This window comes from Variovorax stachyos (genome assembly GCF_051400855.1).
Lineage (GTDB): Bacteria > Pseudomonadota > Gammaproteobacteria > Burkholderiales > Burkholderiaceae_C > Variovorax.
In genome coordinates this window covers 54834-109790 of the sequence record NZ_JBLFFN010000010.1, presented here as the reverse complement: position 1 = coordinate 109790, position 54957 = coordinate 54834, and the positions used below count along the sequence as shown (strand labels likewise).

The window sequence follows — 54957 nt, the reverse complement described above, 5'->3', positions numbered from 1 at the left end:
GATGCCGAGGTCCACCAGGCTCGGGAGCAGCACCAGGAGCAGCAGTTGCCAGGGCGTGGGGGAAGCGTCGATGCGAGGCCGCAGCAGGAACGCGGCGCGCAGGCCTTCGACGATCCAGCGCCAGAAAGGGGCGCGGGCGGCTAGCTGCGAGGAGTGGGAGGGAGCCGCTTCATCGGGCGCATCGAGGGGCGGGTCGGATTGCGGGTCTGTCATGTTCGCGATGATGCCCGTCCGGCAGGGATACTTCGATTCCGGTTCGCCCAAGGCCAATGTTTTCGAGAATAATTCTCATTTTGTCGATTTTGGATCTGCGGGTGACCACCATGAATCCGGCGGCGATAGCTGCCATCAGCCTTGACCAGCTTCCCAACCATCAATGGGCCACGGTGCTCGAGGTCTCCAGGCCCGAAGAAGCGGAAGTGCGCGACCTGGTGCTGCGGCTGACCGAGATCGGCTTCGTGCCCGGCGAAATGGTGCGCATCGTCGCCAGCGGGGTGCCCAACCGCGAGCCGCTGGCCGTGCGCCTGGGCCACACCACTTTCGCGCTGCGGCGCCACGAGGCCGCGCTGGTGCGCGTGCTGCCGGGAGCCGCGCACCATGGCTGAGGCGACGCTCAACTTCCAGCCCGGCGCCGCCGTCTCGTCGGCGCCGCCCGGGCGCATCGCGCTGCTGGGCAACCCCAACTGCGGCAAGACGGCGCTCTTCAACCTGCTCACCGGCAGCCGCCAGAAGGTGGCCAACTACGCCGGCGTGACGGTCGAGCGCAAGGAGGGCTTGTTGCGTACGCCCGCCGGCCGGCGCGTGGCCGTGCTCGACCTGCCTGGCGCCTACAGCCTCAATGCACTGTCGGCCGACGAGGCCGTCACGCGCGACGTGGTGACCGGCAAGAGCGAGGAGGCCTTGCCCGACCTGCTGGTGTGCGTGACCGACGCCACCAACCTGCGGCTCAACCTGCGCCTCGTGCTCGAGGCCAGGCGCCTGGGCCTGCCGATGGTGGTGGCGCTCAACATGACCGACATGGCGAAGAAGCAGGGCATCGAGATCGACGTGCCGCTGCTGGCAGCCGAGCTCGGCGTGCCGGTGATCGAGACGGTAGGCGTGCACGCGGGTGGCGCGCAGGGCCTGCTGGCGCAGCTCGATGCGCCGGTCGCGGTCGCCCGGGCCGCGCCCTGGCAGGCGCCGGGCCTTGACGACGTGCTCGCCACCCAGCGCGAGGTGCGCCGCATCCTGGCCGCGGCGGTGCGCGAGCCCGCGGGCAGCCTGGCCGCCAGCGACCGCATCGACCGCGTCGTGATGCATCCGCTGTGGGGCATGCTGGTGCTGGCCGTCACGCTGTTCCTGATGTTCCAGGCGGTGTTCAGCTGGGCCAACGTGCCGATGGACGCCATCAAGGACGCGACGGGCGCCCTCGGCGAGCTGGTGAAGCAGCTGGTGCCCGAGGGCCTGCTGCAGAGCCTGCTGGTGGACGGCATCATCGCCGGCGTGGGCGGCGTGATCGTGTTCCTGCCGCAGATCCTGATCCTGTTCCTGTTCATCCTGGCGCTCGAAGACTCGGGCTACCTGCCGCGCGCCGCCTTCCTGCTCGACCGCGTGATGGGCACTGTGGGGCTGTCGGGCCGCTCCTTCATTCCGCTGCTGTCGAGCTTCGCCTGCGCCATCCCCGGCGTGATGGCCACGCGCACCATCAGCAACTGGCGCGACCGGCTCACCACGATCATGATCGCGCCGCTGATGACCTGCTCGGCGCGGCTGCCGGTCTATGCGCTGCTGATCGCGGCTTTCATCCCGGCACGCACCGTGGGCGGCGTGTTCAACCTGCAGGGCGTGGTGCTGTTCGCGCTGTACGTCTTCGGCATCGTCTCGGCCATGGCGGTGGCGTGGGTGATGAAGCGCTTTCGCGGCACTCAGCAGCGCTCGCCGCTGATGATGGAGCTGCCGGCCTACCGCTGGCCCAACCTGCGCAACCTCGCGCTGGGCCTGTACGAGCGCGCGTGGATCTTCATCCAGCGGGTGGGCACCATCATCCTGACGCTGACGATCCTGCTGTGGTTCCTGTCCACCTTCCCGTCGCCGCCCGAGGGCGCGACCGGCCCGGCCATCCAGTACAGCCTGGCCGGCATCATCGGCCGCGGCCTGGAGCACATCTTCGCGCCCATCGGCTTCAACTGGCAGATCTCGATCGCACTGGTGCCCGGCATGGCGGCGCGCGAGGTGGCGGTGGGCGCGCTCGGCACGGTGTATGCGCTCTCGGCCACCGGCGACGATGTCGCGGGCCAGCTCGAGCCGCTGATCGCCGGCAGCTGGTCGCTCGCCACGGCGCTGTCGCTGTTGGTCTGGTACGTGTTCGCGCCGCAGTGCATCTCGACGCTGGCGGCGGTCAAGCGCGAGACGGGTTCGTGGCGCTATGTGTGGATCATGGCGGCGTACTTGTTTGCACTCGCCTACATTGCTTGCTGGATCACCTATCGTGTGGCTCTGGCATTCACAGGAGGATGAGATGACGCAACAGATCATCGTCGGACTGATCGTCGCGCTGGCCGCGTTCTACGCCGTCTGGCGCTGGATGCCCGCCGCTTGGCGCCGCGCCGCGGCGGCCCGGCTCGCATCCGGTTCGCAGCGCGCCGGGCTGGTCGATGCCCAACGCGCGCAGCAGCTCGCCGCATCGCTGGCCAAGACCTCGGGTTGCGGTTCGTGCGACAGCTGCGGCAGTTGCGGCAGCCCGGCCGACTCCTCGGCGCAAGCCAGGCGCAGCACCACCGCGCGCTGAGCTGGCATGCGTGCCGCTCATATCCTGGTCGCGGGCGGCGGCATTGCGGGCTTGGCCAGCGCGCTCGCCCTGGCTCGTCGCCGCCATCGCATCGATCTTTTCGAACAGGCCGTCGCCTTTGCCGAGGTCGGCGCCGGCATTCAGCTTGGCCCCAACGTCGCGCGCCGCTTGCAGATGCTGGGGGTCTGGGAGCCGCTGATGCGCATTGCCGCCAAGCCCGAGGCGCTGGATGTCCGCAGCGCGGTGCACGGCGGGGAGATCGCGCGCCTGCCGCTCGGCAATGCGATGTTGCGCAGCTATGGCGCTCCCTATCTCTGCGCCCATCGCGCCGACCTGCATGCGCTGCTGCTGGCGGCCGTGCGCGGCACCGGCGCCGTCACGATCAACACCGGCGCGCGCATCACCGATGCCGTGGCTCGTTCCGGCGCGGTCTGCGTCGCGAGCACCGCCACCCGCGCCTGGGAAGGCGACGCGCTGATCGGCGCCGACGGCCTTTGGAGCACGGTGCGCGCGCGGGTGGTGGAGGATGCATCCCCGCCGCGCGCGACCGGCCACACGGCGTGGCGCGCGCTGATCGCGCAGTCCGCGCTGCCGGCCGCGTTGCGCAGCACGCGGATCAGCGTCTGGCTCGGCCCGCGCCTCCATGCCGTGGCCTACCCGGTACGCCGCGGCGAATCCCTCAACGTGGTGGTGCTGGCCGAGGCCGCGCCAACAGGAGATGCGCGCGACTGGGACCAGGCCAGCAGCCTGGCGGCCCTGCAGGCCGCGACCGGCCACATGCACGCCGGCCTGCAGGCGCTGCTGGAGGCGATGCCGGCTTGGCGTGCGTGGACGCTGTGCGACCGCCCGCCGCTCAGCGGTCCCGAGCAGATGGCGGGCGAGCGCGTGGCGCTGGTTGGCGATGCCGCACACCCGATGCTCCCTTACCTCGCGCAAGGCGCCGGCATGGCGATCGAGGACGGCGTGGCGCTGGCCGAGGCTCTCGCCGGCTGCGGCGCCGAGGAGGTGCCGCAGCGTCTCGCACGCTACGCGCAAGGGCGCTGGGAACGCAATGCGCAGGTGCAGGCGCGGGCGCGGCGCAACGGCGAGATCTTCCATGCGACCGGCCTGGTGCGCGTGGGCCGCGACGCGGCACTGCGGCTGTTGGGCGCGCGGCTGCTCGACGTGCCCTGGCTCTACGGGGCCTGAAGAACGCTTAAAGACTGAAGCTCTGCAGGTGGTCCACGCGCTCGGCCAAGCCCTCGGCACCGAGATAGTGGCTGCGCTTGCCGGTGCGCACTTCGGCCAGCGAGCTTTCCAGATCGGCAAGCATGTCCTGGCGCACCGTCTCGAAAGCCGCCGGCAGATCCTCGTGCTGCTTGCGGTAGGCGTCGGCGATCACCCGCGCCGCGGCCGGCGCTCCGCAGGCGACGCATTCGGCGATCGCGGTGGCGCTGGGCCGGGCGCCACGTTCCAGCAGAAGGGCCACGAGCTCGGGCGAGACTGCACTGTCGATGGCGTCGAGCGCATCGGCCGACACGGGCGCCCCCGCGCGCGCGAGCGCTTCCGCCGCATGGTGCGCGCCGTGCGCGAGCGCCAGGTCGGTGGCCAAGGCGCTGCCCTGCAGAGGCCCGTCGAGCGCCACGCCGGCGGCGGCGAGCTGGCCAACCAGCGCCGGGTCGTCGGTGGCAACGGCGTGCCGCAGCGCGATGCGCGAGAGCACGGCATCGCGGTCCAGCGTGCCCGCAGCCAGCGGCGTGCGCCAGTCGGCCACCGCGCGGCGGTAGAAGGCCACCAGCTTGTCCACCAGATCGAGCGCGAGGCCGTGCGTCTGGTGCCGTTCGTCAAGGTACTCGAGCAACGCCTGTCCGGTGAAGTAGTCGCCGGCGGGCTCGAGCGGGTCTTCGTCGAGGTGCAGCATGGCGAAGGCCGCCGGGAGGTCGTGCGCGATGGTGGTCAGGCCGTCCTCGTGCATCGCATGCGCCCAGGCCTCCGGCAAGCCCTGCTTCCACGCGAGGATGTGGCCGTAGTCGGCGCCGCGCTCGACCACCGCGTAGATCCGGTCGGTGGATTCGAAGCCGCCGAAGGGCAGGGCGGTGAGCTTGCCGTCCCACTTCTGCCCGCGGGCTGCGGCGGCCTCCTGTGCGTTCTGCTGTTCGTGTTCGATCCAGGCCTGCAGGTCATGCTCTGCGCCGCTATCTTTCCAGAACAGCTCGGCCCAGCTCACGGCCTCCTCGTAGCCGTTGATGCGCAGGTGCAGGTCGTAGTCGAGGCGGCCACCCGCGGTGCGTTGCCAGAGCGCGACCAACTCGGGCGGGAGCGGCCCGGCGCAGAGTTCCTGCACGGCCGCGATCTGTTCGACCGTCATCGGGGGCTGCGCATCGAAGATCACCCGCTCGGCGAAGAGCACGATGCCGTGCTCGCGAAGAAGGCTCAACTCGTCGTCGGCGAAGTGGTCGTTCATGTCATCTCCTTGATCGTTGTCGAGCCCGGTGGCGCCAGTGTCTAGAGGTCCGTGCGCAGCTTCCAGATTTCCGGGAAGAGCACCACATCGAGCATCTTGCGAAGGTAGCTTACGCCGCCGGTGCCGCCGGTGCCACGCTTGAAGCCGATCACGCGCTCAACGGTGGTCACGTGGCGGAAGCGCCAGAGGCGGAATGCGTCTTCCAGATCGGTCAGCTCCTCGCCCAATTGGTAAAGCTCCCAGTGCTGCTTCGGATCGCGGTAGACGGTCAGCCAGACCTGCTCGACGCCATCGCTGCATTCGTAGGGCCGGGTCCAGTCGCGTTCGACATGGTCGGCCGGGATGGCGAAGCCCCGGCGTGCCAGCAGGCGCAGCGCCTCGTCGTAGAGCGACGGCGCGCGCCAGGCCGCCTCGACCTCGGCCAGCAGCTCCGGGCGGTGCGCATGGGGCTTGAGCATGGCGGCGTTCTTGTTGCCGAGCGCGAATTCGACGCACCGGTACTGCCAGCTCTGGAAGCCGCTGGAGCTGCCGAGGTAGGGCCGCATCGCGCTGTACTCGGGCGGCGTCATGGTGGCCAGCACATCCCACGCATGCACCAGCTGCTCCATGATGCGTGAGACCCGCGCCAGCATCTTGAAGGCACTGGCGAGCTCGTCCTCGGCGACGCAGCGGACTGCGGCGCGCAGCTCGTGCAGCATCAGCTTCATCCACAGCTCGCTGGTCTGGTGCTGCACGATGAAGAGCATCTCGTCGTGGGCCGGCGAGCGTGGATGCTGGGCGTTGAGGATGGTGTCCAGGCTCAGGTAGTCGCTGTAGCTCATCGAGGCGCTGAAGTCGAGTTGCGCCTTTTCTTCGTGGACGATCTTTTCGGTGCTCATGATTGCTCCCTTCAAGTCACGGCGAGCTTCTGATTGAACTCGGGCCGCGTCCATTCCTTGCGTTCCAGCACCTGCACCAGGTGCTCGACGGCATTCCAGACATCCTCGAAACCCAGGTACAGGGGGGTGAAGCCGAAGCGCAGGATGTCCGGCGTCCGGGTGTCACCGGCACGAAAGTCGCCGATCACGCCACGGGCGATCAGCGCCTGCACGATGGCGTAGGCGCCCGGTCCGTTGTCCGCGAGTGCGAGGCAGACCTGCGAACCGCGCCGAGCGTGCTCGCGCGGCGTGACCAGCGTGAAGCGGCCGGGGCAGCGTTCCTCGACCAGGGCGATGAAGGCATCGGTCAGTGCCAGCGACTTGGCGCGCAGTGCCGCCATGCCGCCGCGGCCGTCGTCGAAAGGCTCGGCTGCCAGCACCGAATCGATCCCGCATTCCAGTGCAGACAGCGCGATGATGGGCTGGGTCCCGCAGAGGTAGCGTGTCACGCCCGGCGCGGGCCGGTAGTGCGGCGTGAACTCGAAGGGCGCCGCATGGCCGAACCAGCCCGACAGGGGCTGCTCGAAACGGCTCGCATGCCTCTTATGCACCCAGACGAAGGCCGGCGCGCCCGGCCCGCCGTTGAGGTACTTGTAGCCGCACCCGATGGCGAAGTCGGCCTCGCTGTCGTTGAGCTCGACCGGCACTGCGCCAGCGCTGTGCGCGAGATCCCAGACCGTGAGCGCGCCCGCCGCGTGGGCTGCGGCAGTGAGCGCCTTCATGTCGTGCATCGCGCCGGTACGGTAGTTGACGTGCGTCAGCATCAGCACCGCGACCTGGTCGTCCAGCACGGCAGGCAACTCGCTTTCGTCGATCAGCTTCAGCGTGAAGCCGCGTTCGCGGCACAGCGATTCCGCGATGTAGAGATCGGTCGGGAAGTTGCTGCGCTCGCTGACCACGACGCGGCGGCCGCTAGTCTTCATCTGCGAGAGGGCGGCGAAGAGCACCTTGTAGAGGTTGACCGAGGTGCCGTCGGTGCAGACCACCTCGCCCGGGGCGGCGCCGATCAGGCGGGCCAGCTTGTCGCCCAGGCGCTGCGGCAGGTCGATCCAGCGCGCGCTGTTCCAGGAACGGATCAGGCCTTCGCCCCACTCCTGGGTGACGACTTCGGCAATGCGCGCAGGCGCGGCCCTGGGCAGCACGCCGAGCGAGTTGCCGTCGAGGTAGATCACGCCCTCGGGCAGGATGAACTGGTCGCGCAGGGCGGCGAGCGGGTCTTCGGCATCGAGGCGCCGGCAGTCGTCGAGGGTCATGGTCATGGTCGTGGGGCAGTGAGTTCGCGCAGCACCGCGCGAACGGGGGAAGCGTCGGCCGTCACCAGCTTGAGCGGCAGCGCGATGAGTTCGTAGTCGCCCTCGGGCACCGCGTCGAGCACGAGGTTCTCGAGCACGCGCAGGCCCAGGCGGCGGATCACCTGGTGACTGTCGAGGGTCTTGCTGTCGGCCGGGTCGATGCTGGCGGTGTCGATGCCGATGAGCTTCACGCCCAGTGCCGCGAGGCGCTCGATGGTGGCGGGCGCGTAGGCCGTGAGCGCGCCATCCCAGCGGTCGACAGGGGCGCGTTCATAGGTGCGGACCAGCAAGCGCGGCGGCAGCCGGTCCACGGCATGCGCGATGTGCGCCCACTCGATCAGCGGACCGCGCGCGATCGCGTGGATCACGCGGCAGGGGCCGAGATAGGCAGAGAGGTCCACCTCGCCGATGGTCGCGCCTTCCGGGTCGTAGTGCAGCGGCGCATCGGCGTGGGCGCCGACGTGCGGGGAGAGGGTGATCTCGCTGACATTGACCGGGCAGCCCGGCCCGATGCTCGCGGCCCAGCGCTGGCGATAGGGCGTGTCGCCGGGAAAGACCGGCGCGCCCTCATGCACCGGTGGCGAGATGTCCCAGATGCGTTGGTTCATGGCGCGAAGTTAGCGCCGTGAACAGGGTCGTGGTGTCGGTTATTTCCAACAGAACGCAAACATCGGCAAGTCGCCGATCGGCCCATCAGGCGGCCAGGCGGCCGAGCAGCAGGAACTCCATCAGCGCCTTCTGTGCGTGCAGGCGGTTCTCGGCCTCGTCCCAGACCACCGACTGCGGACCGTCGATGACCTCGGCCTGCACTTCCTCGCCGCGATGGGCTGGCAGGCAGTGCATGAAGAGAGCGTCGGGCTGGGCCGCGCGCATCATCTCCTCGTCCACGCACCAGTCGGCGAAGGCGGCGCGGCGAGCTTCGTTCTCGGCCTCGTAGCCCATGCTGGTCCAGACGTCGGTGGTGACCAGGTCTGCGCCGCGGCAGGCTTCCATCGGGTCCTTGAAGACCTGGTAGCTGTCGGCCGAGCGGATGCCGGCGATCGACTGGTCGACCTCGTACCCGCTGGGCGTGCTCACGTGCACCTTGAAGCCCAGGATCTCGCTGGCCTGGAGCCAGGTGTTGGCCATGTTGTTGCCGTCGCCGACCCAGGCCACCGTCCTTCCCTCGATCGAGCCGCGGTGCTCGATGTAGGTGAAGATGTCGGCCAGGATCTGGCAGGGGTGGAACTCGTTGGTGAGGCCGTTGATCACCGGCACGCGCGAGTGCGCTGCAAAGGCCTCGATCTTGGTCTGCTCGTAGGTGCGGATCATCACCAGGTCGACCATGCGGCTGATGACCTTGGCGCTGTCCTCGATCGGCTCGGCGCGGCCGAGCTGGCTGTCGCCGGTGGTCAGGTGCACCACGCTGCCGCCGAGCTGGTACATGCCGGCCTCGAAGCTCACGCGGGTGCGCGTCGAGGCCTTCTCGAAGATCATGGCCAGGGTGCGGTCGGTGAGCGGCTGGTGCTTCTCGTAGGCCTTGAACTTCTTCTTGATCAGCGCGGCGCGTGCGAAGACATAGGCGTACTCGTCGGCGGTGAAGTCCGAGAACTGGAGGTAGTGGCGCAGGGCGGCAACCGTGCTCATGTCGTAGCCTCCGCGAGGAAGCTCTTCACGATCGGCGCGAGGATGGCGACGATCTCGTCCGCTTCGGCCACGCTGAGGATCAGCGGCGGCACCAGGCGGATCACGCTGTCGGCGGTCACGCTCAGCAGCAGGCCGGCGTCGCAGGCGCGGTTGAGGATCACGCCGCAGGGACGGTCGAGCTCGATGCCCAGCATCAGGCCCTGGCCGCGGATCTCCTTCACGCCGGGGAGGCCGCCCAGCTCGCGCTCCAGCGCGCCCTTGAGATGCGCGCCGACGTTGGCCGCGTTGTCGAGCAGCTTGTGCTCTTCCATGATGCGGATGGTCTCGATGCCGGCGCGCATCGCGAGCGGGTTGCCGCCGAAGGTGGTGCCGTGGTTGCCCGGCGCGAAGAGGTTGGCGGCGCGCGGGCCGGCCACCACGGCGCCGATCGGCACGCCCGAGCCCAGGCCCTTGGCCAGCGGCATCACGTCCGGCTTGATGCCGGCCCACTGGTGCGCAAACCACTTGCCGGTGCGGCCCATGCCGCACTGCACCTCGTCGATCATCATCAGCCAGTCGCGCTCGTCGCACAGCTGGCGGACCTGGCGCAGGTACTCCCAGCGCATCGGGTTGATGCCGCCTTCGCCCTGGATGGTTTCGAAGAACACGGCCACCACGTTCGGGTTGCCCTCGGTCGCCTTCTTCAGCGCCTCGATGTCGTTGAGCGGCACGCGGATGAAGCCCTCGACCAGGGGCTCGAAGCCCTTCTGCACCTTCGGGTTGCCGGTGGCCGACAGGGTGGCGATGCTGCGCCCGTGGAAGGCGGCCTCGTAGACCACGATCTCGGGGCGCTCGATGCCCTTGTCGTGGCCGAACTTGCGCGCCAGCTTGAGCGCGGCTTCGTTGGCTTCGAGGCCCGTGCAGCAGAAGAAGGCGTTGGTGAGGCCGGAGAGCTCGGTGAGCTTGGTGGCCAGTTGCTCCTGGCCCGGCACGTGGTAGTAGTTGGAGCTGTGGATCAGCCTGGCGATCTGCTCCTGCAGCGCAGGCACCAGCTCGGGATGGTTGTGGCCCAGGGTGTTGACTGCGATGCCGCCCAGGCCGTCCAGGTAGGCTCGGCCCTCCGTGTCCCAGACTCGGCAGCCCTGGCCGTGCGACAGCGCGATCGGCAGGCGGCCATAGGTGTTCATGACGTGGGGCGAGGAGGGGGCGGCAGTGGCGCTCATACGATCTCCGAATAAGGGAACAGGGATTCTAGGGTTGCGTTTTGACAGCGTCGGTGAGGATTGCGCATCACAGCAATGCTGCGCTCCGTGTCGCTCGCGGGACCCGCCCGGATAGAATCCATTGTGCAGCGCAGCACCCGCCTGCGTCCTTCGCGCAATCCATGGTTTCCCCCACCACCAAACAAGTTTTCATCCAGGGCATCACCCAAGATGGCCGGACCTTTCGCCCGAGCGACTGGGCGGAGCGGCTGGCGGGCGTGATGTGTTCGTTCCGGCCGGGCGGGCCGAGGCCGGACAGCCACCTGAGCTATTCGCCGTGGTGCGTGCCGACCGTGATCAACGGCATCAAGTGCGTGGTGGTGAGCCCCGAACTGCGAGACGCCGAGGTGATGGCCTGGGACTTCGTGATGAACTTCGCCCGGGACAACAACCTCCAGGTGGCCGAGGCCTGCCTCGTGCCTGACGCGGCGCCCCCTGCAGGCAGCCGGACACAGGAAAGCACCCGCCCATGAAAAAACCGCCCGAAGGCGGTTTTTCACTTTGCTGCAGCGCACCCAGATCAAACGGCGGACTGGCGGGAGGCCGGTCCGGGCTTGCCTGATGACGTCAGGCGGCGGCCTTTTCGGCGAGGGCCAGGGTCTTGACCTTGGCTGCCAGGCGGCTCTTGTCGCGAGCAGCCTTGTTCTTGTGGAAGATGCCCTTGTCGGCGATGGTGTCGACGATGCTCTGGGCCTTCGCGAAGAGTTCTGCCGCCTTGGTCTTGTCGCCGGCCACGACGGCCTTTTCGACATTCTTCACAGCGGTGCGGTACTTGGAGCGCAGCGAGGTGTTCGCAGCGTTGAGCTTGGTGTCCTGGCGGACGCGCTTGCGGCCCGACGCGAGGCGCGGGTTCTTTTTCTTGGGCTTGGTGGATGCCATGGCTGGTGTTCCTTACAGTGTCTGCGGATGATGCGGCAAAGCCCTCCATTATAGGCGATGGACAACTGCCCATCCCCGCGGCCGGGGAGAGCACGCGCAGCCACATACACTTCCGGCCGTGTCGCTTTTCAAATCCGCCTCCACCGTCTCCCTGCTGACGCTCGCTTCCCGCATCACCGGGCTCATTCGCGACGTGCTCATGACTTCGGTGTTCGGCGTCAGCGCGATGACCGACGCGTTCTACGTCGCCTTCCGCATCCCCAACCTGTTCCGACGCGTGTTCGGCGAAGGCGCCTTCAGCCAGGCCTTCGTGCCGGTGCTGGCGGCCAACAGGACCGAGCACGGCGAAACGGGCGCCAAGGCGCTGGTCGACCATGTGGGGACGCTGCTGACGTGGACCCTCGTCGTGCTGTGCGTGGCGGGCGTGATCGGCGCGCCGCTGATGGTCTGGGCCATGGCCAGTGGCCTGCAGAAGAATCCGGAGAGCTTCGAGGCCGCCGTCGTCATGACACGCTGGATGTTCCCGTACATCGGCTTTATGTCGCTGGTGGCGCTGGCCGGCGGCATCCTCAACACCTGGCGCAGATTTGCCGTGCCGGCGGCCGCGCCGGTGCTGCTGAACGTGGCCCTGATCCTCTCCATCGTGGTGGGCGCGCCCTGGTTCCGACGCTGGGGGATCGAGCCGATCTACGCCCAGTGCGCAGGCGTGATGGTGGGCGGGGTGCTCCAGTTGGCGCTGCAGATTCCCGCGCTGCGGCGGGTCGGGATGATGCCGCGCATCGGCCTCGGCCTGGGTGCGATCCGCGCCGCCTGGGCCGACGCAGGCACGCGTCGCGTCGCGCGCCTGATGCTGCCGGCGCTGATCGGCGTCAGCGTGGCGCAGATCTCGCTGCTGATCAACACGCAGATCGCCTCCCACCTGGCGACCGGCAGCGTAAGCTGGATCACCAATGCCGACCGGCTGATGGAGTTCCCCACCGCGCTGCTGGGCGTGGCGCTCGGCGTGGTGCTGATGCCTCAGCTCGCCGGTGCGCGCGCGGCCCAGGACGATGCGCGCTACTCCGCAATGCTCGACTGGGGCCTTCGCCTGGTGGTGCTGCTGTCGGTGCCCTGCGCCCTGGCCCTGCTGGTCTTTTCGCGACCGCTGGTGGCCGTGCTGTTCCACAACGGCGCCTTCAGCGAATTCCACGTGCAGCGCACCAGCCTCGCCTTGATGGGCTACGGCGTCGGGCTGGTCGGCCTGGTGGCGGTCAAGGTGCTGGCGCCGGGCTACTACGCCAAGCACGACACGCGCACGCCGATGCTGATCGCGGTGGCGGTACTGGTGCTGACGCAGCTGCTCAACGTCGCCCTGGTGCCGCTGCTTCAGCATGCGGCACTGACGCTCACCATCGCCATCGGCGCGATGATCAATGCGCTCTGGCTGCTCGTCGGGCTGGTTCGCCGCGGCAGCTACCGCCCCGAGCCGGGCTGGGGCCGCTTCCTGCTGCAGGTGCTGGCGGGCACCGCCGCGCTGACGGCCTTGCTGGTCTGGGGCAACCAGCACTTCGACTGGATCGGGCTGCAGGCACAACGCCTGCATCGCATCGGCCTGCTGGCGGCACTGGTGGTGGGTGGGGCCTTGCTGTACTTCGCGGTGCTGGCGCTCGCGGGCGTCAAGCTGCGCAGCCTGGTGCGGCGCTGATCGCGACGGCGCATGCCCTGCCTTGACGCTCGGCGCGGGCTCCTCTACAAAGACACATGACGTTCAGCTTTCAAGCGCCCACTCCACTCGAGTACTTCGAGTCGCTTGTCAAGAGCGACGACCACTTTCCGCTGCTCGAAGCCGCCGCCAGCCTCGCCCAGGACGAATACCCCGAACTCGATGTCCAGCAGGTGCTGGGCGACGTCGACCAGTTGCTCGCGCGCCTCAAGCGCCGCCTCCCCGCCGATGCCGCGCCGCTGCAGCGCTTGCGCGCCCTCAACCAGTTCTTCTTCCATGACCTGAGCTTCGGCGGCAACGTCAACGACTACTACGACCCCGACAACAGCTACCTCAACGCGGTGCTGCGCACGCGCCGCGGCATCCCGATCTCGCTGGCCGTGCTGTGGATTGAGCTGGCACAGGGCCTGGGCCTGCAGGCGCGCGGCGTCGGTTTCCCGGGCCACTTCATGCTCAAGATCACGCTGCCCAAGGGGCAGGTGGTGATCGATCCCTTCACCGGCAAGTCGCTCTCGCGCGAAGAGCTCAGCGAGCGCCTCGAGCCCTACAAGCGCAGCAGCGGGCTGGTCGGCGACTTCGACGTGCCGCTGGGCCTGTACCTGCAGCCGGCGTCGCCGCGCGAGATCATCGGGCGCATGCTGCGAAACCTGAAGGAAATCCACCGGGCGCAGGAAGACTGGCAGCGCGCGATCGCGGTGCAGGACCGGCTGGTCACGCTTTTCCCCGAGGCCTGGGGCGAGCATCGAGACCGCGGGCTGGCTCATGCGGAGCAGGGCAACACCGCACGCGCGGTGCGCGACCTGGAGACCTACCTGATGCATGCCGAGGATGCGCTCGACATCGATGCCATCGCCGAGCGCGTGGCCGCCTTGCGCCGGGCAGAGAACTGATGGCGCAGGACAGCAAGACCGCGGTCGCCGACCTCGGCACCCTGCATGAATTCCACGGCGTGCAGCCGGTGCTGCCGGTCGCCGATGCGGCCCGGGCCGCGCGCTATTTCTGCGACGTGCTGGGCTTCGAGCTCGACTTCATCGCCGGCGAGCCGCCGAGCTATGCGAGGGTGAAGAAGGGCGATCGCAGCTATGGCGATCCGGTCTACATCCGCCTGTGGCAATGCGGCCGGCGCGAGACCCGGGCTTGGCGCGGCGAGATCGTGATTCACGTGGGCCAGGACGTCGACGGGCTGCATGCCGCTTATGTGAAGCGCGGCGTTGATGTCATCGAGCCGCCGACGTCGCAGCCCTGGGGCCTGCGCGAGTTCGCCATCCGCGAGCCCGATGGTCATGTGCTGCGTTTCTGCGGCTATCTCTGAGCCCCGTCACCGCTTCACAGCTTCACAGCTTCAGCGACAGCTGGACGGGTGACGGCCCCTCCTGCCGGTCGATGAATGCGACCACGCGCTCTCCCAAGCGCTGAAAGCTCAGGTCCAGCTTCTGCGCGCCGAGCTGCAGATGCCGGATCTGCAGATGGTCGATCCCGTCCGGCAGGCGCGGTTGCTCGACACGAATGAGGCTGCGGTGCGCATCGAGCTGCAAGCCGAGGGACGCCTGCAGCAGCATGAAGACCGAGCCGGCCGCCCAGGCCTGCGGCAGGCAGGCAACGGGATACGCGATCGGCGCTTCGCCCGGCGCGCGCTCGAAACCGCAGAACAGTTCCGGCAGCCGCATGCCGAAATGGGTCGCGGCCTCGAACAAGCCGTTCAGCAGCCGCACCAGCCCGTCGCGTTCCCCGTACCGCGCCAGTCCGGCGCCGCACAGGACGACGTCATGGGGCCAGACGGAGCCGTTGTGATAGGACATCGGATTGAAGCGCAGCGTCTCGGGCGGCAGTGTGCGAATGCCCCAGCCGGAGTTGAACGCCCGCGAGAGCAGCTGAGCCGCGACCGCTCGCCCGCGCTCGGCGCGCGGAAGCCCGGTGTACAGCAGGTGCCCCACGTTCGACGCCCGGACGCGGCAGGGCTGGCCGTGGCCGTCCAGTGCCAACGCGTAGAACTGCATGTCTTCCTGCCAGAAGTGCTGTTCGACTGCAGCCTGCAGCGCGACGGCGCTCTGTTCCCAATGGCGAGCCGCGTCCGTATCGCCGCGCAGGCGCGACAGTTCGGCCATCACGGCGTAGGCGCGGTAGGCGTAGCCCTGGACTTCGATCAACGCGATCGGCCCATCCGGCGTACTTCCGTCGGCATGGAATACCGAGTCGTTGCTGTCCTTCCATCCCTGGTTGGCCAGCCCGGTCAACTCGCCCCGCGCGTAGCTCAGGAAGCCCGTGGGATGGCCGGCCGCGTTCCGCTCGATCCAGCGCGCCGCGGCTTCGAGCGCAGGCCAGAAGGCATCCAGCGCACGGACATTGCCCATCCGCTCGGCGTAGGCGCCCGCGAGCATCACGAACAGCGGCGTGGTGTCGACGCCGCCGTAGTACTTGGCAAAGGGAAGCTCGTTGACCGCCGCCATTTCGCCCTTGCGGGTCTCGTGCATGATCTTGCCCGGCTCGGAGTCGCGGAAGGTCGAGGTCTGCTGCGCCTGATTGTGAGCGAGGAAAGACAGCACGCCGTGCGCCAGGCCGGGATCGAGCCAGAGCGTCTGCAATGCGGTGACGATTGCATCCCGCCCGAAAGGGGTCGAGAACCAAGGGATGCCGGCGTAGGGATACGGGCCGGTGGGAAGGTCGGTGGTCAGCAGAGCCAGGTCGGCACGCGACTTGTCGAGCCACGACTGGAACAGTCGACCCGAGGCCAGCACGCGTGCGCCGCGCCGCTGGCGCGTGCGCATGCTGCGGCGGGCCGCGGCAGCGGCAGCGCGGTAGCGCGAGCAGCCGGCGTCTGCCGGGCAGGGCCCGATTTCGGCATGCAGCGTCCAGCGCTGGTGCGGGTCGAGCTGCACGATGAACGCTGCGTGCCGCTCGTCCAAGCCCTGCGGTTGCTCTGAAAACTCGAGGCACATGCTGCGGCGCAGGCCGTCGAGGCCCTGGTAGCGCAGCTCCACGCCACGCTCCTTCAGGAGCGACGGCTCGCGGGCGCCACGCTGCAGCCGCTGCTGGCCGCGCACCTCGAACATGTCGTGGAAATCGGCCGCGAAGTGCAGCGTCAGCGGCACCTGGACGCGTTGGTCCCCATAGTTCAGCACGCTGATGCGCTCGAAGATGCGGTTGTCCCAGAGGAAGCGCTTGCGCTCCAGGTGGATGACTCCTTCGGGCGTGGCCGGATTGCCGAGCAGCGGCAGCGGGTGATTGGTCATGTTGGCCGTGAAGAACAGGTTGTCCTGACTCACGGCACCCGACAGCAGCGAAGGCCTTCGACCGCCGAGCCGCAGGAGGAAGGTCGACAGCATGCGCGTGTCGTTGTGGAACAGGCCGTCGGCCTCTCCCGTGATGTCGCCGTAGACGTCGGCGACCAGGAAGGTGTCGCCCTCCTTCAAAACAAAAAGCCGCTGCGGATTGCGTTCGAGGACCGCCTCGACATCGAGCTCCGCGAGCGGCGGTTCGGTCGTCATGCCTTGACTCATGCTCAAGCTGCCTGGGGGTAGGAAGTGCCGTCTTTGTCGTGCGCCGGAAGCCGACGATACAACTCCACGTAGGCCTTGGCCATGGTTGTGGCAGAAAAACGCCGATCGAAGGTGGCGCGGACCTCATTGCGGTCGAATGCGCCGATCTGATGGACGGCTGCGATCGCCTCGTCTTCGCTGCCGACGATCAGGCCGCTGACGCCGTGATCCACCACCTCCGGCACCGAGCCGCAACGCCAGGCGATGACCGGCGTCCCGCAGGCCATGGCCTCGATCAGCACCAGGCCGAAGGGCTCCGGCCAGTCGATGGGGAACAGCAGGGCGCGCGCGCCGCCAAGAAAGGCGGGCTTCTCGGCATCGCCGATCTCCCCGATGAATTCCACCAGCGGATGGTCGAGCAACGGCCGGATCCGCTCACGGAAGTATTCCCTGTCCGCCGCGTCAACCTTGGCGGCGATCTTCACCGGCAGCCCGGCGCGAGTCGCGATCGCGATGGCCCGGTCGGGTCTTTTCTCCGGCGAGATGCGGCCCAGGAAGGCGAGATAGCCGTTGGCGGCCTCCGCCTGGAAAGGGTAGAGCGCCGGGTCGAGCCCGTGGTGCACGGTGCCGTGCCAGCGGGCGAAAGGCAGCGGCGTGCGCTGGTGCCGGGAGATGGATGCGAGCGGGAACTGGGGCCACTCCGCGTAGGCCTCGGGCAGGTCCTTCAGGTCCAGCCGGCCGTGCAAGGTGGTGAGCGTGCGCTCGGCGATGTCCGCGAAGAAGGGGAAGTGCAGCAGGTCGATGTGGAAATGCAGCACGTCGAAGTCGCCCGCCCGGCGTCGGACCTCCTGCAGCAGCACCATGTGGCTGGCGAGGTCGGATTTCAGCGGCGCCGGGTCCAGCCGCAGCGCCTGTTCGCGCATCGGCACCAGCCGTGCCCGCGTGCGGGTGTCCGCCGAGGCGAACAGGGTGACGTCGTGTCCCTGGCTCACCAAGGCATTGCAGAGATGGGCAACGACGCGTTCGGTCCCGCCGTACAAGCGGGGCGGTACCGATTCGTACATGGGTGAGATTTGGGCGATCTTCATGGCGAGTCACTGGCAAGGCAAGCCGCTAGGAGAACATCAGCTGCGGGCCGGCCGGGCCGGACGAAGGCGCTTTTTGGATAGGACGAATCGCACAAGCCGCCGGCGCCCAGGCCCTCACGCCCGGGAGCCGAGCCGGTGGCGCGAAGGCGATCCCTCGGCGCCGAACTGCCTCCAGGCGCGGCGCAGCTGGGTATCCGAAGCGAAACCTGCCAACTCGGCCGCGCGGGTGACGTTGGCGCCCGAGTCGAGCGCCAGCCGGGCCGTCGCGAGGCGCAGGCGGCGCAGGTACTCGAGCGGTGCCACGCCTGCATGCTCGACGAACAGGCGCGTCAGGTGACGCGACGAGGTATGGGCCACCTGGGCCATGCGCGGCACGCTCCAGTCGTCCTGCGGTGCCTCGCTCACGGCGTCCTGCACGCGGTGGAGCGCAGGGTGCAGGTGGTTGCGGTAGGCCAGGAATGGGGAGAGCTCCGGGTCTTGCGGACCCCGCCGCAGCGCCACCACCATGGTCTGTGCGACCTGCGCCGCCAGCGCCTCGCCGCAGGTGTCGGCAATGCGATGCAGCATCAGGTCGATGCCGGTCGTCACGCCGGCGCTGCTGTACAGCGGCGGGTCGATCACGAACACGCGGTTGGCCACCACCTCGCAGCGCGGTTCCACCCGCCGAAGTTCATCGAGGTGATGGTGATGGGTCGTGACGCGCCGCCCCGCCAGGGCACCGGCATGGGCGGCCAGCAGGGCACCGGCACAGATCGTCACCAGCTCGAGGCGGCCGCGCTCCAGGCGCTGGCCGCGCAGCCAGCGCAGCAGTGCCTGGGCATCCGCGCCGTCGGTGGAGACCTTGTCGCCCGGCAGGCCCACCAGCACGATCCAGGCGGAGCCGCCGTCGTCCCAAACCGCCGGCAGCGGACCCAGGCCGCTGAGGGTGACGCCGACGGAGCCGGTCGAGCTGGGGCTCGGGGAGACGAATTCGATGGCGAAGCGCTCGGCTTGCCCGCCGGCGCGCAGCTGCTGGTTGGCGATGCGCAGCGCCTCCGCCGGGCCGGCCCAGTCGAGTACCAGGCTGTTCGGCAGCAGCACGAACACGACCCGGATGCGTGGCGCGCTGCTCATCCGACTTCGCCCTCAGGCCATGGCGAGCGCGCCGGCGCGCTCCAGTGCCTGCTCGACGGTGCACAGCTTTGCGAAACGGCCTTCCAGCACGGTCGCGGTGCGGGCCTTGATGTCGGCGGCCGGGAGCGGCCGGCCGTCGGGCTGGGTCATGTCGAAGGTCAGCGTGGCGTCGGTGACGAAATCGACCGCCCAGCCCAGGTCGGAGGCATGGCGCGTCGTGGTCTCGCAGCATTGTTCGGTGCGGATGCCGCTCACGATCAGCCTGCCGATGCCGTTCTGCGTCAGCCACACATCGAGGCCGGTGCCGACCAGGGCGCTGTGGCGGTGCTTGGTGTAGGTGGCGGCTGCCTCGAAAGGCGTGAGCTCGGCCAGCGGGCGGACGTGGCCGGATTCGATGGCGAAGGGGTTGTCGGCGAGGGCGGGGCCGTCGACGTGAAAGATGCGCACCATCGGGACGCCGGCAGCGCGGCAGCCTTCGATCAGTGCGTTCTGGGCGGTCGCGTAGGCGGGCAGGTCACGCGGGGTGAAATACGGGCGATGGCGGAAGGATTCCTGGGCATCGATCACTATGAGACAAGACTTCATGGCGCAAAACTCCGGGGCAGGTGGATGATGCGCCTTATTTTTTCTACCTTTCTGCCATTCGTCCGTCCTTCCCCGGACAGGAACCGGTCAAATCGGGACATGCGCTTTCAAACCAGCCGCGCCGCCTGCAATTCTTTCTTGAGGTAGGCGTAGAACAGCGGGGCGGCCACCAACCCGGCCGGGCCGAACACGGCCTCGGCCACGAACATCACGGACAGCAGCTCCCAGACGCCCATCTGCGTACGAGCGCCGACCACCTTGGCATTGATGAAGTACTCGGCCTTGTGAATGAGGATAAGGAAGCCCAGGCAGGCCAGTGCAGTGACCGGCGACACCGACAGGCCCACCAGCGTGATCACCGTGTTGCACAGCAGGTTGCCGACGATCGGCACCAGGCCAGCGACGAAGGTCAGCGTGATCAGCGCCGGCGTGTAGGGCAGGCGCAGGTCCCAATGCGGCAGCACGAAGAGCAGGAAGATCGCGGTCAGCAGCGTGTTGAAGGCTGCAATCCAGAACTGCGCGGCCACGATCTGGCCGAAGGCCTCGCCGAACAGGGTGATGCGCTGCTTGAGCAGCTCGGCCAGCGGGCGGCCGGTCGAGGGATGCTGGGCCACCGCGGCCAGGCCGCCGACGATCAGGCCGACATAGGCGAACAGCAGGCCCCCGAGCCAGGCGCGGCCGGTCAGCGCGAGTGCGCCGGCCTGGGCGCGCAGGTAGCCGGCGATGACGCGTTGCACCTCGGCCGTGCCTTCGGGCAGATAGGTGCCGATATCTGGCGGCAGCTTGAGCCGCAGTTCAAGCACCGTGCGGGCGATGTAGTCGAGCAGTTCCTGGTATTGCTCTGGTGCGTTGAGCACGAACTCCCGCGCTTCCGAGAAGGCCAGTATCCCCAGGCCGATCGGCGCCAGCGACACCAGGGTTGCAGCGACGATGCGCGACCAGGACGACGGCGGGTCCGGTGGCTGCTGGCCTTGCTTCCCGGGCAGCAGCCGGCCCAGTCCCGCGTCCAGCAAGCGCGCGAGCCAGCGCGTGCCGAGAAAGCCGATGCAGACGCACAGCAGCCCCGGCAGCAGGCCCTGCCACATGATCAGCAGCAGCGCCCCGGCGATGAGCAGGTAGCTCGCCGTGACGAGCTTGCGCGACGGGAGGGGAGCGACGATGCTCACGCGGCGGGGCTTTTCAGGCCACGACCACGGCCGCACCGGCGCCGAGCGGCGCGATGACGCCGATCTCGTGCACCGTCTCGCCCTCGGCGCGCAGCGTGGCAGCGCAAGCCGCGGCCTCGGCGGCGTCGATCACCACCACCATGCCGATGCCGTTGTTGAAGGTGCGGTTCATCTCCAGGTCGTCGATGCCGGCCACCTTCTGCAGCCAGCCAAAGAGCTCGCTTTGCGGCCAGCTGCCTTTCTTCAGGTGCGCCGCCGTGCCCTCGGGCAGCACGCGCGGAATGTTCTCCAGCAGCCCGCCACCCGTGATGTGGGCCAGCGCCTTGATCGGGTGCCGGGCCAATGCCGCCAGCACCGGCTTGACGTAGAGCCGGGTCGGCGCCATCACGGCCTGGCGGAAAGGTTGGCCGTCGAGCGTGGCAGGCAGGTCGGCGCCCGCACGCTCGATCACCTTGCGCACCAGGCTGAAGCCGTTGGAATGAACGCCCGCCGAGGCCAGGCCCAGCACCACGTCGCCGGGCTTGACGTCCCGGCCAGTGAGGATCTTCGACTTCTCGACCGCGCCCACCGCGAAACCGGCCAGGTCGTACTCGCCGGCCGGGTACATGCCGGGCATCTCGGCGGTTTCGCCACCGATCAGTGCGCAGCCGCTTTGCTCGCAGCCGAGCGCGATGCCGCCGACCACCGCCGCGGCCGTGTCCACGTCGAGCTTGCCGCAGGCGAAGTAGTCGAGGAAGAACAGCGGCTCGGCACCCTGTACCAGCACGTCGTTGACGCTCATGGCCACCAGGTCGATGCCCACGGTGTCGTGCATGTTCCACTCGAAGGCCAGCTTGAGCTTGGTGCCCACGCCGTCGGTGCCGCTCACCAGCACCGGCTCCTTGTAGCGCTTGGGCACCTCGAACAACGCGCCGAAGCCGCCGATGCCGGCCAGCACGCCCTCGCGCATCGTCTTTTTGGCCAGCGGCTTGATGCGGTCGACCAGCGCGTCGCCGGCATCGATGTCGACGCCGGCATCCTTGTAGCTGAGCGGGGTGGGCGGGGTGGAGTTCATGGGCGGGCCGGACGAAAAAGAAGGGACGGTCGAAGGAGGAGGAGAATGACGCCGGCAACCGGGGCGGTCGGGCCGATAGAATTCCCCACGATTTTAAGGGCCCCATTGCCCCGCGCCCCCGGCCCGTCGCACAGCGCTCCCGCCTGTCCATGAATCCACGTACCGCGTCGTCCGCTTCTTTCCAGCCGCCCGCAGTGGCCTCGGCATGAAGCAGCTCGCACTCGATATCGGCCTTGCCTCCGGCCCGACGCTGGCGGGTTTCTTCGCCGGTCCCAACGAACCCGCGCTGCGGCATCTGCGGCTGTGGGTCGGCGATGCGCGTTCGAGCACGCTGCATTCGCCGGTGCCGACCTACCTGTGGGGTGAAGGAGGCAGCGGCAAGACGCATCTGCTGGAAGCGGTGCGCAGCGCCCTGCGCGAGCAGGGCGCGAGCGTGGGGTGGCTGCACGCGGGGCTCTCGGACCCGCCGGACTTCGACGAGCGCTGGGGCGCCGTGCTGCTCGATGACGTGCATCTCTACACCGCCGTCCAGCAGCACGCGGCCTTCAACTGGTTCGTCAACGCGCAAAGTCTGCAGCGCGGCGTGGTGGCGGCGGGCGCCGTGCCGCCGGCCGACCTGCCGCTGCGCGAGGACCTGCGCACGCGTCTGGGCTGGGGCCATGTGTTCCACTTGCAGGTGCTGAACGAACCGGAGCGGCGTGCGGTGCTGCGGCAGGCCGCCGACAGCCGCGGCGTGATGCTGACAGACGAAGTGCTGGACTACATGCTGCACCGCTTCAGCCGCGACCTGGGAAGCCTGATGGAGCTGCTGGTGCAGCTCGACGGCTATGCCTTGCAGACGCAGCGCGCGATCACGATCCCCCTGATCCGGTCGATGCTCGAAAATGAATAAGGGCGCGTCCCGCGCCGAAGCTTTCCAATGATCAAGAAATTCTTCGACAAACTCCTGGGCAAGTCCGGCGTCGCCGGCTCCGGCGGCAAGAACCGCTTCGGCAAGCGCCAGGAGGTGCCGGCCTCCGTGCACGGCATCGACCCGCAGCTGGTGGACGAGCGCGCCAGGAACGTGGTGACCACGCTGCAGGACGCCGGCTACGAGGCTTACATCGTCGGCGGCGCGGTGCGCGACCTGCTGCTGGGCTTGCGCCCGAAGGACTTCGACGTGGCCACCAACGCCACCCCGGAACAGGTCAAGAGCCTGTTCCGGCGCGCCTTCATCATCGGCCGGCGCTTCCGCATCGTGCACGTGGTTTACGGTCGCGGTCGCGAGCACGAGGTGATCGAGGTCTCGACCTTCCGCGCCTACATGGACAGTGCGGGCGCCGAACAGGTGGCCGGCAACGAGCGCACCAGCAAGGGCGAGCTCGCCGGCATGAAGCACGCTGTAGATGCCAGCGGCCGCGTGCTGCGCGACAACGTCTGGGGCCCGCAGGAGGAAGATGCCGCGCGCCGCGACTTCACCATCAACGCGATGTACTACGACCCGGCGAGCCAGATCGTCGTCGACTACCACAACGGCATCAAGGACGCCAAGAAGCTCACGCTGCGCATGATCGGCGACCCGGTCACGCGTTACCGCGAGGACCCGGTGCGCATCATCCGTGCGATCCGCTTCTCGGCCAAGCTGGCAGCGCTGGGTTTCTCCCTGGAGCCCAAGACCGGCACGCCGCTGGTCGAATGCAGCAAGCTGCTGGCCGATGTGCCCCAGAGCCGCCTGTTCGACGAGATGCTCAAGCTGCTGCAGACCGGCCACGCGGTGGCGACCGTGGCGCAGCTGCGCAAGCTGGGCCTGGCGACCGGCATCTACCCGTTGCTCGACGTGATCGTCGAGCGTGCCGACCAGCCCTTCGTCACGGCCGCGCTGCAGGACACCGACCGCCGCGTCGGCGAGGGCAAGCCGGTGGCGCCGAGCTTCCTGCTGGCGTGCGTGTTGTGGGCCGACGTGCGCGACGGCTGGGCGCAGCGCGTCGAGGGCCGCCACGGCCAGCGTCCGCAGGCCTCCTTCCCGGCCCTGCAGGACGCCATCGACGACGTGTTCAACGCGCGCATCGGCGACGTCTCGGGGCGCGGCAAGCTCGCGGCCGACATGCGCGAGATCTGGTTGATGCAGCCGCGCTTCGAAAAGCGCAGCGGCGCCACGCCTTACAGCCTGGTCGAGCAGGCGCGCTTCCGTGCGGCCTTCGACTTCATGCGCCTGCGCGCCGACGTCGGGGAGGTGAGCGAGGCGATCGCCGAATGGTGGCAGGAGTTCAGCAGCACTTCCGACGACCTGCGTCGCCAGGACCTGCTGGACCAGGTGCGCGACGAGCAGCACAAGAGAACCCGCCAGCGCAGTCCTGCGCGCAGCGCGGCACCTTCACCCGCGCAGGCCGATGGCGATGCCGAGCAGGCGCAGCCGCCCGAGGGCGAGCTCGCCGCCGCCGCGCCTCGCAAGCGCCGCCGCCGGCGCAAGCCGCGCACCGGCGGCGAGGCCGGCAGCAGCATGGCGGCCGAGTGACGTGACGACCACGCCGGCCTACGTCGCCATCGGCGCCAATCTCGGCGACGCGCAGGCGACGGTGAGGCGGGCGATGGACGAACTCGCAAACCTGCCGCGCACGCAGGTCGTCGCGCGCTCCTCGCTCTATCGCAGCGCACCCTTCGAGGCCCAGGGGCCCGATTTCATCAATGCCGTGGTCGAGCTGCGCACCGGCCTGGCGCCGCTGGCGCTGCTCGCCGAGCTGCAGCGGCTCGAGGCCGAGGCCGGCCGCGAGCGGCCCTACCGCAACGCGCCGCGTACCCTCGACCTCGATCTTCTGCGGCACGGCGACACCACGATGCAGACTGCCGTTTTGACGCTGCCGCATCCGCGCATCGGCGAACGCGCCTTCGTGCTGCTGCCACTGGCGGAGATCGCGCCGGCGCTGGTGACGGCAGCTCAGCTCGAGCGGGTGGCCGGCCAACGCATCGAGCGGCTCTGAGCCCCGCCTCGGCGATGCTTGCCCATTACACTTGCCAGGTTTTTCATGATGGCGTCACGGGTTGGTGATAGCCGAGAACCCAGGAGACCGCCATGTTCGGCAAGCTGCTGCCCCGCGAGGGGAATTTTTTCGGATGTTCAATCAGCATGCCGATCGCATCGTCGAAGCCGCGCGCGCCTTCGAGCAGCTGGTAGGCAACTACAACGACCTGCACCTGCGCGAGCAGTACAACCGCGACGTGGACAACGCCGAGCGCGCCGCCGACCGCGTGACGCATGACGTCAACCGGCTCATCCACAAGACTTTCATCACGCCCATCGACCGCGAGCAGATCCACAAGCTGATCAACACGATGGACGACGTGGCCGACCTGATCCAGGACTCGGCTGAAACCATGGCGCTGTACGACGTGCGGCACATGACCGAGGAGATCACCCGCCTCACCGCCCTGAGCACGAAGTGCTGCGAACGGGTGAAGGACGCGGTCAGGCTCCTCGGCAAGGTGAGCGAGCCGGCGACGGCCGAAGCCGCGCTCAAGACCTGCGAGGAGATCGACCGCCTCGAGTCCGATGCCGACCGCGTGATGCGCAGCGCCATGAGCAAGCTGTTCCGCGAGGAGCCGGATGTGCGGGAGGTCATCAAGCTCAAGGCGATCTACGAGCTGCTCGAGCGGATCACCGACAAGTGCGAGGACGTGGCCAACGTGATCGAGGGCATCGTCCTCGAGAATTCCTGAGCGCGGCGCCGAATGGAATCGGTCCAGGTCACCCTGTGGGTGGTGGTGCTGCTGGTCGGGCTGGCCATCGCATTCGACTTCATGAACGGCTTCCACGACGCGGCGAATTCGATCGCCACGGTCGTGTCCACCGGCGTGCTCAAGCCCGGGCACGCGGTGGTGTTCGCCGCCTTCTTCAACCTGATCGCGGTCTTCGTCTTCCACCTCAGCGTGGCGGCGACCGTCGGCAAGGGCATCGTGCACCCCGGGGTGGTCGATGTGCACGTGGTCTTCGGGGCGCTGGTGGGCGCCATCAGCTGGAACCTTCTTACCTGGTACTACGGCATTCCCAGCAGCTCCTCGCATGCGCTGATCGGCGGCATCGTGGGCGCGGTGATCGCCAAGGCCGGTGCGGGCGCTCTCGTCGCGGCCGGCATCTGGAAGACGGTGGCTTTCATCTTCGTCTCGCCGCTGCTGGGCTTCCTGCTCGGCTCGATCATGATGGTGCTGGTCGCGTGGGTCTTCCGCCTCTCGACGCCCTCGCGCGTGGACCGGTGGTTCCGTACGCTGCAATTGGTCTCGGCGGGCGCGTACAGCCTGGGCCACGGCGGCAACGATGCGCAGAAGACCATCGGCATCATCTGGATGCTGCTGATCGCCACCGGCTACTGGTCCGCCAGCGCGGAAGCGCCGCCGGCCTGGACCGTGGCGACCTGCTATGCGGCGATCGCGCTGGGCACGATGTTCGGCGGGTGGCGCATCGTCAAGACCATGGGCCAGAAGATCACCAAGCTCAAACCGGTGGGCGGGTTCTGCGCCGAAACCGGCGGGGCGCTGACGCTCTTCCTCGCGACCGCGCTGGGCATTCCGGTGTCGACCACGCACACCATCACCGGCGCGATCGTCGGCGTGGGCTCGACGCAGCGCGCCAGCGCGGTGCGCTGGGGCGTGGCCGGGACCATCGTCTGGGCCTGGGTCTTCACGATCCCGGCATCGGCCTTCGTGGCGGCCATTGCCTACTGGATCGGCTTGCAGATTTTCTGATCGCTGCCTACTGGGAGATCCGGCGCCCCTCTTCGATCTGATGCTCGAAGAAGCGCTGGAAGCTGAAGGCGATGCTGGCCATCAGGATGGTGCTGCCGAAGAACAGGGCCAGCACGACGGCGCCGATGGTGAGCCAGTTGCTGCGTCCGGGCGGGGCATCGGACGCGGCTCCTGCGTTGTAGCGCGCATTCCATTTCTCTGGCGTCATCAAGCCGTAGACGATGGCAGTGAGGGCGCAGCCCGCGATCGTGAAGCCCAGCAGCGGCAGCAGCAGCCAGCTCCACGCGTCGTCCACGCCGTAGAGGCGCACGCGCTCGATGCCGTAAAGCCCGAGGGCGGTCGGGATGGGAAGCAGCCAGCCGAGCGTGCTGCCGAAGCCGCGCAGGTAGAAGCAGTGCAGGCCCAGCGGTCCGCCGAGAAAGGCGAGCCAGGCGGCCACGGTCTTGTTCTTCATTCGGGGCTCGTCGCGCTGCCTTCGCCCAGTACCTTGTCCATCAGGACCACGTCGCGCCACCGGCCGAACTTCCAGCCGCAGTTCTTCAGCACACCCACGTGTTCGAAGCCCTGGGCGCGGTGCACGCCGATCGAGCCGGCGTTGGCCGAGTCGCCGATCACGGCGATCAGCTTGCGCACGCCGGCGGACTCGGCGGCCTCGATCAATGCAGCGAGCAACCTGGCACCCAGTCCCTGGCCGCGCGCAGCCTCGGCCAGGTAGATGGAGTCCTCGGCCGAGAAGCGATAGGCCGGGCGCGGCTTGAACCAGTTGCAGTAGGCAAAGCCCAGCAGTTCGCCGTCGCGCTCGGCCACCAGGTAGGGCAGCTTCCTGGCCAGCACGTCGGCTCGCCGTGCCGCCATCTCGGCGGCCGTAGGCGGCTCGGTCTCGAAGGTGCCGGTGCCGTGCAGCACGTGGTGGGCGTAGATGGCGGTGATCGCGGCGATGTCTTCGTCGCGGCTGGGGCGGATGGCGGTCATTCGAAGGCCCCGGCACAGGCCGGGAATGGTGGGAAATATCGCGGGCTATAATCGTTGGCTTTTCAGCGTGCGCTGGCCGGGTGGCTATGTCGCGTGTCTCGACGCTGGAAGAACTCCGTGGGCGAACCGTTTTCAGTGTTCGTTGCACCACCCGAAGGATAAATCATGGTCGTGATCCGACTCTCCCGCGGCGGCTCCAAAGGTCGTCCGTTCTTCAACATCGTCGTGTCGGACAAGCGCGTGCGCCGCGATGGCCGATTCATCGAGCGCCTGGGCTTCTACAACCCCACCGCCAAGGACAACGAGGAAGGCATCCGCATCGCGCAGGATCGCCTAGCCTACTGGCAGGGCGTCGGCGCGCAGGCCTCGCCCACCGTCACCCGCCTGATCAAGCAGGCCGCCGCCGCGGCCCCCAAGGCGGCCGCCTAAGCCGCCCGCTCCGGCGATGCTGCCCACGCTCGAAGCCGCCGAACTGCCGGCGGATGCGATCGAAGTGGCGCGCATCGCCGATGCCTGGGGTATCAAGGGCTGGTTCAAGGTCCTGCCCCACAGCGCCCAGCCCGAGGCGCTTTTCTCCTCCAAACGCTGGTTCCTGCAGCCGCCCGGCGGCAAGAGCACCGGCGCATTCCGGTTGGCCATCCGCGAGGCCAAGGAACATACCGACTGCATCGTCGCCTCCTCCGAGGACGTGCCCGACCGCAACGCGGCCGAGGCACTGCGCGGCGCCCGCGTATTCGTGCCGCGCTCGAGCTTTCCCACGGCCGCTGAGGACGAGTACTACTGGGTCGACCTGATCGGCCTTCCGGTCGTGAACCGGGAAGGCCTGACACTCGGCACGGTTCGCGAGCTGCTCGCCAACGGTCCCCAGACCACGCTGGTGCTGGAGACCCTGGAGAACGGCAAGCCGGTGGAGCGGATGATTCCCTTCGTCTCGGCCTTTGTCGACAAGGTGGACCTGCCGGGCCGGCTGATCACGGTCGACTGGCAGCCGGACTACTGAGCCACACCTCCGGCGTCCATGCGCTTCGACGTCATCACCCTGTTCCCCGACCTGTTCGCGCCCTTCCTGGCGACCGGCGTGACGCGGCGTGCCTTCGAGACAGGGCAGGTCCAGGTCGTGCTCTGGAACCTGCGCGATTTCGCCGAGGGCAACTACCGCCGCGTCGACGACCGACCCTTCGGCGGCGGTCCGGGAATGGTCATGATGGCCGAGCCGCTGTCGGCTTGCCTGGATGCTGCGCTCGCTGCGCGTGGGGCCGCAGCGCCCGTCGTCATGTTCTCGCCGATGGGCGAGGTCCTGCGGCACGCGGCGGTCGAGCACTGGGCTGCGGGCGAGGGCGCGATTCTGGTATGCGGCCGCTACGAGGGCATCGACCAGCGCTTCATCGACACGCGAGTGACGCACCAGCTCAGCCTGGGAGACTTCGTGCTCTCGGGCGGCGAGATTCCCGCCATGGCCCTGCTGGATGCGGTGGCCCGGCTGCAGCCCGGCGTGCTGGGCGACGAGGCGAGCCACGTCCAGGACAGCTTCAACCCGGCGTTGGACGGGCTGCTCGACTGTCCCCACTACACCCGCCCGGAGCAATGGAAAGGGCAGGGCGTGCCGCCGGTTCTGCTCTCGGGGCACCATGAGCAGATCGAGCGCTGGAGGCGCGACCAGCGGCTCGCGATCACGCTGCAGAAGCGCCCGGAGTTGATCGATGCGGCGCGCGCCGCTGGCCGTTTGAGCGCGGCGGACGAGAAAGCGCTTGGGAAAAAGCTATAATCTTTGGCTCCCCGATCCTCTGCCGGCCGCGTCGCCCCAGCCTCTCAGACTGCAAGACGCCCCTTGTGTAGCGCGTGCACGATCGAATCCAGGAAAGCCATGAACCTCATCCAGACCCTCGAGCAGGAAGAAATTGCCCGGCTCGGCAAGAAGATTCCCGATTTCATGCCCGGTGACACGGTCATCGTCAGCGTGAACGTCGTCGAAGGCAACCGCAAGCGCGTGCAGGCCTACGAAGGCGTGGTGATCGCCAAGCGCAATCGCGGCCTCAACAGCGGCTTCACGGTGCGCAAGATCTCCAGCGGCGAAGGCGTCGAGCGTACCTTCCAGACATACAGCCCGCTGATCGCCGGCATCGAAGTCAAGCGCCGTGGCGATGTGCGCCGCGCCAAGCTGTACTACCTGCGCGAGCGCAGCGGCCGTTCGGCGCGCATCAAGGAAAAGCTGCCGGGCAAGTCCTCCGCAGCAGCAGCTCAGTAAAGAGTGCCTCCTGCCGCGCAAAAAGCCGCCACTCAGGGCGGCTTTTTGCATTGATGCCTCGATGAATCGAGGCGATCGTGATTTTTGTCGTGGCGTCGCCTGTCATCAGCGGCGCCGTTTTGCGTTTTACTCTCCAGATCCCGACTTGACCGCTCCACCGCCCGCCATGCGCACCGCTCCCGCCGAAGAGACCGTCAATGCCGTCTTGCCGTCGGCGCTGCGTTCCTTCGACCCGCGCCAGGTGCCGGTGGTCGGCGTCGACTCCGCGCTCCCCGCCGTTCCGCAAACCCGTTTTAACGCGCAGGCCCTGCGTTCGCGCTTCGCCTCCCCGCCTGCCTGGACGCCCGAACTCCGGCGCGAGCCGCGCCTGACGAACCGCGTGCCGGCCGCAGCCGCGGTGCTGGTGCCGATCGTGATGCGCGAGGAGCCCACCGTGCTCCTGACTGAGCGGACCGCCAACCTGTCGACACATTCGGGCCAGGTGGCCTTCCCTGGCGGGCGGGTCGACCCGGAGGATGCCAACGTCGCGGCTGCGGCCCTGCGCGAAGCATGGGAAGAAGTTGGCCTCTCGGCCGAGTACATCGAGGTGCTGGGGAAGCTGCCCACCTATACGACGGTCACCTCCTTCATCGTGACGCCGGTGGTCGGGCTGGTGCACCCGGATTTCGAATTGACCCTGAACCCCTACGAGGTTGCGCAGGCCTTCGAGATTCCGCTGGCCTATTTGATGAACCCCGCGAACCACCACCGCCACGCCCTGGTCGACGACAAACTCCAGTCACGCGAGTGGTTCTCGATGCCCTACCAGGACGGTGTGCACGAGCGCTATGTCTGGGGTGCGACGGCCGGCATGCTGCGCAACCTCTACCGCTTCCTCGCGGCCTGACGGAGCGGCGCGGGAGGCCGGCGGGACGCCGAGGACCACTCGCTATCATCGACGGATGAGCTTCTTCGCGATCCTGTGCGCCTTGCTGATCGAGCAGGTGCGGCCGCTCGCTTATCACAACCCGGTGTACGGCGGCGTCCTGGCATGGACGCGCTGGACCAGCCGCAACTTCGACGCCGGCAAGCCGCACCACGGTTGGATCGCCTGGGGGCTCGCGGTGCTGGTGCCCACGGTGCTCGCGCTGGGGGTGCACTGGCTGCTGGCGCTCACGCTGGGCCTGCCGTTCGCCGTGCTGTGGAGCGTGGCGGTGCTTTACGTCACGCTCGGCTTCAGGCAGTTCAGCCACCATTTCACCGGCATTCGCGACGCCCTCGACGTGGGCGACGAGGCACTGGCCCGCTCGCTGCTGGCCCACTGGCAGCGCGTCGACGCGGCGGACCTGCCCCGCAGCGAGATCGTGCGGCATGTGATCGAACATTCGGTGATCGCGGCGCACCGCCATGTGTTCGGCGTGCTGGCATGGTTCTCGATCCTTGCCGCCTTCGGGCTCGGGCCTGCCGGGGCGGTGTTCTACCGCATGAGCGAGTTCGTCGCGCGCTACTGGGCGCACAAGAACAACGCCTCGGTCCAGCCCTCCAGCGTCTGGGTCCAGAAGGCAGCTGACCAGGCCTGGGCGCTGATCGACTGGCTGCCCGCCCGCATCACGGCCACCGGCTTCGCCGTGGTCGGCAGCTTCGAGGAGGCGATCGACTGCTGGCGCAACGACGCCCGCCGTTTTCCCAACGAAAACGACGGCGTGATCCTGGCTGCGACCTCGGGTGCGGTCAATGTGCGGCTCGGCGGCGGCGTGCTCAGCCCGGTGCCGCTCACTGATCCGCTGTCGCGGGCGCAGGCCGGTGACCCGCTGGCCGGGGCCCGCGGCCCCGACAGCGGCAGCACCCCTGGGCGCGAGCCCGAGCCGGCGCATCTGCGAAGCGTGGTCGGCCTGGTCTGGCGCTCGGTCGTGATGTGGATGGTGTTGCTGGCCCTGCTCACGCTGGCGCGCCTGTTGGGTTGAGCCCACGGGATCGATCCCTTGAGCACCGCGCCCAGCTTCTGGAGTCCGCGCGTCGCGGCGCTCGAACCCTACGTGCCGGGCGAGCAGCCGCGCATCGCGAACCTGGTCAAGCTCAACACCAACGAGAACCCCTTCGGTCCCTCGCCGCAGGTGCTCGAAGCCATCGAGGCCGCGGCATCCGAGGGGCTGCAGCGCTACCCCGATCCCGAATCGGTGGCGCTGCGCCAAGCCATTGCCGCGCACCACGGGCTGGATGCCTCGCAAGTGTTCGCGGGCAACGGTTCCGACGAGGTGCTGGCCCACGCCTTCTTCGCCTTCTTCCAGCAGGCCGAGCCGCTGCTGATCCCGGACGTCACCTACAGCTTCTACCGTGTCTATGCGCAGCTGTACGGCATCGGCTGCGAGCTGCAGCCGGTCGACGGCGGGCTGCGCATCGACGTCCCCGCGATGGCTTCGCGGGCCTCAACCGGCTGCGGCGGCATCGTGATCGCAAATCCCAACGCGCCGACAGGCATCGGCCTGCCGCTCAGCAGCATCGAGTGCTTGCTCGAAGCATGCCCGCGGCGCGTGGTGCTGGTGGACGAGGCCTATGTGGACTTCGGCGGCGACAGTGCGCTGCCGCTGATCGAGCGGTATCCGAACCTGCTGGTGGTGCAAACCTTGTCCAAGTCGCGGTCGCTCGCTGGCCTGCGCGTGGGTTTCGCCTGCGGACAGACGCACCTGATCGAGGCGTTGCAGCGGGTCAAGAACAGTTTCAATTCCTACCCGATCGATCGTCTCGCCGGTGCCGGCGCCATCGCATCGCTCGCCGACAAGGCCTGGTTCACCCATACGCGGCACCAGGTCATGGACATCCGCGAGGGCTTGACCCTGCAGCTCGAGGACCTCGGCTTCGAGGTACTGCCCTCGCAGGCCAACTTCCTGTTCGTGCGCCACCCCTCGCACGATGCGGCGGCGCTGGCATCGGCGTTGCGCGCGCGTGCGGTGCTGGTGCGGCACTTCGACCAGCCGCGTATCGCGCAGTACCTGCGCATCAGCGTTGGCACACGGGAGCAGTGCGGTGTGCTGGTCGACGCACTGACGGACATCCTGGGCTGAACCGGGAGCGCGCTCAGGCCTTGCGAGCAATCCCTTCGAGCAGCTCGATGTACTGGCCGACGAAGCGCCCCGGCATGAAGCTCGCTGCGCGCTCGCGCGCCTTCGCTGACTGCGTGGCGCGCAGGGCCGGATCGTCCAGCACACGCTGCATCTGGGCGGCCAGGGCCTCGTCGTCACCGTTCGGAAAGGTCAGGCCGGCATCGCCCACGCACTCGGCCAGCCCGCCCTGGGCCGACACGATGAGGCTCTTGCCCGCCGCGAGCAGTTCAATCGCGACGCCGCCCATGGGCTCGTACCACACCGAGGGGATCACGCCGATCATGCCCTTCGCGACCCAATCGACCAGGCCTTCGCCGGATTGGGCGCCGACGAAGCGCACCGAAGGCGCAATGCCCAGCTCTGCGACGAGATGCTCGACCTGCGCTCGCGCGCTGCCGTCTCCGATCAGCAGCAGGCGCGGCCGGGCGGGGTGCCGCTGGTGCAGCTTCGCGAAGGCGCGGACCAGGACGTCCACGCCTTTTTCCTGCACCAGCCTGCCCATGTAGAAGAACTCGTACTCGGGCCCCTCGCGGTCGGCTGAGCGGAAGCGCTCGATCGGAAAGGGGTTGTAGATCTGTACCTGCCGCGGCAACGGCAGGGCGTGGTTCATCCACTCGGTGATGGCAACGTTGCGCGTCACGCCGAACTTGGCGACGGCGCGGCGCAGCAGCAGCTTCAAGCCTTCCTTCGCGCTCCTTGCGTAGCCGCTGCGGCGCGCATGAAAAACAAAGGAGGCGAAGGGAGACAGCGGCGCCGGCTTGCCGTCGACCCAACCCGCGCCATCGATGCAGCTCGCCTGGTAGCCCACGTGCACCCAGACGAAGGGCTTGCGGTAGAGCAGCACCCAGGGCTGCAGCGCCATGGTGGCGCCGTTGAACAGCACCACGTCGGCCCAGCGCAGCAGCTCCCGCACGCGCCGGCCCGATGGCTGGCGGATCACCTCGAAAGGAAAGACCTCGACCTCCCGGGTCGCCGTTTGCGTGACCACCTTGCAGTCGACGCCACGGGCCACGAAGCCCTCGACCAGTGCGCGCGACACGGTCTCGACGCCGCCGACCGAAGGATGGAAGACATGGGAGTACAACAGCACGTTCATCGGTAGCGGGGCTGGCTCAGTTCGGCGAACAGCTCGCCGTAGATGCGATAGCGCGAGGGGCTGATCGAGCCGGGGTGGCCCGGTGAGCTCACCTGCGCGATCACGCCGCAGCCCGGCTCGTGCAGGTGCGTGCAGTTGTAGAACTTGCACTCGCGGGCGTGCTCGGCGATGTCGGGCATCAGCGACGCGAGCTGCATCGGCTCGATGTGGTTCAACCCGAATTCCTGGAAGCCGGGCGAATCGATCAGCGCGGTGCTGCGCGCCTCGTCCACCCAGTACCAGGTGGTGCTGGTGGTGGTGTGCTTGCCCGAATTCAGTGCCTGCGAGATCTCCGCCGTCGTGGCACGAGCGCTGGGCACCAGCAGGTTGGTCAGCGTGCTCTTGCCCACGCCCGAGGGGCCGAGCACCAGGGTGGTCTTGCCCGCCAGCAGCTTCATCAGCGTGGCGCGATCGACCTCGGGCGAGGCCTTGAGCGACAGCGGCAGCACGCCGTAGTGCATGCGGCGGTAGGGCGCGAGCCGCTCCCAGGCCCGCTCGAAAAGCCCCACCACGTCGCTCTTGTTGAGCGCGATGATCGGCGCGATGCGCTCGGCTGCCGCCGCGATGAGCGAGCGCGCCAGCTGCGTTTCCGAAAACTCGGGCTCGGCCGCGATCAGGATCAGCACCTGGTCGAGGTTGGCCGCAAAGGATTTGGTGCGGATCTCGTCCTGCCGGTAGAACAGGTTCTTGCGCGTCTGCACTTCCTCGATGGTGCCCTCGTCCTCGCTGGCCTGCCAACGCACCCGGTCACCGACCACGGCCTGGCTCTTCTTGCCGCGCGGATGGCAGATGACGCGCTCGCCCTCGGGTGTCTCGACCACGCAATGGCGACCGTGGCTGGCGACGACGAGTCCTTCTCGCCGTGCCGTATGCCCGTCGGCGTCGCCGCGCGGCCGGGTGCGCGCGGGTTTAGCCAAGGGCGCTTTCCATCGGCTCAGGCGGCCAGCAGGGCATTCGCCTGCGCCGCGCAATCGAAGTCGGTGGCGGAGAGGCCACCTACGTCGTGCGTATTGAAGCGCACCACGCAGCGGTTGTAGTGCACCGAGAGGTCGGGATGGTGGTCCTGCTTGTGCGCAACCAGGGCCAGCGCGTTCACGAAGGCGATGGTCTCGAAGTAGTTCGCGAAGCTGAAGGTCTTCTCGATCGCGACATCGGCGCCGTCGCCGGTGAGCTTCCATCCGTCCACCCGGGCCAGGTGGGACACGATCTCCGTCGCGCTCAGCGCGCGGCGCGTCCTCGTCTTCCAGTCGATAGGCTTCAACATGCTGCTCATGATCGTCTTTCCAGGGTCAGGCCGCCATCCGCGCGAGGCGCTCGGATGCGGGCGGGTGCGAGTAGTAGAACTTGACGAACACCGGGTCGGGCGTGAGCGTCGAGGCGTTGTCCTGATAGAGCTTGAGCAGCGCCCGGGCCAGGTCGGCACCGCTGGTCTGGGCCATCGCATAGGCGTCGGCCTCGAACTCGTGCCGGCGCGAGATCAGGGCCGGCAGCGGCGCGACGAAGAAGCCGAACACCGGCACCGTCAGCATGAACAGCAGGATCGCCAGCGCATCGTTGGGCGCCGCCATGTTCGGCTGCACGCCCAGCCCGGTGTAGAACCAGGCATGGCCGGACAGCCAGCCCAGCAGTGCGAACCCGGCCAGGCTCATCGCGAACATGGTGGCCATGCGCTTGAGTACATGCCGGTGCTTGAAGTGCCCCAGCTCGTGGGCGAGCACCGCCTCGACCTCGCCGGCGTTGAGCTGGCGCAGCAGCGTGTCATAGAAGACCACGCGCTTGCTGGCGCCGAAACCGGTGAAGTACGCGTTGGCGTGCGCGCTGCGCCTGCTGCCGTCCATCACGAAAAGGCCCTTGGCCGCGAAGCCGCAGCGCTGCATCAGCGCGGTGACGCGGGCCTTGAGCGTCGCATCGTCCAGCGGCTGGAACTTGTTGAAGAGCGGCGCGATGAAGGTCGGGTAGACCAGCATCAGCAGCAGGTTGAAGCCGACCCACGCGCCCCAGGCCCACAGCCACCACAGGCGGCCGGCAGCCCCCATCAACCAGAGGATCAGCGCCGCGATTGGCAGGCCGATCAGCGCGCCCAGCAGCAGCGCCTTGATGCCGTCGGCCAGCCAGAGCCGCCAAGTCATCTTGTTGAAGCCGAAGCGTTCCTCGAGCCGGAAGGTCTGCCACAGGGTGAAGGGCAGCTCGAGCAGCCCGCCGATCAGCGCGAAGGCGGCGAGCAGCGCGAGCTGCTGCCACATGCCGCCGCCCATTACGTCCAGCAGCAGGTTGTTTAGCAGGTCGAGCCCGCCCAGCAGGGTCCAGCCCAGCAGCACCATCGCACTCCAGACCATCTCGAGCAAGCCGAAGCGGGTCTTGGCGATCGTGTAGTCGGCCGCCTTCTGGTGCGCCGCGAGCGTGATCGCCTGCGCAAAGGCGGGCGGCACCGCGTCGCGGTGGCGCGCCACATGGCGGATCTGCCGCGTGGCCAGCCAGAATTTCACGATCAGGCCCGCGACTAACGCGAGCGCGAAGGCGAGGGTGAGCAGCAGCGAAGCGGGCAGGGGAGGGACCATGGCGCAGCGAGTTTAGCCCGCAGGCATGCCCACTCGCGCTCAAGGTCATCGACGACAATCAGCCGATGCCCGATCTCATCGCCACGACCGCCGCCGCGACCGCCACCACCCTCAAGAAGAGCGACCAGAACCTCGTCTGGCTGGACTGCGAGATGAGCGGCCTGGACCCCGAGAAGGAGCGCCTGCTCGAGATCGCCGTCGTCGTGACCGGCCCCGACCTCACCCCGCGCATCGACGGCCCGGTGCTGGTGATCCACCAGAGCGACGAGGTGCTCGACGGCATGGATTCCTGGAACAAGGGCACGCACGGCCGCAGCGGGCTGATCGACAAGGTCAAGGCCTCCACGCTGGACGAGGCGGCGGCCGAGCAGCAGTTGCTCGAATTCATTGCGCGCTACATCCCGAAGCACGGCTCGCCGATGTGCGGCAACACCATCGGCCAGGACCGGCGCTTCCTGGTCAAGTTCATGCCCAAGCTGGAGGCGTACTTCCACTACCGCAACCTGGACGTCAGCACGCTCAAGGAGCTTGCCAAGCGCTGGAAGCCGGCGGTCTACAACGCCTTCAAGAAGCAACAGGCCCACACCGCGCTGGCCGACGTGCACGAGTCGATCGAGGAGCTGGCGCACTACCGCGATACCTTCCTGCGCCTGCAGGATTAGGTGAAAACCCCGAAGCCATGCGATAATCGCAGGCTTCGCTTTCGGGCAGCCCTTCCAGGGGGCCCGGAGCGCTTCTTGCATCTCCCTATCTTGCACACCGCGCCCACACGAATGGGCCGCAGCCCAGGCGAAAGCCCAAGCTGAAATGTCGTTGGATGGTTGATGTTTTCGCCACCCGACGGGGTGCCGCTCACGGCGGTGCCCGCACTTGGATTTTTCAATGACCGACGCTTTTGACGCGCAGGGCGAGTTCGCGCCTGTGCAATCCGATGACTTCGCTGCTGTTCGCGGCGAATCGCCTTCCACCCCCCACACCGAGACATCCGAAGTGCTCGAGGCACTCGACGCCATCGCGCCTGCCGAGCCGACACAGCCCAACGGCTTCGTCCAAATGGGCCTGGCGAGCGAACTGATCGCCGCCGTCCGGGACCTCGGCTTCACCCAGCCCACCGCCGTGCAGGCGCAGGCGATTCCGCGGGCCATGGGCGCTGTCGGCGCGACCGACGGTGCCGCCCGCTTCGTCGACCTGATGGTCTCGAGCCAGACCGGCAGCGGCAAGACCGCCGCCTTCCTGCTGCCCGTGCTGCACACTCTGCTGCAGCGCCAGGCCGAAGCCGAGGCCGCCGCCAAGGCCGAGCACCAGCGCCAAGCCGCCGAGGCCGCCGCCCGCGGCGAAGCGCAGCCCAAGAAGAGCAAGCGCAAGGACCCGACCAACCCGCGCCACTTCAAGGCTGCCACCCCCGGCGCCCTGGTGCTGTGCCCCACGCGCGAGCTGGCCCAGCAGGTGGCGCACGACGCGATCGACTTGGTGAAGCACTGCCGCGGCCTGCGTATCGCCAACGTGGTCGGCGGCATGCCGTACCAGTTGCAGATCGCCCGCCTGCAGAACGCCGATCTCGTGGTCGCCACGCCCGGCCGGCTGCTGGACCTGCAGCGCTCGATGCAGATCAAGCTCGACCAGGTCAAGTTCCTGGTGGTCGACGAGGCCGACCGCATGCTCGATCTCGGCTTTGCCGACGACCTGGCCGAGATCAACCAGCTCACCATCGAGCGCCAGCAGACCATGATGTTCAGCGCCACGTTCGCGCCGCGCATCCAGCAACTGGCGCAGCGCGTGATGCGCGAGCCGCAGCGCGTGACCATCGACACCCCGCAGGAGAAGCACGCCAACATCAAGCAGGTGCTGTTCTGGACCGACAACACGCAGCACAAGCGCAAGCTGCTCGACCATTGGCTGCGCGACACCAGCATCAACCAGGCCATCGTCTTCTGCAGCACGCAGGTGGAATGCGACGGCCTCGCCGCCGACCTGCAGCAGGGTGGCTTCAGCGCCGTCGCGCTGCACGGCGCGCTGAGCCAGGGCCTGCGCAACCGCCGGCTGATGGCGCTGCGCCAGGGCCAGGTGCAGATCCTGGTGGCGACCGACGTGGCCGCGCGCGGCATCGACGTGCCGACCATCACCCACGTCTTCAACTTCGGCCTGCCGATGAAAGCCGAGGACTACACGCACCGCATCGGCCGCACGGGCCGGGCCGGGCGTGACGGCCTCGCCGTGACCTTTGCCGAGTTCCGCGACCGCCGCAAGATCTTCGACATCGAGGCTTACAGCCGCCAGCCCTTCGTCGCCGAGGTGATCCCCGGCCTGGAGCCGCAGCAGCGCTTCCCGCAGGGCCGTCCGCAGGGCGATTTCGGCGGGCGCGGCCGCGAGAACCGCGAGAATCATTCGCGCGACCGCAAGTTCGGCGGCCCGCGCGCGGGCTATGCCAATGCCAGCGGCTTCAACGACCGCGGCCCGGCACGCGGCCACGCACCTTCGCGCGGCTTCCAGGGTCAGGCCCCAGGCGAGGCGCAGGGCAGGGGCCGTGACGAGGCCGGCAGCTACGGCCGCAAGTCCGGCTGGGGCGACAGCGCTCCGCGTGCCGGCGCAGGCGCCGGTGCCCCCCGCGGCAACGGCGGTGCGCACGGTGGCGCCAAGGCGTTCGTGCCGCGCGAAGGGCAGCGCCGCGCCTTCAAGCCGAGCCGCTGAAGCGCCGATCTCCCTGCAAGGCCCGCCTCCCCGAGGCGGGCTTTTTTGCGTCCGCGAAGACAAGAGCCCATGTGGAGCCCGGGCGCGAGGGGCTTTGGGCCACCCCGCCGGAGCGACGCGCTGCGTCGGGCGACAATGGCGCACGGGACGGCCTCGCGCCCGCTCCCGTCCGAATCCGGCATCAACATCCCCCTGAAAGAACCCAAGGACCGACATGAGCACATCGAGCTACGTTGACACCCGCCTGCTGATCAATGGCGAATGGTGCGACGCCGCGAGCGGCAAGACCCTTGACGTCATCAACCCGGCCACCGGCAAGCCCATCGGCAAGGTCGCGCACGCCGGCATTGCCGACCTGGACCGTGCGCTGGACGCCGCGCAGCGCGGTTTCGAGGCCTGGCGCAAGATCCCCGCCAACGAGCGCGCGGCCACCATGCGCAAGGCCGCCGGCCTGCTGCGCGAGCGTGCACCCGAGATCGCCCGCCTGCTGACGCAGGAGCAGGGCAAGCCTTTCGCCGAGGCCCGCGGCGAGGTGCTGGCGGGCGCCGACATCATCGAATGGTTCGCCGACGAAGGCCGCCGCGTCTACGGGCGGATCGTGCCCTCGCGCAACCTGGCGGCGCAGCAGCTGGTGATCAAGGAGCCGGTCGGTCCCGTGGCCGCCTTCACGCCCTGGAACTTCCCCATCAACCAGGTCGTGCGCAAGCTGGGTGCCGCGCTGGCCACCGGCTGCTCCTTCCTGGCGAAGGCGCCTGAAGAGACGCCGGCCTCGCCCGCGGCTCTGCTGCAGGCCTTCGTCGACGCCGGCGTGCCGCCCGGCACGGTGGGCCTGGTGTTCGGCAACCCCGCCGAGATCTCCAGCTACCTGATCGCGCATCCGATCATCCGCAAGGTCACGTTCACCGGCTCCACCCCGGTGGGCAAGCAGCTCGCCGCGCTGGCCGGCCAGCACATGAAGCGCGCCACGATGGAGCTGGGCGGCCACGCACCGGTGATCGTCGCCGAAGATGCCGACGTTGCCCTGGCCGTCAAGGCCGCGGGCGGCGCCAAGTTCCGCAACGCGGGACAGGTGTGCATCTCGCCGACGCGCTTCCTGGTGCACAACAGCATCAAGGCCGAATTCGCACAGGCGCTGGTCAAGCATGCCGAAAGCCTCAAGCTCGGCGACGGTCTGGCCGAAGGCACGACCCTCGGGCCACTGGCCAATGCGCGCCGCCTTGCGGCCATGGCCCAGGTCCTGGACGATGCACGCAGCAAGGGCGCGAAAGTCGCGACCGGTGGCGAGCGTATCGGCTCGGTCGGCAACTTCTTCGCCCCCACCGTGCTGACCGACGTGCCGCTGGAAGCTGACGTGTTCAACAACGAGCCCTTCGGCCCGGTCGCAGCCATCCGCGGCTTCGACTCGCTGGAGGAAGCCATCGCCGAGGCCAACCGCCTGCCCTTCGGCCTGGCCGGTTATGCCTTCACGCGCTCGATCAAGAACGCTCACCTGCTCTCGCAGCAGCTCGAACTCGGCATGCTGTGGATCAACCAGCCGGCCGCGCCTTCGCCGGAGATGCCCTTCGGCGGCGTCAAGGACTCGGGCTATGGCTCCGAGGGGGGCCCGGAGGCGATGGAGGCCTATCTCAACACCAAGGCCGTGTCGATCATGGCAGTCTGAGTCGCGCTTCGGCCGGACGGAAAAAGCGGGCGCATCGCCCGCTTTTTTTTGCCTGCGCGCTTAGGCGCCTACGCTTATGCGATTACGAAAGCCCGCCCTGGCAAACGTACTTGATGTGCAGGTAGTCGTCGAGTCCGTGCACCGAACCCTCGCGGCCGTAGCCGGATTCCTTCACGCCGCCGAAAGGGGCAGCCTCCGCGGCGAGTGCACCTTCGTTGACGCCGACGATGCCCGACTCCAGCGCCTCGGTCACCCGCCAGATGCGTCGTGCGTCGGTCGAGTAGAAGTAGGCCGCGAGGCCGAAGGGCGTGTCGTTGGCCGCCGCGATCACCTCGGCCTCGCTCTCGAAGCGCGTGATCGGCACCACCGGCCCGAAGGTCTCCTCGCAGCTGCACGCCATCCGCGCGTCGGCGTTCACCAGCACGGTCGGCGCGTAGTAGTTCGGGCCGTCGCAACGCGCGGAGCGCAGCCGCTGGCCGCCGACCACGATGCGTGCCCCCTTGGTGACGGCATCCTGCACATGCCGCTCGATCTTCTCCACTGCCCGCGCGTTGATCATCGGGCCGATCTGCGAGCCGGGGTCGGTCGCCGGCCCCACCTGGAGTGCGCCGACGCGCATGGCCAGCTTGTCGACGAAGGCGTCATGCACCTTGGCCTGGACGAACACCCGGTTCGGGCACACGCAGGTCTGCCCGCCGTTGCGGAACTTGGCCGCCATCAAGCCTTCCACCGCGGCATCGAGGTCGGCATCGTCGAAAACAATGAACGGCGCATTGCCGCCCAGCTCGAGCGACAGCTTCTTCAGCGTATCGGCCGAGGCGCGCGCGAGGTGCTTGCCCACCGGCGTGGAGCCGGTGAACGTGATCTTGCGCACGCGCGCATCGGCCAGCCACACGTCCACCACCTCAGGCGTGCGTTCGCGCGAGGCGGTGACGATGTTCAGCACGCCGGCCGGCACGCCCGCTTCCTGGGCCAGCTTGACGAGCGCGAGCGAGGTGAGCGGCGTGTCCTCGGCCGGCTTGCACACCACGGTGCAGCCGGCGGCCAGCGCCGGCGCGATCTTGCGCGCGATCATGGCGGCCGGGAAGTTCCAGGGCGTGATCGCGGCCACCACGCCCACGGGTTCCCTCAGGGCGAGCATGCGGCGGCCTGTCACAGGCGCGGGGATCACGTCGCCGTTGGCGCGCGTGGCTTCCTCGGCAAACCACTCGACGTAGCTCGCGGCATAGGCGACCTCGCCGCGTCCCTCGGCCAGGGGCTTGCCCTGCTCGCGCGAGATCAGGCGGCCCAGGTCTTCCTGGTGCGTCATCATGAGATCGTTCCAGCGCTTGAGGATTGCGGCGCGCTGCTTGGCCGGCACGGCGCGCCAGGCCGGGAAGGCGGCGTGCGCGGCATCGACCGCGGCGCGTGCGTCCGCTGCCGTGCCGTCGGGCACGCTGGCGAAGACGGCGTCCGTGGCGGGGTCGGTCACGTCGAGGCGGCGTTCGTCGCCGGCGTTGCGCCAATCGGCGCCGATGAGCTGCAGGCCCGGCATCAGGTCCTGGCGTTCGAGGGTCAGTGTCATGGTTGAAGGTCGTGGATGAGAGGTTCAGGCGGCGGCCACGCGCTCGGCAATGGCGAGGCCCACTTCGGTGGTCGAGGCCGTCCCGCCGAGGTCGCGCGTGCGCGGCCCTTCGCGCAGCACCGCCTCGATCGCCCCGAGGATCGTGTCGTGCGCGGCCCGTCCCGCGCCCTGGCCCTGAGTGAGGAAATCCAGCATCAGCGCCCCCGACCAGATCATCGCGATCGGATTGGCGATGTTCTGGCCGTAAATGTCGGGTGCCGAGCCGTGCACGGGCTCGAACAGCGAGGGACACTTGCGGTCCGGGTTGAGGTTGGCCGACGGCGCGAGGCCGATGGTCCCCGTGGTCGCGGGGCCAAGGTCGGAGAGGATGTCGCCGAACAGGTTGCTCGCCACCACCACGTCGAAGCGCGTGGGCTGCAGCACGAAGCGGGCCGAGAGGATGTCGATGTGCTGCTTGTCGAGCTGCACCTCGGGGTAGTCGCGGCCGATCGCATCGGCGCGGCCGTCCCACCAGGGCATGCTGATCGCGATGCCGTTGCTCTTGGTGGCCACCGTCAGATGCTTTCTGCGGCGCGCGTTGGCGAGCTCGTAGGCGTACTTCAGCACGCGGTCGGTGCCGTGGCGCGAGAAAACCGATTCCTGAATCACGATCTCGCGCTCTGTGCCTTCGTACATCACGCCGCCGAGCGAGGTGTATTCGCCTTCGGTGTTCTCGCGCACCACGAGGTAGTCGATGTCGCCGGGCGCGCGTCCGGCGAGCGGGCAGGGCACGCCTTCGAACAGGCGAACCGGGCGCAGGTTGATGTATTGGTCGAACTCGCGCCGGAACTTGAGCAGCGAGCCCCACAGCGAGACGTGGTCGGGCACGGTGGCCGGCCAGCCCACGGCGCCGAAGTACAACGCGTCGACCCCCTTCAGTTGCTCCTTCCAGTCGTCCGGCATCATCTGGCCATGTTCGGCGTAGTAGTCGCAGCTCGCCCAGTCGATGGTGCGGCAGTCGAGTTCGAAGCCGAAGCGCGCTGCCGCGGCCTGCATCACGCGCAGGCCTTCGGGCATCACTTCCTTGCCGATGCCGTCGCCGGCGATCAGTGCGATGCGGAAGGTCGGTGTCATTTCGGTTTTCATCATCTTGCTGCCGCAGCGATGCGGTCCATGTCGTCCAGCCAGCCCTGGCGCAGCTCGGGCACAGAGCGGGCCAGCAGTTCGTAGTAGGGGTGGTGCGGGCCACGGTCGAAGTCGCAGCGCGCCACCTGCGCCAGCTTGCGGCCGTGCTGCATGACGACGATCTCGTCGCACACCGCGCGCACCGTGTGCAGGTCGTGGCTGATGAACAGGTAGGACACGCCGAGCTCTCGCCGAAGCTCGGCCATCAGGTCGAGCACTGCCGCGGCGACGACGGTGTCGAGCGCGGAGGTCACCTCGTCGCAAAGGATGAGGTCGGGCTCGGCCGCGAGTGCGCGCGCCAGGTTCACGCGCTGCTTCTGCCCGCCCGAGAGGCCGCCCGGCAAGCGGCCGGCCACCGAGTGCGGCAGCTTCACCAGGTCCAGCAGCTCGCGGATGCGGCGTTGCAGCGGCTCGCCGCGCAGGCCCTTGTAGAACTGCAGCGGCCGCGCCAGGATGCGCTCGATGGTCTGCGAAGGATTGAGCGCGGTGTCGGCCATCTGGAAAACGATCTGGATGCGGCGCAGATCGTCGCGGTCGCGCTCCTGCAGCGTCGGCTCGAGCTCGCGGCCGCGGAACAGCACGCTGCCATGGCTGGGCTTCAGAAGGCCGGCCACCGCCCGCGCGAGCGTGGTCTTGCCGGAGCCCGACTCGCCGATCACGCCGATGGCCTGGCCACGGTGCAGCTGGAGGTTGATGTCCTGCAGGATCGGCATGGCCGGACGCCCCTGCGCATCCACCGGACCGTAGCCGGCCGAGAGCTGCCGAATGTCGAGCAGCAGCTCGGGGTCGTCGTTCGCTGCCTTGCCCGACGCACGCGGCACGGGCCGCGCAGCGGCCAGCAGGCACTTGGTGTAGTCGTCCACCGGCGCCGACAGGACCTGCCCGGTCGCGTTGAGCTCGCGCATCCTGCCGTCGCGCAGCACCAGGATGTGGTCGGCCATCTGCGCCACCACGGCCAGGTCGTGGCTCACGTACACCGCCGTGGCGCGGCGCTCGCGAACCACGCGCCGGAAGGCGCGCAGCACCTCGATCTGCGTGGTGACGTCGAGCGCGGTGGTCGGCTCGTCGAGGATCACCAGCTCGGGGTCGCCGATCAGCGCCATGGCCGCCATCAGCCGCTGCAGCTGGCCGCCGGAGACCTGGTGCGGGTAGCGCGTGCCGATGGTTTCCGGATCGGGCAGCGCCAGCTCGCGGAACAGCTGCACCGCCTTCGCCTCGGCTTCCGACCGCTTGCACAGGCCGTGGATCACGGTCGGCTCGACCACCTGGTCCATGATCGTGCGCGAGGGATTGAAGGAGGCAGCCGCACTCTGCGCGATGTACGACACGGTGCGGCCGCGCAGTGCGCGCTGCTGTGCCGCATTCAGCGCGAGCACGTCGGTGTCGCCGATCTGTACCCGGCCCGCCGAGATGCGGCAGCCGTGGCGCGCATAGCCCATCAGCGCCAGCGCGGTGGTGGTCTTGCCGGAGCCCGACTCGCCGATCAGCGCCAGCACCTCGCCAGGCTGCACGGAGAAGCTCAGGCTGTCGACCAGCGTGTTCGCCCCGGCGCAGATGCTGAGGCCCTGGACGGTGAGTGGTGCGCCCATCAGCGTGCTCCTCTTTCGCGGGCAGTGCGGCCCGGCAGGTTGTCGATGACGAGGTTGACCGCGATGGTCAGGCTCGCGATGGCCAGCGCCGGCACGATCACCGAGGCACCGCCCATGGCGAGCGCGCCGATGTTCTCGCGCACCAGCGAGCCCCAGTCGGCCGCCGGCGGCTGGATGCCCAGGCCGAGGAAGCTCAGGCTCGCCAGCAGCAGCACGACGTAAACGAAGCGCAGGCCGAGGTCGGCCAGCATCGGGCCCACGATGTTGGGCAGGATCTCGCGCAGCATGATGTAGAGCGTGCCCTCGCCACGCGTGCGCGCCACGGTCACGTAGTCGAGCGCATTGATGTTGACCGCCAGCGAGCGCGCCATCCGGTAGGCGCCCGGCACGTAGATGATGCCCGCCGTGACCACCAGCATCGGCACCGAGGAGCCGAAGCCCGCCACCATGATGAGCGCGAACATCTTGCTGGGGATTGCGGTCAGCGTGTCCAGGCCGCGGCTCAGCACCGCGTCGATCCAGCGTCCGCTGGAGGCAGCCAGCAGCGCCAGCGTGGTGCCTGTTCCGCTCGCCAGCAGCGTGGCAAACAGCGCGACGCCGATCGTGTAGCGCGCCCCCTCGATGATGAGCGCCAGCATGTCGCGGCCGAGGTAGTCGGTGCCCAGCCAGTGCTTCGCGCTGATCGGCGCGAAGACGTTCGAGGTGCCCATGCCCGCCGCGCTGTGCGACAGCAGCCAGGGGCCGAGCAGCGCCGCGAGCAACCAGAACAGGAGCACCGCGAGACCGAGCAGGCCGGAGGGGCCGAAGCTGCCGAGCCAGCGCAGGCGGCGGCCCCGGCGCTCCTGCGCCGGTGGCGCCAGGGATGCTGCGGCGCTCACGACCGTTGGAGATGTGGATGTTTCCATGGTGCTTCCCTCAACGGTGCCGCAGCCGCGGGTTGGCGAGGATGCCGCAGACGTCGGCGGTCGTCACCAGGATCAGGTAGGCGCAGCAGAAGATCATGGCGCAGGTCTGCACCAGCGGCATGTCGCGCTGCGAGACGCCGTCGACCATCAGCTTGGCGATGCCGGGGTAGTTGAAGATGGTCTCGACGATGATCACGCCGCCCAGCAGGTACGACAGGCTCAGCGCCACCGCGTTGGCGATCGGGCCCACCGCGTTGGGCAGCGCGTGGGCCAGCACCATGCGCATCGGCGAGGCGCCCTTGAGGCGCACCATCTCGATGTAGGGCGCTTCGAGCTGGTCGATCACCGCGGCACGCGTCATGCGCATCATCTGCGCCACGATCACGCAGCACAGCACGAGCACCGGCATGGCGAAGGCGCGCAGCATCTGCCCGACCGACTCGATGTCGTTGACGAAGGACAGCGCCGGCAGCCAGCGCAGCTGGACCGCGAACACCAGCACCGCCAGCGTCGCCACCAGGAACTCCGGCACCGACACCACGCCCACCGCCGTGGCCGAGGCGGCGCGGTCGAACCAGGAGCCGCGCCACACCGCCGAGGCGATGCCGAGCGTGAGAGCGATCGGCACCGAGAAGAGGGCGGCGACCGCCGCGAGCAGCAGCGAGTTGGGCAGGCGGCTGGCGACCAGGTCGGCCACCGGCATCTGCGTAGTCGCCGAGCGGCCGGGATCGCCCTGCACCATCCCGAGCAGCCACTTCGCGTAGCGCTCCGGCGCCGGCACGTCCAGGCCCATCTGGGCACGCAGCGCGGCCACCGCCTCGGGCGTGGCGTCCTGGCCGAGCTGCTCCTGCGCGGCATCGCCGGGCAGTACCGCGGTGATGGAGAAGACGATGACCGACACCGCCAGCAGCGACAGCAGCGCCAGCGCGATGCGCTGGGCCAGAAGCTTCAGGATCACATGGTTCATCTCGGTGCTCCTTGGGGCGACACGCGCGGCCGGGCAGCCGTCATGCCTCGAGCCATACGTTCTCCGCGAAGTTGAAGCCCATCAGGCCGCCCAGCGGGATGGCCGACAGCCCCTTGAGCTTGGACGTGTGGCCGTCAATGCTCGCGAGGAACAGCGGGATGCCGATGCCCGCGTCATGGTGGATCAGGGTCTGCATGTCGGCGTACATCTGCTTGCGCTTGGCCAGGTCCGTCTCTGCGCGCGAGGCCAGCAGCAGCTGGTCGAACTTCTCGTTCTTCCAGCGCGACTCGTTCCACGCCGCGCCCGACTGGAAGAACTGCGTCAGCAGCACGTCGGCGCTCGGGCGCGGGTTGACGTTGCCGAAGCCCACGTGGCTGTTGAGCCAGTGGTTCGACCAGTAGCCGTCGGCCGGCATGCGCTTGATGTCGAGCTCCAACCCAGCGCGCTGCGCCGTCTGCTGCAGCAACAGGGCCATCTCCACCGAGTACAGCGCCGCAGGCGATGCCACCACCGGCACCTTGCCCGTGACGCCGGACTTCTGCAGGTGGAACTTCGCCTTGTCCAGGTCGAAGGCGCGCTGCGGCAAGCCCGCGAAGTAGAAGCGGTTGGTCGGGTCGATGGGCTGGTCGTTGCCGAGCACCGCGTAGTCGAGCGCGATGGTTTTCTTCATCTGCTCGCGGTCGAACAGGTGCTTCATCGCCAGCACGAAGTCCGGGTTGGCACCGGGGCCCACGTCCTTGCGCATGACCAGGTCGGAGTATTGGCCCGACTGGGTGGTGAAGACGGCGAAGCCGGGCGTGCCCTTCACGCGCTCGACCGAGCGCGGATTGACCGAACCCACCAGGTCCATGCCGCCGGACAGCAGCGCGTTGACGCGTGCGCTCTCGTCGCCGATGCCCACGAACTCGATCTCGTCCAGGTAAGGCTTGCCGGGCTTCCAGTACGCATCGTTGCGCACCACCAGCGAGCGCACGCCGGGCTTGAATTCCTTGAGCTTGTAGGGGCCGGTGCCGATGCCGGCATTGAAGTCGGTGGTGCCTTCCTTGACGATGTGGAAGTGGAAGGTGCCGAGGATGACCGGCAGGTCGGCGTTCGGCGCAGTGAGCACGAAGGTCACTTCGTTCGGCCCCGAGGCCTTGACGCTCTCGATCTGGTCGGCGAGCACCTTGGCCTTGGAGGCGGTGGCCGGGTCCTTGTGGCGCATCACCGAGAACACGACGTCGGCCGGCGAGAGCGCCTTGCCGTCGTGGAAGGTCACGCCCTTGCGCAGCGTGAAGACCCAGGTCTTTGCGTCCTTGGTGGTGAAGGATTCGGCGAGCGCGGGCTGCGGCGTCAGTGTGCCGTCCAGCGAGGTGAGGCCGTTATAGACCATGTTGCAGCGCGAGTAGTCGGTCTGGTTCGACTGCTTGGCCGGGTCGAGCGTGTCGGTCGCGGCCGCAGTGGCGCCGGCGACGCGGATGCGTCCGCCCTTCCTCGGCGTCTGCGCATGGGCGCTCATCGCTACACCCGCAATGCCGCCGGCCAGCGTGGCCTGCATGCCGCCGGCCATCAGCATCGCGAGGATGTCGCGCCGCGTGGCGCCGCGCTTGAGCGACTCCATCATGCGAAGGCTTTCGCCGGGTCCGACGAGCTTCTCGAAGCTCTTGTTGCTGCTGTCTCTCATGGTGGGGACTCCTCTTGTGGGATCGATGGGCTAGGGTTGAAGAAGCAATGAGGCTCGGACGTCCGCTCAGGCCATCCGGTCCTTGAGCGTGTAGTAGAGGCCGATGGCCGGCAGGAACCAGGGCGGGCCAAGGTGGCCCGGAATGGCCGGCCAGTTGCGGTCGCGCCAGGGATTGGCAAGCGCATCGCCGCCCATCACGGCGGCCATGCGCTGGCCCATGTGCACCGACATCTGCGTGCCGTGTCCGCTGTAGCCCATGGCGTAGTAGAGGCCGTCGCGCTCACCCGCGTGCGGCAGGCGGTCCTGCGTCATGTCGACCAGGCCGCCCCAGCAGTAGTCGAGCCGCACGGGGCCGAGTTGCGGAAAGGTTTGGGCCAGCCCGGCGCGCAGGATCTCGCCGCTCGCGGCATCCGACTGAGGACTGGAGATCGCGAAGCGCGCGCGCCCGCCGAACACCAGCCGGTGGTCGGCGGTGAGCCGGAAATAGTGGTGGATGTTGGCCACCGTGGTGTAGGTACGCCGCGCGGCCAGCAGCGCCTGCGCGCGCTCGGCGCCCAGCGGCTCGGTGACCACGATGAAGCTGCCGATCGGCACGATGCGGCGGCGCAGCCAGCCGAAGCTGCCGTAGCCGCCGTGGCGCGTCGCTCCGGTGGCCAGCAGCACCTGCTGTGCGGTAACGGTGCCGCCCGCCGTGTGCAGCCGATGTGCATGGCCCTGGCCCAGGCGTTCAAGGCGGTGCACGGCCGTGCCGGTATGGATCTGCGCGCCACTGCGCTCGGCCGCGGCGGCCAGTCCCTGGGCGAATCGGCCCATGTGCATCTGGCCGCTGCGCTTGTAGAGCAGCCCGCCGTGGAAGCGGTCGCTCTGCACTTCGGCGTGCACGCGAGCCGCGTCGAGGATTTCGACATCGGTGTCGACGCCGTCGGCGACCAGGCGCTCGGCGCTGCGTTGCAGCGCCGCCAACTGGCCGGGACGGGTCGCAAGCTTGAGCTTGCCGTGCCGCAGGAAGTCGCAGTCGATGGCCTCGTCGCGCACCAGCCGCTCGACCGTGTCCACCGCGTCGTCGTAGGCGTGGTACCAGGCGCGGGCCCGGTCGGCGCCGAACTTCGCGGCCACCTCGGCATAGTCCACCGCCAGGCCGTTGTTGACGTGCCCGCCGTTGCGCCCCGACGCCTCGGCCGCCACGCGCTCGCCCGCCTCCAGCACCGCCACGGAGGCGCCGCGCCGTGCCAGTGCCAGCGCCGCCGACAGGCCGGTGAAGCCGCCGCCGACGATCGCCACGTCGATCTGCGCCGGCAGGTCATGCAGCCGGGGCACGAAGGCGGGTGCCGAATCGGTCCAATACGAGGCGAGCTTCATGGTGTGCAGCAGCGGATGGAGGAGATCAGAGGCCGACGACACCGGGCAGGCCGCCGATGTCCTTGATCTCGACATAGCGGTACGCCGGATTGCCCGGGCCGTGGCCGCGGTTGACGAACACCTTGTTGACGATGCCCAGGTCGTCCGCCGACATCAGGTCGTAGCGCAGGCTGGAGGACACGTGCAGCACGTCCTCGGGGTTGCAGCCCAGCGAGTCGAGCATGTATTCGAAGGCTTTGAGGCGCGGCTTGTAGGCCTGGGCCTGCTGCGCGGTGTAGACGCGGTGGAAGGGCGCGCCGAGCAGCGCGACGTTCTTCTGGATCTGGTTGTCCGACGCGTTCGAGAGGATCACAAGCGGGATCTCCTTCGCGACCTTGGCCAGACCGGCGGGCACGTCCTCGTGCGGGGCCCAGGTGGGCACCGCGTCGTAGTACTTCTGTGCCTCGTGGTCGAAGTACTGGATCTTCCACTTCTTGCACAGCCGCCGCACCGCGTTCTTCAGCACCACTTCGTAGGGTTGCCAGTCGCCCAGCACTTCGTCGAATCGGTAGGCCGTGAAGTCGGCGATGAACTGCTCCATCTGCTCGGCCGGAATGCGGTCGCCAAAGATGTCGCGCGTCATTTCGCCCATGCGAAAGCGCGTGAGGGTGCCGTAGCAGTCGAAGGTGATGTACTTGGGACGGATGCTCATGGTCTCTGTTCCTTGGATGAAAGATGTAAATGCGACGAACTCATGACGAAGCGATTGCAGCACGCAGCAGCGGCGAGGTTGTAGGGAAATGCAGGGCCTGGCGCACGAAAGCTGCGGTTTGAAGGGGTGCCGGCGGCATGCCATGCGGTCTGCCCCGGCGGCGTGCGGCTGTGCACCTTAGTGCGCTGCAGCAAAGTCGATCAGCACGCTTTTGAAGCACAACTGGATCCTTGGCCGAATCGAAGGCTTGCATGAGTCCCGTTCTGACGGTGGTCGGAAGAAGTTGGTGCGAACGGCGCTGGATGCTGGGCAGGCGGCACCGCATTTGTGTGCGTAGGCGCGCGCATTGCCGCATCGAATTGCGAAACCCGGGGCCGCGACAGACGAAGCTTGCAAGTTGCGGCGAAGCGCAAGTTCGGTCTGGCGAAAGGCTGGGATGTCGTTCAAGATGGCCTGCCCTTTTGCTCGCACGAAGACCTCCCCGATGCCCCCCCAGATACCCAACGCACCTGCTCTCGACGGCGTGGTGCTCCGTCCCATGACTGCAGCCGACCTGCCGCTCGCACATGCCTTGAGCACCGAGCTGCGCTGGCCGCACCGCCCCGCGGACTGGGCGCAGGTCTTCGCACATGGCGAGGGCATCGTCGCCGAGCGCGACGGCGAGCTGATCGGCACCGCCCTGCGTTGGCGCTGGGGCGAGCGCCACGTCAGCGTCGGCCTGGTGATCGTGTCGCCGGCCTGCCAGGGCCGCCGCCTCGGCCACCGGTTGATGAACGCTGTGCTCGAAGACCTCGAGGAGCACACGGTATTGCTGCACGCCACGCCGGAAGGCCGAGGCCTGTACGAGCGCCTGGGCTTCGTGCGCACCGGCGAGCTGCGGCAGCACCAGGGGGTGGCCCAGCCAGCGCCGCTGGTGGCGCTGCCCACCGGCTGGCGCCTGCGACCTGCCGGCCAGAGCGAGGCCGCATCGCTGCAGGCGCTCGATGCCGCGGCACGGGGCATGCCGCGCGATGCGCTGATCGCGGACCTGCTCGCCGCGTCCGATGCCTGCGTGGTGCTCGACCACGACAACGAGCCGTGCGGCTTCGCCATGCTGCGCCGCTTCGGGCGTGGGCACGCGATCGGTCCGGTGGTGGCGCCCGATGCTGAAGGCGCGAAGGCGCTGATTGCGCACCTCGCCGGCATGAATGCCGGAAACTTCACGCGCATCGATATCGACTTCGCCAGCGGCCTGGCCGAATGGCTCGAGAGCATCGGGCTGCTGCGGGTGGACGCGCCGACGACGATGGTGCGCGGCACTCCGCTCGCCGTGCCGCCCGGCGGTCCGACGCTGTTCGCGATCGTCACGCAAGCCGTGGGCTGAGTTCGATGGACGCCACCACCTTCCTCTACAAGTCCGACCCGGTGCGCGGCCGCCAGTGGGCCGAGGTGTTCCAGCGCCGAGCGCCCGGGATCGACTTCCGCATCTGGCCCGACATCGGCGACCCGGCACAAGTGCGCTTCCTCGCAGCGTGGGAGCCGCCGCCGAATTTGGCCGATCGCTTTCCCAATCTGAAGGTGCTGTTTTCTTCCGGCGCCGGCGTCGACCAGTTCGACTTCGCGGCACTGCCGCCGGACCTGCCGGTGGTGCGCATGGTCGAGCCCGGCATCGTGCAGGGCATGGTCGAGTACGTGACGCATGCGGTGCTGGGCCTGCACCGGGACATGCCGCGCTACCGGCGCCAGCAGCAGCAGGGCCAGTGGCGCCCCTTGCCCGTGCGGCCCGCCGGCGAGCGGCGCGTGGGCGTGCTGGGGCTCGGCTCGCTCGGCCAGGCGGTGCTGGCGCAGCTGGCAGGCCTGGGCTTCGACTGCGCCGGATGGAGCCGCTCGCGGCATGCGGTCGAGGGCGTGGCGTGCCACGCCGGCGCCGACGAGCTGCCGGCCTTTCTCGCGCGCACCGACATCCTCGTGTGCCTGCTGCCTTTGACCGAATCGACGCGCGGCTTCCTGAACGCGCGGCTGTTCTCGATGCTGCCCGAAGGCGCTGGCCTGGTTCACGTCGGCCGCGGCCCGCAGCTCGTGGATGCCGATCTGCTGGCCGCGCTGGACAGCGGCCGGATCGGGGACGCCGTGCTCGACGTGACCGACCCCGAGCCGTTGCCGCAGGATCATGCTTTCTGGCGCCATCCGAACATTCAGCTCACGCCGCACATCGCGAGCGTGACGCAGCCGCTGAGCGCGGCGCAGGTGGTGCTCGACAACCTGCGGCGCTTCGAGAATGGCGAGCCGATGATCGGGCTCGTCGATCGCGTGCGGGGGTACTGAGGCGCTGCATGCACGACGGCAGGATCTGCTGTCGCGACACGTACAACCGCAGCCTGCTTCGCACAAGCCCCTCAATGCAGCACCCTCACGAGGGGCACGCGGCCTAAGCTTTGGACATCCAAAGGCCCGACCACCGCCCCTCATGACACACCCCACTGCATTGCCCAACAAGGCCGCGCTCGACGCCATCGACCGCGCCCATCTCATCCACCCCGTGTCGCCCTGGCGCGTGCACGAAGAGCGTGGCCCCACCGTGCTCGCCTCGGGCCGCGGCGCGTGGCTGACGGACGCCAACGGCCATGAACTGCTCGACGCCTTCGCCGGCCTGTGGTGCGTGAACGTGGGCTATGGGCAGGAGAGCGTGGTGCAGGCCGCGGCCGAGCAGATGCGCAGGCTGCCGTATGCCACGGGCTACTTCCATTTCAGCAGCGAGCCGGCGATCCGCCTGGCCGAGAAGCTGGTGCAGATCACGCCCGCCTCGCTGACCCGCGTGTACCTCACGCTGGGCGGCTCCGACTCGGTCGATGCCGCGGTGCGCTTCATCGTGCAGTACTACAACGCGATCGGAAAGCCGTCGAAGAAGCAGTTCATCGCGCTGGAGCGCGGCTACCACGGCTCCTCCTCGACCGGCGCGGGGCTCACGGCGCTGCCGGCCTTTCATCGCGGCTTCGACCTGCCGCTCGCCACGCAGCACTACATCCCTTCGCCCAACCCGTACCGCCATGCCGATGGCGCCGATGCGCAGGCGCTCATCGCAGCCTCGGTGGCGTCGCTGCGCGCCAAGGTCCAGGAGCTGGGCGCGCACAACGTGGCGGCCTTCTTCTGCGAGCCGATCCAGGGCTCGGGCGGCGTGATCGTTCCGCCCAAGGGCTGGCTCAAGGCGATGCGCGAGGCCGCGCGCGAGCTGGACATCCTCTTCGTGGTCGACGAGGTCATCACCGGCTTCGGCCGCACCGGGCCGATGTTCGCGTGCGAGGCCGAGGGCGTGGAACCCGACCTGATGACGGTGGCCAAGGGCCTGACCGCCGGCTATGCGCCCATGGGCGCAACGCTGATGTCGGAAAAGTTCTATGCAGGCATCGCCGACGGTGCGCCGGCCGGTGCTTCCATCGGCCACGGCGCCACCTATTCGGCGCATCCGGTCAGCGCCGCGGTGGCCCTCGAGGTGCTGCGGCTGTACGAAGAAGGCGGCGTGCTCGCCAACGGCCAGCGCGGCGCGGTGCATTTCGCGGCCGGGCTGGACGGGCTGCGCGCCCACCCGCTGGTCGGCGATGCACGCCACCGCGGCCTGCTGGGCGCGCTCGAGCTGGTGAGCGACAAGGCGAGCAAACGCGGCTTCGACACGGCGCTCGGATTGCCGGACCGCATCTTCGCCGCGGGCTACCGCAACGGCCTGGTGTTCCGCTCCTTCGGCGACCACATCCTCGGCTTCGCGCCGGCGCTCACGTTCACCGAGGACGAATTCGCGCAGATGTTCGTGCGGCTTCGCAAGACGCTCGACGAGGTGCTCCAGGCGCCCGACGTTCGCGCCGCGCTGGCGGGCTGAGGCGAGCGAGGGAGAACACCCGATCCAGCTCGCGGCGGCAGACGCAGAATCGACTCTTCTCGTTCATCGGCAGCACCTATGTCAGAAGCATTCAAGATCGACCGGCTCGACCTGCGCATCCTCGCCCAGTTGCAGAAGAACGGCCGCATGACCAACGTCGACCTGGCGGATGCGGTGGGCTTGTCGCCCAGCCCCTGCCTGATCCGCGTGAAGCGCCTGGAGCAGGCCGGCTACATCGCGGGCTACGGCGCGCATCTGCGGCTGGAGAAGCTGGGCGACACGCTGACCGTGTTCACCGAGGTCACGCTGCAGGACCACCATCGAGAGGACTTCGTGCGCTTCGAGGCCGCCATCCGCGACGTCGACGAGGTGCTCGAGTGCCACCTGGTGAGCGGCGGCTACGACTACCTTCTGCGCTTCCTGACGCGCGGCGTCAACCACTACCAGGAAGTGATCGAGGAGCTGCTCGAACGCAACATCGGCATCGCGAAGTACTTCAGCTACATCGTCATCAAGTCGCCGTTCATCAAGACGCACTGTCCGATCGAACGGTTGTTCCCCAACCAGCGCTGACCGGCGCAGGCAGTCGGCTCGGCAAGCCCCGCTGCAACTCCAAAGGATCGACCCCTCATGAACTCCCCCATCATCGAGCGCCTCGCAAGCGCCGGCCGTCTGGACCGCATCTACATCGACGGTGAGTGGGTCATGCCCGCAGGGAAGGCGCGAAGCTCCGTCATCGACCCCTCGACGGAGGAAGCGATCGCGGAGGTGGCGTTGGGAAGTGCGCAAGACGTCGCCGCTG

Annotated in this window: 55 protein-coding genes and 1 pseudogene (2 of these 56 running past the window's edge); 28 read left to right on the top strand and 28 right to left on the bottom strand. The window is 68.5% G+C overall.

Features of this window, described 5'->3' with window-relative positions:
- On the bottom strand, positions 1–213 hold the start of the coding sequence (locus tag ACMGEZ_RS18900) for a C13 family peptidase (protein WP_436823810.1). It extends 1236 nt beyond the left edge of the window; only the first 213 of its 1449 coding nucleotides appear in the window; it begins with the start codon at positions 211–213; the stop codon falls past the left edge of the window.
- Between the two features lie 110 nt (positions 214–323).
- Here ACMGEZ_RS18900 and ACMGEZ_RS18895 point away from each other — a divergent pair, with 110 nt between their 5' ends.
- From ACMGEZ_RS18895 to ACMGEZ_RS18880, 4 genes are read left to right on the top strand one after another with little or no spacing between them, the layout of a single operon-like run.
- Positions 324–605, top strand: a complete 282-nt coding sequence (locus ACMGEZ_RS18895; RefSeq protein ID WP_436823883.1) for a FeoA family protein — start codon at positions 324–326, stop codon at positions 603–605.
- Positions 598–2496 (top strand): ferrous iron transporter B, encoded by a 1899-nt coding sequence (gene feoB / locus ACMGEZ_RS18890; protein ID WP_436823809.1) that lies wholly within the window; start codon positions 598–600, stop codon positions 2494–2496. The genes ACMGEZ_RS18895 and feoB overlap by 8 nt, the downstream gene beginning before the upstream one ends.
- Position 2497: 1 nt before the next feature.
- Positions 2498–2767: a DUF6587 family protein gene (locus ACMGEZ_RS18885; protein WP_436823808.1), complete on the top strand. Its 270-nt coding sequence runs from the start codon at positions 2498–2500 to the stop codon at positions 2765–2767.
- Between the two features lie 6 nt (positions 2768–2773).
- Positions 2774–3955 carry an FAD-dependent monooxygenase gene (locus ACMGEZ_RS18880; protein WP_436823807.1) on the top strand — a complete coding sequence of 394 codons (1182 nt, stop codon included), beginning with the start codon at positions 2774–2776 and terminating at the stop codon, positions 3953–3955.
- 7 nt (positions 3956–3962) lie between these two features.
- Here the strand turns inward: ACMGEZ_RS18880 and ACMGEZ_RS18875 are convergent, their stop codons facing one another.
- The 6 genes from ACMGEZ_RS18875 to ACMGEZ_RS18850 form a co-directional block, all read right to left on the bottom strand.
- The gene (locus tag ACMGEZ_RS18875; RefSeq protein WP_436823806.1) at positions 3963–5210 is read right to left on the bottom strand and encodes an SMI1/KNR4 family protein; all 1248 of its coding nucleotides are present in this window, start codon (positions 5208–5210) and stop codon (positions 3963–3965) included.
- Positions 5211–5251: 41 nt separating this feature from the next.
- Positions 5252–6088 (bottom strand): tryptophan 2,3-dioxygenase, encoded by an 837-nt coding sequence (gene kynA, locus ACMGEZ_RS18870; RefSeq protein ID WP_436823805.1) that lies wholly within the window; start codon positions 6086–6088, stop codon positions 5252–5254.
- An 11-nt stretch (positions 6089–6099) separates the two neighbouring features.
- A complete protein-coding gene (gene kynU, locus ACMGEZ_RS18865) occupies positions 6100–7386 on the bottom strand; it encodes a kynureninase (RefSeq protein WP_436823804.1) in 1287 nt (428 codons plus the stop codon).
- Complete coding sequence (gene kynB / locus ACMGEZ_RS18860; protein WP_436823803.1) at positions 7383–8027, bottom strand: arylformamidase; 645 nt, start codon at positions 8025–8027, stop codon at positions 7383–7385. Before kynB ends, kynU begins: the two co-directional genes overlap by 4 nt.
- Before the next feature lie 85 nt (positions 8028–8112).
- Complete coding sequence (gene argF / locus ACMGEZ_RS18855) at positions 8113–9045, bottom strand: ornithine carbamoyltransferase (RefSeq protein WP_436823802.1); 933 nt, start codon at positions 9043–9045, stop codon at positions 8113–8115.
- Positions 9042–10247: an aspartate aminotransferase family protein gene (locus tag ACMGEZ_RS18850; RefSeq protein WP_436823801.1), complete on the bottom strand. Its 1206-nt coding sequence runs from the start codon at positions 10245–10247 to the stop codon at positions 9042–9044. The genes argF and ACMGEZ_RS18850 overlap by 4 nt, the downstream gene beginning before the upstream one ends.
- A 161-nt stretch (positions 10248–10408) precedes the next feature.
- On the opposite strand from ACMGEZ_RS18850, the gene ACMGEZ_RS18845 reads away from it, so the two are divergent.
- Positions 10409–10759, top strand: coding sequence for a DUF3579 domain-containing protein (locus ACMGEZ_RS18845; RefSeq protein WP_436823800.1), 351 nt, complete (start codon positions 10409–10411; stop codon positions 10757–10759).
- Positions 10760–10853: 94 nt separating this feature from the next.
- Here ACMGEZ_RS18845 and rpsT read toward each other — a convergent pair whose 3' ends face one another.
- Positions 10854–11165, bottom strand: coding sequence for a 30S ribosomal protein S20 (rpsT, locus tag ACMGEZ_RS18840; RefSeq protein WP_068676180.1), 312 nt, complete (start codon positions 11163–11165; stop codon positions 10854–10856).
- Positions 11166–11283: 118 nt separating this feature from the next.
- Between rpsT and murJ the strand changes: the two genes are divergently transcribed.
- The 3 genes from murJ to ACMGEZ_RS18825 are packed head-to-tail and all read left to right on the top strand — an operon-like array spanning position 11284 to position 14179.
- Entirely contained in the window at positions 11284–12849 is a 1566-nt protein-coding gene (gene murJ, locus ACMGEZ_RS18835) for a murein biosynthesis integral membrane protein MurJ (RefSeq protein WP_436823799.1), read from the top strand.
- Between the two features lie 56 nt (positions 12850–12905).
- Entirely contained in the window at positions 12906–13757 is an 852-nt protein-coding gene (locus ACMGEZ_RS18830) for a SirB1 family protein (RefSeq protein ID WP_436823798.1), read from the top strand.
- Positions 13757–14179 (top strand): bleomycin resistance protein, encoded by a 423-nt coding sequence (locus tag ACMGEZ_RS18825; protein ID WP_436823797.1) that lies wholly within the window; start codon positions 13757–13759, stop codon positions 14177–14179. The genes ACMGEZ_RS18830 and ACMGEZ_RS18825 overlap by 1 nt, the downstream gene beginning before the upstream one ends.
- Before the next feature lie 22 nt (positions 14180–14201).
- Here ACMGEZ_RS18825 and ACMGEZ_RS18820 read toward each other — a convergent pair whose 3' ends face one another.
- The 6 genes from ACMGEZ_RS18820 to purM form a co-directional block, all read right to left on the bottom strand.
- A complete protein-coding gene (locus ACMGEZ_RS18820; RefSeq protein ID WP_436823796.1) occupies positions 14202–16352 on the bottom strand; it encodes an amylo-alpha-1,6-glucosidase in 2151 nt (716 codons plus the stop codon).
- 14 nt (positions 16353–16366) lie between these two features.
- Positions 16367–17431, bottom strand: a complete 1065-nt coding sequence (locus ACMGEZ_RS18815; protein WP_436823795.1) for a glycosyltransferase family 4 protein — start codon at positions 17429–17431, stop codon at positions 16367–16369.
- Positions 17432–17545: 114 nt separating this feature from the next.
- Positions 17546–18544 (bottom strand): GlxA family transcriptional regulator, encoded by a 999-nt coding sequence (locus ACMGEZ_RS18810; protein WP_436823794.1) that lies wholly within the window; start codon positions 18542–18544, stop codon positions 17546–17548.
- A 12-nt stretch (positions 18545–18556) separates the two neighbouring features.
- A complete protein-coding gene (locus tag ACMGEZ_RS18805; protein ID WP_436823793.1) occupies positions 18557–19129 on the bottom strand; it encodes an isochorismatase family protein in 573 nt (190 codons plus the stop codon).
- Positions 19130–19236: 107 nt separating this feature from the next.
- On the bottom strand, positions 19237–20295 hold the full coding sequence (locus tag ACMGEZ_RS18800) for an AI-2E family transporter (RefSeq protein ID WP_436823792.1): 1059 nt from the start codon (positions 20293–20295) through the stop codon (positions 19237–19239).
- 13 nt (positions 20296–20308) lie between these two features.
- The gene (gene purM / locus ACMGEZ_RS18795; RefSeq protein WP_436823791.1) at positions 20309–21349 is read right to left on the bottom strand and encodes a phosphoribosylformylglycinamidine cyclo-ligase; all 1041 of its coding nucleotides are present in this window, start codon (positions 21347–21349) and stop codon (positions 20309–20311) included.
- 205 nt (positions 21350–21554) lie between these two features.
- Here purM and hda point away from each other — a divergent pair, with 205 nt between their 5' ends.
- The 5 genes and pseudogenes from hda to ACMGEZ_RS18770 all read left to right on the top strand — a co-directional run bounded on the left by hda (position 21555) and on the right by ACMGEZ_RS18770 (position 26065).
- Positions 21555–22241 carry a DnaA regulatory inactivator Hda gene (gene hda / locus ACMGEZ_RS18790; RefSeq protein WP_436823790.1) on the top strand — a complete coding sequence of 229 codons (687 nt, stop codon included), beginning with the start codon at positions 21555–21557 and terminating at the stop codon, positions 22239–22241.
- Between the two features lie 27 nt (positions 22242–22268).
- Positions 22269–23843: a polynucleotide adenylyltransferase PcnB gene (gene pcnB, locus ACMGEZ_RS18785; RefSeq protein ID WP_436823789.1), complete on the top strand. Its 1575-nt coding sequence runs from the start codon at positions 22269–22271 to the stop codon at positions 23841–23843.
- 1 nt (position 23844) lies between these two features.
- Positions 23845–24306, top strand: a complete 462-nt coding sequence (folK, locus tag ACMGEZ_RS18780; RefSeq protein WP_436823788.1) for a 2-amino-4-hydroxy-6-hydroxymethyldihydropteridine diphosphokinase — start codon at positions 23845–23847, stop codon at positions 24304–24306.
- A 92-nt stretch (positions 24307–24398) separates the two neighbouring features.
- Positions 24399–25042 (top strand): annotated as a pseudogene (locus ACMGEZ_RS18775) (DUF47 domain-containing protein).
- 12 nt (positions 25043–25054) lie between these two features.
- Positions 25055–26065 (top strand): inorganic phosphate transporter, encoded by a 1011-nt coding sequence (locus tag ACMGEZ_RS18770; protein WP_436823787.1) that lies wholly within the window; start codon positions 25055–25057, stop codon positions 26063–26065.
- A 7-nt stretch (positions 26066–26072) separates the two neighbouring features.
- Here ACMGEZ_RS18770 and ACMGEZ_RS18765 read toward each other — a convergent pair whose 3' ends face one another.
- Positions 26073–26519, bottom strand: a complete 447-nt coding sequence (locus ACMGEZ_RS18765) for a TM2 domain-containing protein (protein ID WP_068676156.1) — start codon at positions 26517–26519, stop codon at positions 26073–26075.
- Positions 26516–27037 carry a GNAT family N-acetyltransferase gene (locus ACMGEZ_RS18760; protein ID WP_436823786.1) on the bottom strand — a complete coding sequence of 174 codons (522 nt, stop codon included), beginning with the start codon at positions 27035–27037 and terminating at the stop codon, positions 26516–26518. Before ACMGEZ_RS18760 ends, ACMGEZ_RS18765 begins: the two co-directional genes overlap by 4 nt.
- 165 nt (positions 27038–27202) lie before the next feature.
- Here ACMGEZ_RS18760 and rpsP point away from each other — a divergent pair, with 165 nt between their 5' ends.
- From rpsP to hisC, 7 genes are all read left to right on the top strand, one after another.
- Positions 27203–27466, top strand: coding sequence for a 30S ribosomal protein S16 (gene rpsP, locus ACMGEZ_RS18755; protein WP_068676152.1), 264 nt, complete (start codon positions 27203–27205; stop codon positions 27464–27466).
- Positions 27467–27482: 16 nt separating this feature from the next.
- Positions 27483–28037, top strand: a complete 555-nt coding sequence (gene rimM / locus ACMGEZ_RS18750; protein ID WP_436823785.1) for a ribosome maturation factor RimM — start codon at positions 27483–27485, stop codon at positions 28035–28037.
- 18 nt (positions 28038–28055) lie between these two features.
- Positions 28056–28802 (top strand): tRNA (guanosine(37)-N1)-methyltransferase TrmD, encoded by a 747-nt coding sequence (gene trmD, locus ACMGEZ_RS18745; protein ID WP_436823784.1) that lies wholly within the window; start codon positions 28056–28058, stop codon positions 28800–28802.
- 99 nt (positions 28803–28901) lie between these two features.
- Positions 28902–29282, top strand: coding sequence for a 50S ribosomal protein L19 (gene rplS, locus ACMGEZ_RS18740; protein WP_093106411.1), 381 nt, complete (start codon positions 28902–28904; stop codon positions 29280–29282).
- Positions 29283–29448: 166 nt separating this feature from the next.
- Positions 29449–30168, top strand: coding sequence for a CoA pyrophosphatase (locus ACMGEZ_RS18735; protein WP_436823783.1), 720 nt, complete (start codon positions 29449–29451; stop codon positions 30166–30168).
- Positions 30169–30223: 55 nt separating this feature from the next.
- A complete protein-coding gene (locus tag ACMGEZ_RS18730; RefSeq protein ID WP_436823782.1) occupies positions 30224–31225 on the top strand; it encodes a CobD/CbiB family protein in 1002 nt (333 codons plus the stop codon).
- A gap of 18 nt (positions 31226–31243) precedes the next feature.
- On the top strand, positions 31244–32323 hold the full coding sequence (gene hisC / locus ACMGEZ_RS18725; RefSeq protein WP_436823781.1) for a histidinol-phosphate transaminase: 1080 nt from the start codon (positions 31244–31246) through the stop codon (positions 32321–32323).
- Between the two features lie 13 nt (positions 32324–32336).
- Here hisC and ACMGEZ_RS18720 read toward each other — a convergent pair whose 3' ends face one another.
- Genes ACMGEZ_RS18720 through ACMGEZ_RS18705 form a run of 4 tightly spaced genes read right to left on the bottom strand, consistent with a single transcriptional unit; the run spans position 32337 to position 36055 of the window.
- The gene (locus tag ACMGEZ_RS18720) at positions 32337–33458 is read right to left on the bottom strand and encodes a glycosyltransferase family 4 protein (protein WP_436823780.1); all 1122 of its coding nucleotides are present in this window, start codon (positions 33456–33458) and stop codon (positions 32337–32339) included.
- Entirely contained in the window at positions 33455–34414 is a 960-nt protein-coding gene (gene rsgA, locus ACMGEZ_RS18715; RefSeq protein ID WP_436823779.1) for a ribosome small subunit-dependent GTPase A, read from the bottom strand. The genes ACMGEZ_RS18720 and rsgA overlap by 4 nt, the downstream gene beginning before the upstream one ends.
- 17 nt (positions 34415–34431) lie before the next feature.
- The gene (locus ACMGEZ_RS18710) at positions 34432–34770 is read right to left on the bottom strand and encodes a 4a-hydroxytetrahydrobiopterin dehydratase (protein ID WP_436823778.1); all 339 of its coding nucleotides are present in this window, start codon (positions 34768–34770) and stop codon (positions 34432–34434) included.
- Positions 34771–34786: 16 nt separating this feature from the next.
- On the bottom strand, positions 34787–36055 hold the full coding sequence (locus ACMGEZ_RS18705; protein ID WP_436823777.1) for a M48 family metallopeptidase: 1269 nt from the start codon (positions 36053–36055) through the stop codon (positions 34787–34789).
- A 65-nt stretch (positions 36056–36120) separates the two neighbouring features.
- On the opposite strand from ACMGEZ_RS18705, the gene orn reads away from it, so the two are divergent.
- The 3 genes from orn (at position 36121) to ACMGEZ_RS18690 (ending at position 40403) form a co-directional block, all read left to right on the top strand.
- On the top strand, positions 36121–36717 hold the full coding sequence (gene orn, locus ACMGEZ_RS18700) for an oligoribonuclease (RefSeq protein WP_436823776.1): 597 nt from the start codon (positions 36121–36123) through the stop codon (positions 36715–36717).
- Between the two features lie 220 nt (positions 36718–36937).
- Positions 36938–38743, top strand: a complete 1806-nt coding sequence (locus ACMGEZ_RS18695; protein WP_436823775.1) for a DEAD/DEAH box helicase — start codon at positions 36938–36940, stop codon at positions 38741–38743.
- Between the two features lie 214 nt (positions 38744–38957).
- The gene (locus tag ACMGEZ_RS18690) at positions 38958–40403 is read left to right on the top strand and encodes an NAD-dependent succinate-semialdehyde dehydrogenase (protein ID WP_436823774.1); all 1446 of its coding nucleotides are present in this window, start codon (positions 38958–38960) and stop codon (positions 40401–40403) included.
- A gap of 82 nt (positions 40404–40485) precedes the next feature.
- Here the strand turns inward: ACMGEZ_RS18690 and ACMGEZ_RS18685 are convergent, their stop codons facing one another.
- From ACMGEZ_RS18685 to ACMGEZ_RS18650, 8 genes are all read right to left on the bottom strand, one after another.
- Complete coding sequence (locus ACMGEZ_RS18685; protein ID WP_436823773.1) at positions 40486–41967, bottom strand: NAD-dependent succinate-semialdehyde dehydrogenase; 1482 nt, start codon at positions 41965–41967, stop codon at positions 40486–40488.
- A gap of 24 nt (positions 41968–41991) precedes the next feature.
- On the bottom strand, positions 41992–43080 hold the full coding sequence (locus ACMGEZ_RS18680) for a tartrate dehydrogenase (RefSeq protein ID WP_436823772.1): 1089 nt from the start codon (positions 43078–43080) through the stop codon (positions 41992–41994).
- 11 nt (positions 43081–43091) lie between these two features.
- Positions 43092–44720, bottom strand: a complete 1629-nt coding sequence (locus tag ACMGEZ_RS18675; RefSeq protein WP_436823771.1) for an ABC transporter ATP-binding protein — start codon at positions 44718–44720, stop codon at positions 43092–43094.
- Positions 44720–45625: an ABC transporter permease gene (locus ACMGEZ_RS18670; protein WP_436823770.1), complete on the bottom strand. Its 906-nt coding sequence runs from the start codon at positions 45623–45625 to the stop codon at positions 44720–44722. The genes ACMGEZ_RS18675 and ACMGEZ_RS18670 overlap by 1 nt, the downstream gene beginning before the upstream one ends.
- Before the next feature lie 10 nt (positions 45626–45635).
- Positions 45636–46592 carry an ABC transporter permease gene (locus tag ACMGEZ_RS18665; protein ID WP_436823769.1) on the bottom strand — a complete coding sequence of 319 codons (957 nt, stop codon included), beginning with the start codon at positions 46590–46592 and terminating at the stop codon, positions 45636–45638.
- Positions 46593–46632: 40 nt separating this feature from the next.
- A complete protein-coding gene (locus tag ACMGEZ_RS18660; protein WP_436823768.1) occupies positions 46633–48255 on the bottom strand; it encodes an ABC transporter substrate-binding protein in 1623 nt (540 codons plus the stop codon).
- Between the two features lie 66 nt (positions 48256–48321).
- Positions 48322–49614, bottom strand: coding sequence for an NAD(P)/FAD-dependent oxidoreductase (locus tag ACMGEZ_RS18655; RefSeq protein ID WP_436823767.1), 1293 nt, complete (start codon positions 49612–49614; stop codon positions 48322–48324).
- 25 nt (positions 49615–49639) lie between these two features.
- Positions 49640–50305, bottom strand: coding sequence for a haloacid dehalogenase type II (locus ACMGEZ_RS18650; RefSeq protein WP_436823766.1), 666 nt, complete (start codon positions 50303–50305; stop codon positions 49640–49642).
- Between the two features lie 484 nt (positions 50306–50789).
- Between ACMGEZ_RS18650 and ACMGEZ_RS18645 the strand changes: the two genes are divergently transcribed.
- From ACMGEZ_RS18645 to ACMGEZ_RS18625, 5 genes are all read left to right on the top strand, one after another.
- Complete coding sequence (locus ACMGEZ_RS18645) at positions 50790–51668, top strand: GNAT family N-acetyltransferase (RefSeq protein WP_436823765.1); 879 nt, start codon at positions 50790–50792, stop codon at positions 51666–51668.
- A 5-nt stretch (positions 51669–51673) separates the two neighbouring features.
- Positions 51674–52609, top strand: coding sequence for a 2-hydroxyacid dehydrogenase (locus tag ACMGEZ_RS18640; protein ID WP_436823764.1), 936 nt, complete (start codon positions 51674–51676; stop codon positions 52607–52609).
- Positions 52610–52751: 142 nt separating this feature from the next.
- Positions 52752–54155: an aspartate aminotransferase family protein gene (locus tag ACMGEZ_RS18635; protein WP_436823763.1), complete on the top strand. Its 1404-nt coding sequence runs from the start codon at positions 52752–52754 to the stop codon at positions 54153–54155.
- Positions 54156–54233: 78 nt separating this feature from the next.
- Positions 54234–54728: an Lrp/AsnC family transcriptional regulator gene (locus tag ACMGEZ_RS18630; protein ID WP_162586091.1), complete on the top strand. Its 495-nt coding sequence runs from the start codon at positions 54234–54236 to the stop codon at positions 54726–54728.
- 57 nt (positions 54729–54785) lie between these two features.
- On the top strand, positions 54786–54957 hold the 5' portion of the coding sequence (locus ACMGEZ_RS18625) for an aldehyde dehydrogenase family protein (RefSeq protein WP_436823762.1). Its footprint extends 1310 nt past the window's final position; the window shows 172 of its 1482 coding nt (coding positions 1–172); the start codon lies at positions 54786–54788; its stop codon lies beyond the right edge, outside the window.

Coding starts and splice junctions, on each gene's coding strand:
- feoB (WP_436823809.1), top strand. CDS start 598: ATGGCTGAGGCGACGCTCAACTTCCAGCCCGGCGCCGCCGTCTCGTCG.
- ACMGEZ_RS18675 (WP_436823771.1), bottom strand. CDS start 44,720: ATGGGCGCACCACTCACCGTCCAGGGCCTCAGCATCTGCGCCGGGGCG.
- ACMGEZ_RS18760 (WP_436823786.1), bottom strand. CDS start 27,037: ATGACCGCCATCCGCCCCAGCCGCGACGAAGACATCGCCGCGATCACC.
- ACMGEZ_RS18730 (WP_436823782.1), top strand. CDS start 30,224: ATGAGCTTCTTCGCGATCCTGTGCGCCTTGCTGATCGAGCAGGTGCGG.
- ACMGEZ_RS18880 (WP_436823807.1), top strand. CDS start 2,774: ATGCGTGCCGCTCATATCCTGGTCGCGGGCGGCGGCATTGCGGGCTTG.
- kynB (WP_436823803.1), bottom strand. CDS start 8,027: ATGAACCAACGCATCTGGGACATCTCGCCACCGGTGCATGAGGGCGCG.
- ACMGEZ_RS18805 (WP_436823793.1), bottom strand. CDS start 19,129: ATGAAGTCTTGTCTCATAGTGATCGATGCCCAGGAATCCTTCCGCCAT.
- ACMGEZ_RS18665 (WP_436823769.1), bottom strand. CDS start 46,592: ATGAACCATGTGATCCTGAAGCTTCTGGCCCAGCGCATCGCGCTGGCG.
- pcnB (WP_436823789.1), top strand. CDS start 22,269: ATGATCAAGAAATTCTTCGACAAACTCCTGGGCAAGTCCGGCGTCGCC.
- trmD (WP_436823784.1), top strand. CDS start 28,056: ATGCGCTTCGACGTCATCACCCTGTTCCCCGACCTGTTCGCGCCCTTC.
- ACMGEZ_RS18680 (WP_436823772.1), bottom strand. CDS start 43,080: ATGACACCGACCTTCCGCATCGCACTGATCGCCGGCGACGGCATCGGC.
- ACMGEZ_RS18630 (WP_162586091.1), top strand. CDS start 54,234: ATGTCAGAAGCATTCAAGATCGACCGGCTCGACCTGCGCATCCTCGCC.
- kynU (WP_436823804.1), bottom strand. CDS start 7,386: ATGACCATGACCCTCGACGACTGCCGGCGCCTCGATGCCGAAGACCCG.
- ACMGEZ_RS18695 (WP_436823775.1), top strand. CDS start 36,938: ATGACCGACGCTTTTGACGCGCAGGGCGAGTTCGCGCCTGTGCAATCC.
- ACMGEZ_RS18845 (WP_436823800.1), top strand. CDS start 10,409: ATGGTTTCCCCCACCACCAAACAAGTTTTCATCCAGGGCATCACCCAA.
- ACMGEZ_RS18765 (WP_068676156.1), bottom strand. CDS start 26,519: ATGAAGAACAAGACCGTGGCCGCCTGGCTCGCCTTTCTCGGCGGACCG.
- ACMGEZ_RS18735 (WP_436823783.1), top strand. CDS start 29,449: ATGCGCACCGCTCCCGCCGAAGAGACCGTCAATGCCGTCTTGCCGTCG.
- kynA (WP_436823805.1), bottom strand. CDS start 6,088: ATGAGCACCGAAAAGATCGTCCACGAAGAAAAGGCGCAACTCGACTTC.
- purM (WP_436823791.1), bottom strand. CDS start 21,349: ATGAACTCCACCCCGCCCACCCCGCTCAGCTACAAGGATGCCGGCGTC.
- ACMGEZ_RS18640 (WP_436823764.1), top strand. CDS start 51,674: ATGGACGCCACCACCTTCCTCTACAAGTCCGACCCGGTGCGCGGCCGC.
- rimM (WP_436823785.1), top strand. CDS start 27,483: ATGCTGCCCACGCTCGAAGCCGCCGAACTGCCGGCGGATGCGATCGAA.
- ACMGEZ_RS18895 (WP_436823883.1), top strand. CDS start 324: ATGAATCCGGCGGCGATAGCTGCCATCAGCCTTGACCAGCTTCCCAAC.
- ACMGEZ_RS18645 (WP_436823765.1), top strand. CDS start 50,790: ATGCCCCCCCAGATACCCAACGCACCTGCTCTCGACGGCGTGGTGCTC.
- ACMGEZ_RS18710 (WP_436823778.1), bottom strand. CDS start 34,770: ATGAGCAGCATGTTGAAGCCTATCGACTGGAAGACGAGGACGCGCCGC.
- ACMGEZ_RS18820 (WP_436823796.1), bottom strand. CDS start 16,352: ATGACGACCGAACCGCCGCTCGCGGAGCTCGATGTCGAGGCGGTCCTC.
- rplS (WP_093106411.1), top strand. CDS start 28,902: ATGAACCTCATCCAGACCCTCGAGCAGGAAGAAATTGCCCGGCTCGGC.
- hda (WP_436823790.1), top strand. CDS start 21,555: ATGAAGCAGCTCGCACTCGATATCGGCCTTGCCTCCGGCCCGACGCTG.
- ACMGEZ_RS18850 (WP_436823801.1), bottom strand. CDS start 10,247: ATGAGCGCCACTGCCGCCCCCTCCTCGCCCCACGTCATGAACACCTAT.
- ACMGEZ_RS18655 (WP_436823767.1), bottom strand. CDS start 49,614: ATGAAGCTCGCCTCGTATTGGACCGATTCGGCACCCGCCTTCGTGCCC.
- ACMGEZ_RS18830 (WP_436823798.1), top strand. CDS start 12,906: ATGACGTTCAGCTTTCAAGCGCCCACTCCACTCGAGTACTTCGAGTCG.
- ACMGEZ_RS18875 (WP_436823806.1), bottom strand. CDS start 5,210: ATGAACGACCACTTCGCCGACGACGAGTTGAGCCTTCTTCGCGAGCAC.
- ACMGEZ_RS18685 (WP_436823773.1), bottom strand. CDS start 41,967: ATGACACTGACCCTCGAACGCCAGGACCTGATGCCGGGCCTGCAGCTC.
- ACMGEZ_RS18650 (WP_436823766.1), bottom strand. CDS start 50,305: ATGAGCATCCGTCCCAAGTACATCACCTTCGACTGCTACGGCACCCTC.
- ACMGEZ_RS18660 (WP_436823768.1), bottom strand. CDS start 48,255: ATGAGAGACAGCAGCAACAAGAGCTTCGAGAAGCTCGTCGGACCCGGC.
- ACMGEZ_RS18770 (WP_436823787.1), top strand. CDS start 25,055: ATGGAATCGGTCCAGGTCACCCTGTGGGTGGTGGTGCTGCTGGTCGGG.
- argF (WP_436823802.1), bottom strand. CDS start 9,045: ATGAGCACGGTTGCCGCCCTGCGCCACTACCTCCAGTTCTCGGACTTC.
- ACMGEZ_RS18635 (WP_436823763.1), top strand. CDS start 52,752: ATGACACACCCCACTGCATTGCCCAACAAGGCCGCGCTCGACGCCATC.
- ACMGEZ_RS18885 (WP_436823808.1), top strand. CDS start 2,498: ATGACGCAACAGATCATCGTCGGACTGATCGTCGCGCTGGCCGCGTTC.
- ACMGEZ_RS18720 (WP_436823780.1), bottom strand. CDS start 33,458: ATGAACGTGCTGTTGTACTCCCATGTCTTCCATCCTTCGGTCGGCGGC.
- ACMGEZ_RS18810 (WP_436823794.1), bottom strand. CDS start 18,544: ATGAGCAGCGCGCCACGCATCCGGGTCGTGTTCGTGCTGCTGCCGAAC.
- ACMGEZ_RS18705 (WP_436823777.1), bottom strand. CDS start 36,055: ATGGTCCCTCCCCTGCCCGCTTCGCTGCTGCTCACCCTCGCCTTCGCG.
- ACMGEZ_RS18825 (WP_436823797.1), top strand. CDS start 13,757: ATGGCGCAGGACAGCAAGACCGCGGTCGCCGACCTCGGCACCCTGCAT.
- ACMGEZ_RS18690 (WP_436823774.1), top strand. CDS start 38,958: ATGAGCACATCGAGCTACGTTGACACCCGCCTGCTGATCAATGGCGAA.
- rpsT (WP_068676180.1), bottom strand. CDS start 11,165: ATGGCATCCACCAAGCCCAAGAAAAAGAACCCGCGCCTCGCGTCGGGC.
- rpsP (WP_068676152.1), top strand. CDS start 27,203: ATGGTCGTGATCCGACTCTCCCGCGGCGGCTCCAAAGGTCGTCCGTTC.
- ACMGEZ_RS18815 (WP_436823795.1), bottom strand. CDS start 17,431: ATGAAGATCGCCCAAATCTCACCCATGTACGAATCGGTACCGCCCCGC.
- orn (WP_436823776.1), top strand. CDS start 36,121: ATGCCCGATCTCATCGCCACGACCGCCGCCGCGACCGCCACCACCCTC.
- ACMGEZ_RS18670 (WP_436823770.1), bottom strand. CDS start 45,625: ATGGAAACATCCACATCTCCAACGGTCGTGAGCGCCGCAGCATCCCTG.